56 protein-coding genes and 2 pseudogenes are annotated in these 46,283 nt (G+C 56.9%); 23 read left to right on the forward strand and 35 right to left on the reverse strand.

Features of this window, described 5'->3' with window-relative positions; all coding sequences use genetic code 11:
- Window positions 1-154 precede the first annotated feature (154 nt).
- From FIV38_RS25890 to FIV38_RS25910, 5 genes are all read right to left on the reverse strand, one after another.
- Window positions 155-505 carry a hypothetical protein gene (locus FIV38_RS25890; protein ID WP_076964604.1) on the reverse strand — a complete coding sequence of 117 codons (351 nt, stop codon included), beginning with the start codon at window positions 503-505 and terminating at the stop codon, window positions 155-157.
- A gap of 25 nt (window positions 506-530) precedes the next feature.
- Entirely contained in the window at window positions 531-821 is a 291-nt protein-coding gene (locus FIV38_RS25895) for a hypothetical protein (RefSeq protein ID WP_076964602.1), read from the reverse strand.
- A gap of 158 nt (window positions 822-979) precedes the next feature.
- Window positions 980-1,411, reverse strand: a complete 432-nt coding sequence (locus FIV38_RS25900) for a hypothetical protein (RefSeq protein WP_130898263.1) — start codon at window positions 1,409-1,411, stop codon at window positions 980-982.
- Between the two features lie 262 nt (window positions 1,412-1,673).
- Window positions 1,674-2,045, reverse strand: coding sequence for a hypothetical protein (locus tag FIV38_RS25905; RefSeq protein WP_092230815.1), 372 nt, complete (start codon window positions 2,043-2,045; stop codon window positions 1,674-1,676).
- A 91-nt stretch (window positions 2,046-2,136) separates the two neighbouring features.
- Window positions 2,137-4,023: a hypothetical protein gene (locus FIV38_RS25910; protein ID WP_139273518.1), complete on the reverse strand. Its 1,887-nt coding sequence runs from the start codon at window positions 4,021-4,023 to the stop codon at window positions 2,137-2,139.
- Between the two features lie 1,090 nt (window positions 4,024-5,113).
- On the opposite strand from FIV38_RS25910, the gene FIV38_RS25915 reads away from it, so the two are divergent.
- Together FIV38_RS25915 and FIV38_RS25920 are read left to right on the forward strand one after the other, a co-directional pair.
- Window positions 5,114-5,536 (forward strand): hypothetical protein, encoded by a 423-nt coding sequence (locus FIV38_RS25915; RefSeq protein WP_139273519.1) that lies wholly within the window; start codon window positions 5,114-5,116, stop codon window positions 5,534-5,536.
- Window positions 5,502-6,416 (forward strand): site-specific integrase, encoded by a 915-nt coding sequence (locus tag FIV38_RS25920; RefSeq protein ID WP_139273520.1) that lies wholly within the window; start codon window positions 5,502-5,504, stop codon window positions 6,414-6,416. Before FIV38_RS25915 ends, FIV38_RS25920 begins: the two co-directional genes overlap by 35 nt.
- 725 nt (window positions 6,417-7,141) lie before the next feature.
- Here FIV38_RS25920 and FIV38_RS25925 read toward each other — a convergent pair.
- The 3 genes from FIV38_RS25925 to FIV38_RS25940 all read right to left on the reverse strand — a co-directional run bounded on the left by FIV38_RS25925 (window position 7,142) and on the right by FIV38_RS25940 (window position 9,807).
- Window positions 7,142-7,957 (reverse strand): hypothetical protein, encoded by an 816-nt coding sequence (locus FIV38_RS25925; RefSeq protein ID WP_139273521.1) that lies wholly within the window; start codon window positions 7,955-7,957, stop codon window positions 7,142-7,144.
- A gap of 849 nt (window positions 7,958-8,806) precedes the next feature.
- Window positions 8,807-9,133, reverse strand: a complete 327-nt coding sequence (locus FIV38_RS25935) for a hypothetical protein (protein WP_170228393.1) — start codon at window positions 9,131-9,133, stop codon at window positions 8,807-8,809.
- Window positions 9,134-9,156: 23 nt separating this feature from the next.
- A complete protein-coding gene (locus tag FIV38_RS25940) occupies window positions 9,157-9,807 on the reverse strand; it encodes an AAA family ATPase (RefSeq protein WP_092230827.1) in 651 nt (216 codons plus the stop codon).
- A gap of 245 nt (window positions 9,808-10,052) precedes the next feature.
- Here FIV38_RS25940 and FIV38_RS25945 point away from each other — a divergent pair, with 245 nt between their 5' ends.
- Window positions 10,053-10,268, forward strand: a complete 216-nt coding sequence (locus FIV38_RS25945) for a hypothetical protein (protein ID WP_092230830.1) — start codon at window positions 10,053-10,055, stop codon at window positions 10,266-10,268.
- Between the two features lie 868 nt (window positions 10,269-11,136).
- Here the strand turns inward: FIV38_RS25945 and FIV38_RS25950 are convergent.
- A complete protein-coding gene (locus tag FIV38_RS25950; protein WP_092230833.1) occupies window positions 11,137-11,373 on the reverse strand; it encodes a hypothetical protein in 237 nt (78 codons plus the stop codon).
- Window positions 11,373-11,819, reverse strand: a complete 447-nt coding sequence (locus tag FIV38_RS25955; RefSeq protein ID WP_092230836.1) for a hypothetical protein — start codon at window positions 11,817-11,819, stop codon at window positions 11,373-11,375. The genes FIV38_RS25950 and FIV38_RS25955 overlap by 1 nt, the downstream gene beginning before the upstream one ends.
- A gap of 212 nt (window positions 11,820-12,031) precedes the next feature.
- Between FIV38_RS25955 and FIV38_RS25960 the strand changes: the two genes are divergently transcribed.
- The 3 genes from FIV38_RS25960 (at window position 12,032) to FIV38_RS25970 (ending at window position 13,643) form a co-directional block, all read left to right on the forward strand.
- Window positions 12,032-12,334, forward strand: a complete 303-nt coding sequence (locus FIV38_RS25960) for a hypothetical protein (RefSeq protein WP_233461846.1) — start codon at window positions 12,032-12,034, stop codon at window positions 12,332-12,334.
- A gap of 155 nt (window positions 12,335-12,489) precedes the next feature.
- Window positions 12,490-12,864 (forward strand): hypothetical protein, encoded by a 375-nt coding sequence (locus FIV38_RS25965; RefSeq protein ID WP_139273523.1) that lies wholly within the window; start codon window positions 12,490-12,492, stop codon window positions 12,862-12,864.
- A gap of 140 nt (window positions 12,865-13,004) precedes the next feature.
- Window positions 13,005-13,643 carry a hypothetical protein gene (locus FIV38_RS25970; protein WP_092230842.1) on the forward strand — a complete coding sequence of 213 codons (639 nt, stop codon included), beginning with the start codon at window positions 13,005-13,007 and terminating at the stop codon, window positions 13,641-13,643.
- A 378-nt stretch (window positions 13,644-14,021) separates the two neighbouring features.
- Here the strand turns inward: FIV38_RS25970 and FIV38_RS25975 are convergent, their stop codons facing one another.
- Both FIV38_RS25975 and FIV38_RS25980 read right to left on the reverse strand, forming a co-directional pair.
- Entirely contained in the window at window positions 14,022-14,984 is a 963-nt protein-coding gene (locus FIV38_RS25975; protein WP_167362617.1) for a tyrosine-type recombinase/integrase, read from the reverse strand.
- Window positions 14,981-15,361, reverse strand: a complete 381-nt coding sequence (locus FIV38_RS25980) for a DUF2513 domain-containing protein (RefSeq protein ID WP_092230845.1) — start codon at window positions 15,359-15,361, stop codon at window positions 14,981-14,983. Before FIV38_RS25980 ends, FIV38_RS25975 begins: the two co-directional genes overlap by 4 nt.
- A 196-nt stretch (window positions 15,362-15,557) precedes the next feature.
- Between FIV38_RS25980 and FIV38_RS25985 the strand changes: the two genes are divergently transcribed.
- Together FIV38_RS25985 and FIV38_RS25990 are read left to right on the forward strand one after the other, a co-directional pair.
- Complete coding sequence (locus tag FIV38_RS25985) at window positions 15,558-16,250, forward strand: hypothetical protein (protein ID WP_092230848.1); 693 nt, start codon at window positions 15,558-15,560, stop codon at window positions 16,248-16,250.
- 43 nt (window positions 16,251-16,293) lie between these two features.
- Window positions 16,294-17,070, forward strand: a complete 777-nt coding sequence (locus FIV38_RS25990) for a uracil-DNA glycosylase family protein (protein WP_092230851.1) — start codon at window positions 16,294-16,296, stop codon at window positions 17,068-17,070.
- 883 nt (window positions 17,071-17,953) lie between these two features.
- Here FIV38_RS25990 and FIV38_RS25995 read toward each other — a convergent pair.
- The 5 genes from FIV38_RS25995 to cadR form a co-directional block, all read right to left on the reverse strand.
- Window positions 17,954-18,820 carry a sterol desaturase family protein gene (locus tag FIV38_RS25995; protein ID WP_024015049.1) on the reverse strand — a complete coding sequence of 289 codons (867 nt, stop codon included), beginning with the start codon at window positions 18,818-18,820 and terminating at the stop codon, window positions 17,954-17,956.
- Between the two features lie 68 nt (window positions 18,821-18,888).
- Window positions 18,889-19,635, reverse strand: coding sequence for a helix-turn-helix transcriptional regulator (locus FIV38_RS26000; RefSeq protein ID WP_024015048.1), 747 nt, complete (start codon window positions 19,633-19,635; stop codon window positions 18,889-18,891).
- Window positions 19,635-20,144 (reverse strand): signal peptidase II, encoded by a 510-nt coding sequence (lspA, locus tag FIV38_RS26005; RefSeq protein WP_003452327.1) that lies wholly within the window; start codon window positions 20,142-20,144, stop codon window positions 19,635-19,637. Before lspA ends, FIV38_RS26000 begins: the two co-directional genes overlap by 1 nt.
- Window positions 20,141-20,488 carry a DUF3703 domain-containing protein gene (locus FIV38_RS26010; protein ID WP_024015047.1) on the reverse strand — a complete coding sequence of 116 codons (348 nt, stop codon included), beginning with the start codon at window positions 20,486-20,488 and terminating at the stop codon, window positions 20,141-20,143. The genes lspA and FIV38_RS26010 overlap by 4 nt, the downstream gene beginning before the upstream one ends.
- A gap of 130 nt (window positions 20,489-20,618) precedes the next feature.
- Window positions 20,619-21,026, reverse strand: coding sequence for a Cd(II)/Pb(II)-responsive transcriptional regulator (cadR, locus tag FIV38_RS26015; RefSeq protein WP_024015046.1), 408 nt, complete (start codon window positions 21,024-21,026; stop codon window positions 20,619-20,621).
- A 100-nt stretch (window positions 21,027-21,126) separates the two neighbouring features.
- Here cadR and FIV38_RS26020 point away from each other — a divergent pair, with 100 nt between their 5' ends.
- The 4 genes from FIV38_RS26020 (at window position 21,127) to FIV38_RS26040 (ending at window position 23,223) form a co-directional block, all read left to right on the forward strand.
- The gene (locus FIV38_RS26020; RefSeq protein ID WP_033902376.1) at window positions 21,127-22,020 is read left to right on the forward strand and encodes a cation efflux transmembrane domain-containing protein; all 894 of its coding nucleotides are present in this window, start codon (window positions 21,127-21,129) and stop codon (window positions 22,018-22,020) included.
- Window positions 22,021-22,190: 170 nt separating this feature from the next.
- Entirely contained in the window at window positions 22,191-22,454 is a 264-nt protein-coding gene (locus FIV38_RS26025; RefSeq protein ID WP_020303033.1) for a type II toxin-antitoxin system RelB/DinJ family antitoxin, read from the forward strand.
- The gene (locus FIV38_RS26030; protein WP_011282522.1) at window positions 22,441-22,722 is read left to right on the forward strand and encodes a type II toxin-antitoxin system YafQ family toxin; all 282 of its coding nucleotides are present in this window, start codon (window positions 22,441-22,443) and stop codon (window positions 22,720-22,722) included. The genes FIV38_RS26025 and FIV38_RS26030 overlap by 14 nt, the downstream gene beginning before the upstream one ends.
- Before the next feature lie 216 nt (window positions 22,723-22,938).
- Window positions 22,939-23,223, forward strand: a complete 285-nt coding sequence (locus FIV38_RS26040) for a hypothetical protein (RefSeq protein ID WP_425311902.1) — start codon at window positions 22,939-22,941, stop codon at window positions 23,221-23,223.
- Between the two features lie 55 nt (window positions 23,224-23,278).
- Here the strand turns inward: FIV38_RS26040 and FIV38_RS31040 are convergent, their stop codons facing one another.
- From FIV38_RS31040 to FIV38_RS26080, 9 genes and pseudogenes are all read right to left on the reverse strand, one after another.
- Window positions 23,279-24,046 (reverse strand): methyl-accepting chemotaxis protein, encoded by a 768-nt coding sequence (locus FIV38_RS31040; protein ID WP_370588396.1) that lies wholly within the window; start codon window positions 24,044-24,046, stop codon window positions 23,279-23,281.
- 165 nt (window positions 24,047-24,211) lie between these two features.
- Window positions 24,212-24,943, reverse strand: a pseudogene (locus FIV38_RS31045) (methyl-accepting chemotaxis protein); the annotation flags it as partial.
- A gap of 1,034 nt (window positions 24,944-25,977) precedes the next feature.
- The gene (locus tag FIV38_RS30795) at window positions 25,978-26,847 is read right to left on the reverse strand and encodes an HD-GYP domain-containing protein (RefSeq protein ID WP_223198360.1); all 870 of its coding nucleotides are present in this window, start codon (window positions 26,845-26,847) and stop codon (window positions 25,978-25,980) included.
- A 15-nt stretch (window positions 26,848-26,862) separates the two neighbouring features.
- A pseudogene (locus FIV38_RS31050) lies at window positions 26,863-27,206 on the reverse strand (DUF3391 domain-containing protein); the annotation flags it as partial.
- Window positions 27,207-27,362: 156 nt separating this feature from the next.
- Window positions 27,363-27,743, reverse strand: coding sequence for a hypothetical protein (locus FIV38_RS26060; protein WP_001054412.1), 381 nt, complete (start codon window positions 27,741-27,743; stop codon window positions 27,363-27,365).
- Window positions 27,740-28,066: a hypothetical protein gene (locus FIV38_RS26065; protein WP_000091614.1), complete on the reverse strand. Its 327-nt coding sequence runs from the start codon at window positions 28,064-28,066 to the stop codon at window positions 27,740-27,742. The genes FIV38_RS26060 and FIV38_RS26065 overlap by 4 nt, the downstream gene beginning before the upstream one ends.
- Window positions 28,067-28,089: 23 nt before the next feature.
- Window positions 28,090-28,425: a hypothetical protein gene (locus FIV38_RS26070; RefSeq protein WP_000741275.1), complete on the reverse strand. Its 336-nt coding sequence runs from the start codon at window positions 28,423-28,425 to the stop codon at window positions 28,090-28,092.
- A 14-nt stretch (window positions 28,426-28,439) separates the two neighbouring features.
- A complete protein-coding gene (locus FIV38_RS26075; RefSeq protein ID WP_001172026.1) occupies window positions 28,440-28,775 on the reverse strand; it encodes a helix-turn-helix domain-containing protein in 336 nt (111 codons plus the stop codon).
- A complete protein-coding gene (locus tag FIV38_RS26080; RefSeq protein ID WP_003151133.1) occupies window positions 28,756-29,133 on the reverse strand; it encodes a type II toxin-antitoxin system RelE/ParE family toxin in 378 nt (125 codons plus the stop codon). Before FIV38_RS26080 ends, FIV38_RS26075 begins: the two co-directional genes overlap by 20 nt.
- Window positions 29,134-29,324: 191 nt before the next feature.
- On the opposite strand from FIV38_RS26080, the gene FIV38_RS26085 reads away from it, so the two are divergent.
- The 5 genes from FIV38_RS26085 to FIV38_RS26105 all read left to right on the forward strand — a co-directional run bounded on the left by FIV38_RS26085 (window position 29,325) and on the right by FIV38_RS26105 (window position 35,187).
- Window positions 29,325-29,927 (forward strand): recombinase family protein, encoded by a 603-nt coding sequence (locus FIV38_RS26085; RefSeq protein ID WP_010465829.1) that lies wholly within the window; start codon window positions 29,325-29,327, stop codon window positions 29,925-29,927.
- Window positions 29,911-32,940: a Tn3 family transposase gene (locus tag FIV38_RS26090; RefSeq protein WP_010799689.1), complete on the forward strand. Its 3,030-nt coding sequence runs from the start codon at window positions 29,911-29,913 to the stop codon at window positions 32,938-32,940. The genes FIV38_RS26085 and FIV38_RS26090 overlap by 17 nt, the downstream gene beginning before the upstream one ends.
- Before the next feature lie 145 nt (window positions 32,941-33,085).
- Complete coding sequence (locus FIV38_RS26095; RefSeq protein WP_024015044.1) at window positions 33,086-33,298, forward strand: NTP-binding protein; 213 nt, start codon at window positions 33,086-33,088, stop codon at window positions 33,296-33,298.
- Complete coding sequence (locus FIV38_RS26100) at window positions 33,295-34,512, forward strand: TniQ family protein (protein ID WP_003465063.1); 1,218 nt, start codon at window positions 33,295-33,297, stop codon at window positions 34,510-34,512. The genes FIV38_RS26095 and FIV38_RS26100 overlap by 4 nt, the downstream gene beginning before the upstream one ends.
- 60 nt (window positions 34,513-34,572) lie before the next feature.
- A complete protein-coding gene (locus FIV38_RS26105; RefSeq protein WP_000904941.1) occupies window positions 34,573-35,187 on the forward strand; it encodes a recombinase family protein in 615 nt (204 codons plus the stop codon).
- Window positions 35,188-35,239: 52 nt separating this feature from the next.
- On the opposite strand, the gene merE is transcribed toward FIV38_RS26105, so the two are convergent.
- The 6 genes from merE to merT are packed head-to-tail and all read right to left on the reverse strand — an operon-like array spanning window position 35,240 to window position 38,387.
- Window positions 35,240-35,476: a broad-spectrum mercury transporter MerE gene (gene merE, locus FIV38_RS26110; protein ID WP_001087809.1), complete on the reverse strand. Its 237-nt coding sequence runs from the start codon at window positions 35,474-35,476 to the stop codon at window positions 35,240-35,242.
- Complete coding sequence (gene merD / locus FIV38_RS26115) at window positions 35,473-35,838, reverse strand: mercury resistance co-regulator MerD (protein WP_003465059.1); 366 nt, start codon at window positions 35,836-35,838, stop codon at window positions 35,473-35,475. Before merD ends, merE begins: the two co-directional genes overlap by 4 nt.
- 16 nt (window positions 35,839-35,854) lie before the next feature.
- The gene (gene merA / locus FIV38_RS26120; protein WP_000136268.1) at window positions 35,855-37,501 is read right to left on the reverse strand and encodes a mercury(II) reductase; all 1,647 of its coding nucleotides are present in this window, start codon (window positions 37,499-37,501) and stop codon (window positions 35,855-35,857) included.
- Entirely contained in the window at window positions 37,498-37,743 is a 246-nt protein-coding gene (gene merF / locus FIV38_RS26125) for a mercury resistance system transport protein MerF (protein ID WP_000654684.1), read from the reverse strand. Before merF ends, merA begins: the two co-directional genes overlap by 4 nt.
- A gap of 2 nt (window positions 37,744-37,745) precedes the next feature.
- Window positions 37,746-38,021 (reverse strand): mercury resistance system periplasmic binding protein MerP, encoded by a 276-nt coding sequence (gene merP, locus FIV38_RS26130; RefSeq protein WP_000735441.1) that lies wholly within the window; start codon window positions 38,019-38,021, stop codon window positions 37,746-37,748.
- A 15-nt stretch (window positions 38,022-38,036) separates the two neighbouring features.
- On the reverse strand, window positions 38,037-38,387 hold the full coding sequence (gene merT / locus FIV38_RS26135) for a mercuric ion transporter MerT (RefSeq protein WP_001294667.1): 351 nt from the start codon (window positions 38,385-38,387) through the stop codon (window positions 38,037-38,039).
- Between the two features lie 71 nt (window positions 38,388-38,458).
- Between merT and merR the strand changes: the two genes are divergently transcribed.
- The 4 genes from merR to FIV38_RS26155 all read left to right on the forward strand — a co-directional run bounded on the left by merR (window position 38,459) and on the right by FIV38_RS26155 (window position 42,289).
- Window positions 38,459-38,893 (forward strand): Hg(II)-responsive transcriptional regulator, encoded by a 435-nt coding sequence (gene merR / locus FIV38_RS26140; protein WP_000429838.1) that lies wholly within the window; start codon window positions 38,459-38,461, stop codon window positions 38,891-38,893.
- A gap of 217 nt (window positions 38,894-39,110) precedes the next feature.
- Window positions 39,111-39,686, forward strand: coding sequence for a recombinase family protein (locus tag FIV38_RS26145; RefSeq protein WP_033902375.1), 576 nt, complete (start codon window positions 39,111-39,113; stop codon window positions 39,684-39,686).
- Window positions 39,687-39,690: 4 nt separating this feature from the next.
- Window positions 39,691-41,328, forward strand: coding sequence for a DDE-type integrase/transposase/recombinase (locus FIV38_RS26150; RefSeq protein ID WP_200876640.1), 1,638 nt, complete (start codon window positions 39,691-39,693; stop codon window positions 41,326-41,328).
- On the forward strand, window positions 41,318-42,289 hold the full coding sequence (locus tag FIV38_RS26155) for an ExeA family protein (protein ID WP_024015038.1): 972 nt from the start codon (window positions 41,318-41,320) through the stop codon (window positions 42,287-42,289). The genes FIV38_RS26150 and FIV38_RS26155 overlap by 11 nt, the downstream gene beginning before the upstream one ends.
- A 627-nt stretch (window positions 42,290-42,916) precedes the next feature.
- Here FIV38_RS26155 and FIV38_RS30065 read toward each other — a convergent pair.
- Window positions 42,917-43,063 (reverse strand): hypothetical protein, encoded by a 147-nt coding sequence (locus FIV38_RS30065; RefSeq protein WP_162843700.1) that lies wholly within the window; start codon window positions 43,061-43,063, stop codon window positions 42,917-42,919.
- Between the two features lie 102 nt (window positions 43,064-43,165).
- On the opposite strand from FIV38_RS30065, the gene FIV38_RS26160 reads away from it, so the two are divergent.
- Window positions 43,166-43,354, forward strand: coding sequence for a hypothetical protein (locus FIV38_RS26160; protein WP_130898264.1), 189 nt, complete (start codon window positions 43,166-43,168; stop codon window positions 43,352-43,354).
- Between the two features lie 114 nt (window positions 43,355-43,468).
- On the opposite strand, the gene FIV38_RS26165 is transcribed toward FIV38_RS26160, so the two are convergent.
- On the reverse strand, window positions 43,469-43,687 hold the full coding sequence (locus FIV38_RS26165; RefSeq protein WP_038445813.1) for a hypothetical protein: 219 nt from the start codon (window positions 43,685-43,687) through the stop codon (window positions 43,469-43,471).
- 305 nt (window positions 43,688-43,992) lie between these two features.
- On the opposite strand from FIV38_RS26165, the gene FIV38_RS26170 reads away from it, so the two are divergent.
- Window positions 43,993-44,535 (forward strand): plasmid partition protein ParG, encoded by a 543-nt coding sequence (locus FIV38_RS26170; protein ID WP_038445811.1) that lies wholly within the window; start codon window positions 43,993-43,995, stop codon window positions 44,533-44,535.
- 620 nt (window positions 44,536-45,155) lie between these two features.
- On the opposite strand, the gene FIV38_RS26175 is transcribed toward FIV38_RS26170, so the two are convergent.
- Complete coding sequence (locus FIV38_RS26175) at window positions 45,156-45,914, reverse strand: phosphoribosyltransferase (RefSeq protein WP_038445809.1); 759 nt, start codon at window positions 45,912-45,914, stop codon at window positions 45,156-45,158.
- Between the last annotated feature and the right edge of the window lie 369 nt (window positions 45,915-46,283).

Below are 46,283 nucleotides of genomic sequence, written 5' to 3' on the forward strand. Positions count from 1 at the left end.
CCCCGCCAATGGGTCATTGGAGCAAGATCAGCCCTTTCGCTCCAATCGATCAGCCGCTTCGAAGGGCATGCTTCCAGCAAAAGTGATAGCAGGGAAGAATGCAAAAGCTAAAAAAAAGGTTCTCAACGCCATGACCTATCCTTGGATTTGAATTTTACTTGTTTGGATCGAATTGCTGCCAAGAATCAGGCATGCCTGTGCCGAAGCCACAATTCAGACAATCCAGCCCTTTCTCATCAACTGATCGATTGAAAGCAAATGTCTTGCCTTTGAGGTCAGTCAAAAGCAGCTTTTCGCCTTTGCTTTTTGCCTCCCAGGTTTGTTCACTCAAGATCTTTTTCCGAAAAGGATCGACCTTCACTACTACGGCTTTACTGCCTTTAATATCGATCGCTACCAGTGGTCCTATGATGCCTTGCATGGCTCGATAGCTACCCTCAAATGGATTGCCACAACCACTCAGACCGACACACAGCCCGATGAGGCAACCAACTTTTTTCAACATCTGACTATCTCCTGGGAAATTGACCTTAGCGGTCATCCTCTACGGTCTCATTGCGTGACAGAAGCCTTTCAGGCTGAACGTTTGGATTCCTCAGCTGGACAACTAATTGCTCAAGCCCCAGCTCGGTAAGAAAGACCACCAGCTTGTCGAGACTCTTGAAGGTCCGCTCGCCGCCGCGCTGCCGGCGCAATGACACACATTCGGAACCCAATTGAATACGCAGCGACCACCCGTCGCGGGTGTTAAGGACCGAGATGTCATGCACCAGGCCAGCAGCTAGATATCGTCGTAGATCAGCTTCGAAAATTAAGGACATAGACCACGCATCAGAAATGGAGCAGGAGGGCAGCCCGCAGGTCTTCCCCCCCATCACCAGCAGCAGAGTTATGGATTTTACCCTTCTACTACCCTGAAGCGCCGCGGTCTTGATGATATCAGCGCGCTACAGATTATCAATGCACAATTATTGACGTATCAATAATTGTGTTTTGATAGCGCGTGTTGAAATTCTTCAGGAAGATCCGTCTCGCTTTCGCCGACGCGGCTGACAGTTCCTAACCCCCCGCAGCTCCCTCTCGAGCAATGGAGACGACCTTCCAGCCCCAACCAACCTTCGGAAAGCACTGTCTGGCTTCCATCCCTAAAGTCGAGGGTGACACTCAGAAAAGTGGACGAATATTTGAAAGGGTAGGTGTTAAGGATTCCGTGGCGCATCGCATCGTACGAGTACATTTTTCCGTAACCGGAGCTGTCGACCTTAAGCACTTTATAACCGGTACTCAATCCGCCATCGCTGATGTAGTACCCACTCACATCTGAAGAAATCATTTCTGGAATTTTTCCCCACGGGGTTAACACCAGAACACAACACGCGGCCACACAAAAAACCTTCGACCGTTGTTTCAAGGCATGCTCCTTTTGATCAGTACCAGGTCCAAAGAAAGGCGACCACCACCCCCCACAACACCCAGCAGAACCGCTCTCTAAGCGTGTTGAGCTGGCTACGATGTGTTGCGTATATTGCAAACAAGGTCGCGAGCAACAGAAGTGCCAGATAAGCTTTGTGGACAGTGCTTGAGGACGCCTGAGGGAGCAGTGCAACAGACATCGGAAGTAAAGCGATCGCGGAGATCAGCCACGCAACGACAACCTTGTGATGGGTCATTTTTCAAGCTCTCCCTACGTAAGGCACCGTCGCAACTGGCAGCTCATTGATCAAGTGTTGAAGCTGTACCTCATGAATTTCCGCCATTCGGTCATCAAAGCCGTTTCGTCGATTTAGCTCTGCAGTCACCAGATACCAGGTCAAAGCGTCCAGTGACGGCGTCTCAAAAAGCCGGATCTCGATGGGAGTGGTTTCATCCCACTCATAGGCACCTATTCCGCTCAGCTGGGGCGACAGAAAATACTGATCCCCACGCATGACCCACACCAATCCCGGCCAAGGAGCGAGGCCATCAAACAGGTACCTGAGGTCGAGTGGGTTGTCCCAGTTTTCGCAGTAAGTGGCCGTTAGGCAGTAATCGAAGGTAAGGCTCATCTAGATGCACTCAAGCAGGGCGAGTTTGCATCGAAGCATGGGGGCTCGCGTGCCAGAACCACCTGCAGAAGGACGCTGAGTGAGCTTCGCACTACTGATTGTCCGGTGGGTTGAGTGGCGACCGACGCTTTTCGGCACGCTCGCCGCGAGTTGTCCGTTTTTTCTGCTGACCTTCTGATCGATCGGCAGAGCCTGGCCGAGAAAGACGTTGACCGGCAGACTCCCGGCTTTGGCGAGAAGGCGCCGGTGTATCAGCTTTGTTAGGGGAGCCACCAGGTGACGACCCAGGCGAGCCCACGGTTTTCTGGGCTTGTTGAATCTTTGCGCGGAGTAGCTCTTGCTTTAGACCAGCGCTCTTGATGGCTGATATCTTAGAGAGCCCGCCAACTACTGAGCCTGCGACAGATGCAGCGATACTTCCTAATTGAGTGAAACTGGCAGCACTGTCCGTCTTCGGTAGCGTCTGAACTCTCAAAAGCGCTCCAGCAGCCCATGTCGCAGCCAGAATAACGAAACCGGCTCCACCAGCTAAAACTCCACGCATGCCATTAATATCCAATGGAGTACCAGTGCTGCTAATAGCCGTAGCGGCTTGTACAAAACTAATTGTGGCTAGCTGGCTAGCAAGTAAATACAGAATACCTTCAGCGAAAAAAAGAGACAGGTATGTAAACACCAGTAATCGTATCCAATAGAGCAATATTTCAATGCCAAAGATACATGCCAGCAGAGCAACCAGCGGAAATATATGAATGAGAGCGGCTTGTCCCATTGCTGTTAAATAGACAAACCATGGAAGCTTTGCCGCTAGATCCAAAGTTGAAAGTGCACCATTTGCTTCATTGAGTGCCCCAATCGCCTCAGATGCATTTTCGCGAACCTTTGAAGCAAAAGACGAATCATCAGGACCCGAATAAAGAGATCCTAGGCTTTTATTGACAACATCCGACCAGGCTCTCACCCCTGCAACAACAGATGGCTCTGAGTCAGGAGCTAAATTAGAAGGTCGAATACGGTCTCCCACTGCCCGATATCCCTCTTCAGCACCTGCTTGCGCGGCCTGATAAGCTTCGTAGCAATTCTCCGGAACGAAATATCGATTATTTACACCTGATGGCTCAGCTAACAGTGCTGAATCAGAGAGCGACCCATTAGCGATTTCCCAAGGATTCAGATAGCCTGCGGGTTCATCAACGCCACCTGACAATCTAGACTTCCATCCAGATTCATTAGGTAGCAAGTATCTTTTTCCAGTTTTCCATTTATCACTGCTCAGCTGCTCCAACGCAGCCTTGCCTGCCGACCTTCGAGCGCCTGCATTGTAAATGTCCATTACAGCTAGAGCTTGTCGAATTTGTGGAAACCAGGAAAAAGTCAGGCCGGATACCGTATCGGCACTGGCGCTACTAAGTATAGAAACTTGCGAGTCCGGTACTCCAAGCGCACCACCACCCCGTAGCCCTACGGCTTGCCAAGTAGTTTCCGGGACCTGTGCATTATCATTAGGATTTGGTTCGCAATATGTTTTGTAATCTTTCATGAGATTAGCTAAATCACTTCCCATGAAAGGGCTGATTTCCCGTTCGGTGAGATCGGCAATCATCAGTGCAGATTGTTCGTTATCTTCAGTCCGATAAACTTGTACGAGCTTTGCATATGTAGGAAGGATTACTTCAAGCGCAAATGATTGCCCCTTTGTCATTTCCATGCTGGCACGGCCAGGAAAGGTCACTGATTCAGTCTGCAAAGCAATAAATACAAACAGCGAGGTGATAAAAACACCAAACGGTATGCTGGTGGGCCTACCCTGCACCAGATTCCAGATAATCCAAGTTAAAGAAATATAAGGCACTGCTGTGGCGAGCTGGCGAACTACCTCCGCAAGCTCAGCGTGTTTTGTTCCCATCGATATTAACGATGAAATCATGGCGTCTAGGCCGCTTTGGAATAGCCATCCAAAATTACCAAATTCGCCCATACATCAAGCCTCGATACTTGAGAAGATTTTTCCCGGTACGGTAAACAAAATTGATGCGGTTCCAAGGATGAAGACAAGTGCTGCCCACAGAGGGCCGGCCTTTGTGTACGCATAGTTTTCTAGAGTAGTGAATCCGACCACTAGAATGACTAACGTCACCAGTCTGGATCGACTCATCTCAGTATTCAGCACCTTCACGATAAATTCCTCACCTGTTAATCCTCACGGAGTTTCACTCTGAAGGAATCTAGCCAAAGCTCAAGTCAAAACAAGGCATCCGAATTCGGTACCCGCTGTTAGCACTCAATGAATCGAAATAATCCATGCTCTGTAGCGTCATCACATTCAGTTCGTTCAGCTTAGGCTGAACGTGCAGCGCTCTACGCGCTGCTGCGTGCGAAGCACGCGGCTCTGTCAGGGTGATTCGCTACGCTCAACACCTCAGACAGAGCCGCGTCACGCGGTCAAAAGCGAAATCGATGTGACACTCAAAGTTCTGCGTTGACAGCTCCAATCCAGACCTTTCAAGATGGCCATGCACCCGAGTTCACCATGAACTCACCCCACTTACTGACGTGCTATTTCATGTAGGTAAGAGGTCTTGGACTACAGCTATTTCTGTAAACCTAGACCATGGGAGGCGCCGGCAATGAGCAGCTAATGCTGCCCATCACCGCGTAAACGACTAAATAGTTGTTTGGTCGAAACCAACACAGGCCGGCCATCTGTTGCGGTTATTGCAAAGGCCTGATTGAAAGACTGCTTCGCCTTTCAATTAGAAACAAACCACTGTCTAACTCTTGACATAAAATTGAGTTGTAACCAGGGCGCGTAACCCAGGCGAGGTCTACTGACTTCGAAACTCAGTTGAGTTTGGCAGTGAGAAGCAAACAGTGAGAGTGCTTTCGAGCGCATCGTTGCAACGATAAATTATCGTTTGTCAACTGATAAGTCCGACTGAAACACGGGGCTAGGCATTCATTGAATGTCGGAATCACCTGGCAGGAAGTTTCGAGCGCCCTTTTTGAGGTGCAGCTCAACCTCCAACATGCTTTAGTGGTTGCTGTAACTTACAACATAAGCCCCAGCTATGAACGACAAGCTATCTCCTTTTCGCGATGCGATTTTCTACCGTTATCGCCAGCGTTATACCCTAGAAATGATCAAGCTGTGGCTAAGTGAAGTCCACAAGCTATCCGTCTGCATAAGCGCGATCGCTCGTTGTATAAATAGGAGCATGAGAGCCGTTTCTGGCTTTAATCGTATTGATTCTGATGATGAATACAACTATTACAGGTCAAAGGCCACAGCACGACGACAAAACAGGAATTACAAGCGTCATTTAAGTCGATCATTAGGTCTGATCGAACACTATCGTGATAAATACAATTACACCGCCCGTGAGATACATGAACACCTAACAGATTTAGGAATCATTACATCGCTTAGCTCAATTCATAGAGCAATTAGGCTAATCAATGAACGAAAAAAAAATGAAATCAGCAAAAAATAAAGTACAGCGAACTTTTGCAAAACCAACGTCTCAAGCAAAAGCGTTGAGCAAAGCCATGTACAACGCCAATCAGATATCAGGATTGGGAACATCCCATAGCTATGAAGCTAGCTTGAAACTTGCTGCTCAATGGTTAAAAAATACTGGACGCGGCTCACTCTATGAACTTTCTCCCAAAGCCGCAAAGCAATACCTTAGCGAACGTGCAAAACTTGTCGGACAAAAAACTCTAGATCGTGATCGCCAAGCACTGCAGGCTGTACTTAGAGCTACAGGACGATTCAATTCCAAAGGCCGAATTTCTGTCATACAAGCTGACAAGCAGCAAGTACTCAAGAGTCGCAACTATACCGACGAGCAGTGGCGGCTTATTGCAGAGCACCAAACGTCGCGTAATGCATTGAGTACCGAGCTAGTCGCTGCATCAGGCTTAAGAGCTCACGAACTACTGACGCTACGACCCGCCGTCGAGCAGCCTATGAGCCAGCGCCCAGCAGATCCCGCTAAGTTTCGCTCTGGTATTCGCTATACCGTGGTTGGCAAGGGAGGACTCGTTCGAGAAATATCTCTTCCGCCGGAACTTGCTAAACGGCTTGAGGCATATAGGCGGGATGAAGCTGTTACCCGGATTGATCGTAGGATTCATTACAAATCGTACTATGACATCGGCGGAGGTCAGGCTTGGTCTCAATCATTCACCCAGGCTAGCAAAGTAGCGCTAGAGTTCAGCAATGGTGGCCACGGACTGCGTCATACCTACGCACAAGAAAGGCATAGAGAGCTGCAAGTTTTGCTGGGTGACAACGATCGTGCAAAGCAAGTCGTTTCACAAGAAGTGGGCCATTTCCGACCTGAGATCACAGATACTTACCTAAGGTGAATTGTCTTTGTATCCAAAAAACTTGATGACAGAGCTGCATACTCGTCAACATTCAACCTGGAGTGGCCCAAACGATTATATGCCTTCCAACGGCGAGGCCAGGATTGATTGCAATCCTACTCGATAGCCCAGACGCTGGGATCTACTGCCAGGCCTGGATCTCAAAACGCATGCCTTCACCGAAGGCACCTAGCGAACTGTTTGACGCCGCAGGAGGGAGGGCAGCCAGCGCGCACACGCGCCCGGTTGAGCCCGAAGGGCGATTTATCCGGGTCTTGCGCCCGTAGGGGAGCCGAAGGCTCTCTCAGGGCAGCTTTATCGCCCTGGGACGCTTAGACGGGCTGTGATAAGGTCTGCTTGTCACCCGTTCAACGGGTGCAGGGGCTGTAAGCCCTTGCCTGGGGCTCGGGGCGAGTAGCCCCGTACACCGAGCCGCACCGTAGGTGCGACATGCTCGGGCGTCATATTGGGGTTGCGCAGCAACACCACCCTTCTGATTCTTTTTTACCTTCTGGTTAATGAGCGACACTTAAAAAATCTCCTACCGACACTTAAGATATTATTTCTAGTTAGGTGTGTAGGCTCGCCTGTGCATAAGTCCGCTTTCGGGGTGATCGGGTGCCCTGAACGGGCATTGCGGAGAACTTGGAGGGAGGGATTAAGACAAATCGCTGAGGAATGGCCGTGCTTGCCGTAATCGAGGCGTGTGGGTACCTCCAGAGCCGTCAGGCTAGGAGTCTGCTGGCCTTGGCTTGAATGATTCGGTCAGCTTCTGCGTTTACTTCTGCTGCTGTCTTCTCGGGGTTGGCCATCTTTAGGGAGACCAGCAGCTCCATCCTGGCCCGCTGGTAGGCCTCATCGTAGGCCGGGGGCTGCTCCGGTCGCGTATCCCTGAGCCCTGCCCTCGAGGTCAGGCTGGCCGCTGGTGGATCATCAGGAGCAGCTTTAGGCGTTCCCTCACTGTTGTCCTTGGGGCTGCTAGCTTTGGGGTTTAGAATTCCGCCTATGACCAGTGCGTTACGCGCCCAGGAGGTCATGGTTCCACCTACTTTCTTGATCTTCTTGGCAAGACGCTTTATTGCGCGCTCCCGCTCATGCTGCAACCGGCGACCTAGGCCGAAAGCAGTGAAAAGCAGGCGGTTAACCGCCTTTACCGCTGCTAGGCCGCGCCAGGATCCGTCCTCTTTCATCTGTCGCGGCTGACTAACCGTCAGCAGGTTTGCACGTTGCAAATCTGCCATAGCGCGCTCTGCGCGACGGAAGTTTAGGCCAGTGAATTCAACAAGATAATCCAGCGTAAGGGACATAAAGCCCTGCCGTGTCGGGATGCCGCAGCGTAATGAAACTAGGTCGGTATTCGCGATGATTGCAGCAAGTAACACCAAACACGCCTCGCGGCGCTCGCTGCGCTGCTGTCGGCCCTTGGCACTGCGATTGGCGTTGCGCAGTGAAGGCAGCGCGTTAGGTGTGCTGTAGTAGCGCCGAGCGCGCTCGATCAGCTCTACTAGGATACCGGGCAAATTCTTATCGGAAGCGGTCACGGGCTTGACCAGCTCCAGCCTGGGGAATTCTGGCGAATGCCCGCAATAGTTGCCACCGTCGTTAACACGGGGCACATATGGCCTTTGACGTTTTCCTGAGGATGCTACTGAGCCTGAATCCATTTGCCCCGCCGTTCGGCGGCAAGCGTTCTACGGATAGCATTTTGCAACTTGCAAGAAGCCGCGGTGCTAGCCATAATCAGCTCACCTTGTCAGTGAACAGGTTTCAGCCCCGTCGAAAGAGCAACCTGTTCTCGTTTGTCCAGAAAGCCCGGTTACCAGCCGGGCTTTCTGGTTTCTGTAATCTGGTTTACGTCACCAGCGTCCTCATGTTCATTTCCCTCGACCTACCGGGCTGTCTAAATCCAGCCTGCATTGCGGGTGTTCTTCACCTGCGTCCAGCTCGTTTAGATACCTATAGATCGCTTCACGCAACACCGCAGACGTGGTTGTGCCACGAGCTCTCATAGCCGCGTCGAAACGTCGCTTTATCGACTCGTCCACTTTCGTGGCCATGATGGAAGATGGCGCGCTCGAGGTCATGGTCATCCAGGTTATACGGTTAAACGAAAGCCAAGATTATTGGTTTAACCGTTGAACGTCAAGATTCATCAATTGCTCATTTTCAAGCCTGATATTTTCCGGAACAGTAGCACCCGAGATTTTGGCAAGCAATAAAAAAGGTCGAGTTTTCTCGACCTTTTTTGAATCGTGGAGCAATCCTTACTACCGCTGCAGGCCTTTGAATACGGGAGTCTGTGAAGCTCTTCACAAACGAAAAATGCCATATTTAACTTACGTAATAGAAATAACTTACGTATATTACGCAACTGATTTACGTTAAATACGTTATTCGTCTTGCGTAACATCGTCGATAGGTTCTGCCTTGCTAGCACGCTCAAGCAGCTCCAGCAGCTCAGCCCTGTCGAGGTTCTGCAATGCAGCGATTCCAGCTCGGATCACATCTGAGCGAGTGGCTCGAAAATTCCTCGGGGTAAGCGAAATCTTATCGATTTGGCGGTTCAACTCTTTAGAGAGGGAGAAGGTCGTTCGGACAAACGTTGAAGAAGTCTTTTTGCGTCGACGCTTTGGTTCTGAATTGGCGCCCACAGGTGCATCAGCTATGAATGCCTGCGCAGCGGCCTCAATGCTCATATCAGGATTTTTTTCAGCCACTCGGGATGGCCGAGATAGATTGTTTAGGCCCATTTAGTGGTCCCCCATAGCTCAGTCGCTAGAGATTCAATTTCTTCTTTGGCTCGGGGGTCAGATCCGCTTTCCAATACAGAACAGCCATCTTCATCAGCGTCATCGTAAACGTTCCGTGCAGTGGTGATCGCGTTTAGTGGGATGATATCGAAGGAACGACAAGCGTCTTTTGCATCCAAAATTCTCTGGACTTGGCTTGGCAACGCTGGGCACTGAGTGATGACGGCTCGTATCGTCAGATCAGGATTAACTGCAATGGCGAGCCGCGCCAGGTTTTCAACTTTAGGAAGCGTCTTAAGGTCTCTCCGCTTCGGTCGGAATGGAATCAGCATATGAGTAGCTACAGTCATTGCCGAACGCAACGCTTCCGAGTCAGCTCCGCCGGCATCCACTACGATTTGTCTGTATCTATCTCGCAGATCCAGAAGGGTTTGACGAATGTTCCCATGGGCTTGCACAACCGGTATCGGCGGCAGGTCTCCCTGGTCATTCCGCTCAGCAGCCCAATCAGCCGTCGTGCCTTGAGGGTCTGCATCAAGCAGCAGGACATCACCACCCCGGGCCTTAATCCAAACGGCTAAGTTTTGAGCCAGACAGGACTTTCCACTGCCCCCTTTTTCCCCGCCCAATAGCAAAATCATGCTGCTTCGCTCCTCGAAATAGATAAGCCAAATAACTTACATAAGTTATGTACATTACACAACGTATTTCACTTACAGAATTGTGCGTACCCTGCTGATGTAAAAACCTAGAGGCCCCAAGAAACCTACTGAAGGAACGATGGGCTTAAGGCCTACACAGTTACGGTATGAATTGAATAGATAGGGGATCTGCTAAGTCTTCTGCTGTGTCTACAATAGGCCATCATCACCAAGGAGCGTTGCGCATGACTGTCTATACCTGCCCTGCCTGTAATGAGCTGTTTCATAAAAACTATCTGAGCGGCACTTTCCCTGGTGGTAAGGAAAAGGAAGACATTGATTGCCCGAGTTGTGGCCACACAGTAGCCACGGAAATGACCAGCGCGGTACTGGGCACCAAGGCGCTAACAGCTGATGAAAAGACCGCCTACCTAGCGAGCGCGACGAAGAGTAGGACGTAGAAGTTCGAATCGAACTCATCGCCCGCCGCAATGCCCAGGGCACGGAGTTTACAGGTGCGTCGGGCCCCCTGATGTCGTCTTTAGGGGAGCCAGCGGCTCCTGGAGCAGAAATAGGGTTCGCTAGAAACGCTGAGCGCCTTTGCCGAGGGCCGCCCAAGACAGTGCTCTATGCACGCATCCACTGAGGATGCAGTTTAACTGCGCGCAAAAAAAACCCCACCGAAGCGGGGCCCGTATCACTTACAGATCGTCTAGGTGGTCGCGCAGCCAAGCAAAAGCGCGATAAGCCTTAACCATTCGCAGCAGCGCACTAAAGCCCAGCCACAAACGGCGCACAGATTTGAAGGGGCGCATATGCGGCTTCCTCAAAAGAAGCCTGACCCCGCCGCCCTAACCGGGCCGCACGACGGTTCTACTGAAAGTTGGTCGAATGCTTTCAGCGAGCCAGGTGTTGATCGACCCTTTCAGATGCCGGCCACGTTTTCCAGACGCGTGTCCAAAGGGGGGTCGGGGCCATGCAGCAGCCCGTGCCCTACTCCAACGTGTTGCGGAGGCTATTGCGCAACAAATAGACCGTAACTTATGATCGATTCGTCGAATGCTTTCAGCGAACCGGTGAACCAGCCTCCAATTGGTTCGCACAAACTAACCGCCCTTCCACGGCGGTTTTTTTGTGCCTGTCGTTTTGTGTCGTTACCCGTCACAGCTCAACGGCAAACCCGGACAGGCCCAAGGTATCAACCCAACGTGTCAAGGTGTCGAGACTGGCCCAGGTGCGCACGGCCAACGACCAGCGCTGGCCTTCCCAGCGACTGACCCGCGCTCCGCGCACCAACCAGAGGCGCGCAGCGCGTCTTCATGGATCGCTTCACGCATGCCGCAGCACCTCGCGACGCTGCTCGGCGGCCGCTTCCAGCCCGATGTACAGAGTCTCAACCACCTCCGACGTGAAGGCCTTGACCGTCTCCAGCCCGAGCACAAACCCTTCGCCGCGCTGGGCAGCCATGTTCACGCCCTGGGCGCTGTCGGCCACTTCGATGGCGGCTAACAGGCGGTCGACCACCGTGCGCACCTCCGCCGGCAATACCAATTTGCTCAGGCTCATCAGTCCACCTTGCGCCATTCGCCTGGAGCGTCCGGGTCGAGGCCCACCCGACGATTAAATTCGGCCTGATTGATCTCGCCGTTCAGCAGTTGGACCATCAAGGTCTGCTGCTCATCCCGGGAAAGCTGCGGAAGGTCCTGATACGGGTCCAACGCCGCGAGCGTCTGTAGCTCGCGCTCGGCCGCTGCCGAGTCAAAGTCGGCCAGCTCCGCGTGCAAGTCGCGCTGCAGCGCGTCCACGTCGACCCCTTCCAGCACGTCCAAGGCGGCCGCCTGTTCGGCGTCCTTGAGCATGACTTGCTGGGAGGCATCGAGGTCCGTGTCATAGCGCAACAGCTGATCCAGCAGGGCGGCTGAATCTTCGGCGCTCAGCTGCTGCACCAGGGCATCCATATCGGCATCCAACGGCGGCAGGTCGTCCAGCGGATCCGGGGTGTGGTCAGTCATCGGGGCGGTTCCTTTTCGAGTTAGGGTCGGTCAGTGCGTAAAATCACTTAGGCCTAAAGTGGTGCCCACTTTAGCGAAAGTGGAAAACGTCGAGGCAAAGAAGGCCCCCGACCTTGCCTGAAAGGTGGGCTCTTTTACATAAGCGGCGTTATGCGCCCAGTTAGCATAGAAATTTCCGGTTTTTGTGCTATTCATGGCTCAGTAGTGGCAATATGCCAAAACAAGGTGTATTCACCGGAAACCACCCCCAAAACTTGGAGTTTTTTATGGTTGATAATGACGTGAAAGCCGTTGCTATAACTGGCGCAGGAGCTGTTACAGGTGCAGGTGGTGCTTTGGGTGCAGTATCAGCACTCGGCGTCTCTGGCCTTGGCGTGACAGGCGTAACCTCAGGACTGGCAGCGGTTGGAAGTGTTGTCGGGGGGGGCATGGTGGCCGGATTAGCTGTAACTGCGGCAGCACCGATTGCAGTAGGCGCCGTTGCATATGGCCTGTACAAATGGCTAAAAGACTAAAAAATTCCCTACAAAAAGCCCGCAAAAGCGGGCTTTTTTGTGAGCAAATTTTAATAAATGACTCGTATTCGCAGATTTGGCACTCGGCCATCAACATCCTAAAAACTTCATTGATATTACTTTGCCACCTTACCCTGCTCCCTAAGGACAAACGGATGAAAAACGCGCTGATAGTTTTGATGCTTATGATTTTTGGATGCCTAGGACTATGGGGATACGACACCTACAAGAAATCATCAGCCAAGACCAAACGCTTAGAATCGTTAGAGCACGCCAGGACGAGTGGGATGTCATCAATTCGTTCTGCTCTAAAAGACCCAGCATCAGCGCAATTCAAGGACGTTAGAATTGCAGATGTGACAGGTGCGGTTTGCGGTCAAGTAAACGCTAAAAATTCATATGGCGGCTATTCGGGTTTTGCTAGGTTTGCAGTCAGCAACGGACAGGCCACTATAGACGACGGTTCGCTAGCTGCGCTTACGCTCATAGCGGATCTTTGCGCGAAAATTTCTACTACAAATGAGGGGTAGACCATGGCTGAAAGCCCGCTAATCGGCCAACTTTTTTATGAACGCGATTTAACAAATGAGTCGTTACCAAAAGTGGGATGATTCAGAAAAATCATGGCAGAAATAGCGATGTCATTTTGCAATCACGATGGAGTTTATGGATGAACCGTTTTGCGCATTTTTTCGGAATTCTGGCTGCAGTCGCCAGCTTTTCTGCCTCCGCCGCATCTTCCCTCCAGGACATTAACTATTCAGTTACCAAGGATGAGTCGAAGCGCGATATCAAGCGCGTGGTGGAGATCGTTCTGGCCGAACGTGTGGATCAACCCACACTTGAAGCATTGGCTAATCAAATCAAAGATTCGAACCCAACGAGTTTTCAACGAACCTTTATCGGCTGGCGGATCAAAGGCGAGGAGGATGGCGCGTACTGGGCCAAGACAGATTTTGTCCCAGCCTTAAATGTTCAGTTTCTGGGGGCCACCGTGGCTGACTACAACAAACTCAAGACCACCAGCGCAGCAGCCGATGGAGAGGTATTTGGTAGCTGGCTGAGTACCTGGGGGGCCGATTACAAAATGGTAGGCTACCGAAAGGGTGGAAAAATTTTTATCCGTTCCACGTTTACTGATGGCTCGTCGGGCACCAAAGAATTTGTCCCCAAGAACTTCTCCGGTCGATCCGTTTTAGTCGATGCAGAAGGCAGCGATTTCGGTGAGTATTATCTCGTCAACGCTCACGGGGATCTGGAGTTCTGGGGCGAAGACGGCAGTTTCTATACAGCTAAGAAAACTGACTGAAGGAAATCATTGGCTAGGCCCGCTCATCAGGACAGGATGCCTTTAGACTGACTGGCCTTCAGACTTCGCCAGGCGATCCAACCGCGTCACGGTCAAAACCTCCCCTGGCCCGTTTGGGCGTGCTCCTATAGCGCAAGCCCAAACGCTCAATCGAGATTAACGATTGGTTCGCGTTCGCCTCTCCCACTTGTTGTAGTAGTGCGAATGGTCTTCGTCCCGACCACCCGACTCGATCCAATCGTCATATTCCGGGCTATCTTCAAAGCGACCTGACATATTTATCTCCTTACCAGTTCAGAACTCAGCGATATGCATCCCTGCATCGGCAGGCTCGATAAAAACTTGAGCCATCCTGCCTCGGGGTACGGTTTTAGCTAATTAAAGATAAATTCGCTCTACCTCACCCAGGCTGATCTCGTCCCGACGCCGATCATACAACTGCGTGGTACGCGTCGAAGCATGGTTGGCCATCGCCGCCGCGTTTTCCAAGGTGCCGCCGTTTTTCAGGTACGCCGTAATGCCTGTTGCTCTAAACGTGTGATTGCCGATCAATGTCTTGATCCCCCCCGCCAGGGCGCGTCGGCGCACCATGGCATGAGCGTTGGCCTGCGGCAGGGCAGTAGGGCTCAACTGCCCGGTACCGCGCCCAATGGTGCGAAACAGCGGGCCTTTCGGATCGCCCACGATCCCGGTCTGTACCAGATAGGCATGCAGGTACTCCTCCAACAGATGGTGGCAGGGCATGACATGCTGTTTACCGCCTTTCTCGCGCAGGCGTACCCATAACCGCCGATTCTGCGTGTAGACGTCTTCGACCTTCATCGCCAGGGCCGCGCCGATCCGCGCGAAGGAAAACACCATCAAGCTGATCAAGGCGCGATCCCGCAGGCCGGCAGGTGTACTGACATCAATGCTATCCAGCAGCTGTCGCGCCTCGGAAGGATCGAGCACCGGGGTTTTCCCCGTGCGGCTGGTATGACTCGGCCCGCGCACCGACGCCGCCGGGTTATGCGGCACCACCTGGCCCACCACCAGCCAGTCGAACAAGTGCCGGAGCGCGGCCAGGCGTTGTTTCACCGACGGTGCGGCCAGGGTCTGGCACTGCAGCTCGATCCAGGTCGCCACGTGCAGCGGAGACACCGCAACCAGATCAGGCACACCCACCGCCTGGCACCAGCTCAAAAACTCATCTACAGCGCGTGCATAGGCGCGCCGCGTGTTCGGGTTGCGGATATTGGCGGTGAAAAACTCCAGAAAGCGCATCTCCGCGCGCTCGCCGGCGTGGCTGATCAGCGCCGGAACATGCGTAGTGATAGAGGCCCTCCGGATGATTCCGCTCACAGCTCGATCCCCAGTTTCTCCTTGAGCACTTCTTTGCCGTAAGCCTTCCCGAGCTCCAGCAAGACGCCGAGACCTGCAACACCTGCCTTTTCAGCCCCGGCTTTGGTACGGCGCCATACCTCACCGTCGCGGACGGTGTCGAGGAACTCATGGCCTCTATAGGTCAAATGCTTGGGCTCCCAAATGAATCCACCCGGCCCTAGGTGATTATGACTCTGTCCTACCAGCAGCCCTGCCTCATGCAGCAGCATGACGTGGTAAGAAATCACCATCGGTGTTTTACCTTCGACTACTAACGAAATGCTTGCACGTGGATCTTCTTCACTGGCTTCGACAACCAGCAAAATTTCGCGCACCAGGTCTTTGTCGAGCTGCATCAGGAATTCCCTTAGCTATATGTGATAAAGGACATTATCACGTATAGATGGACTTGGAAGGAGCAGTCAAAGGCCCACACGGCACGGCGAAAATCCGCCCCACAAATAATCAAATTGATCATCATAAAATAATCATTGTAAATGACATATTTCATCGCTAGTCTATGCCCATACCCACTGATTGAGAGCAAAGACGATGAGCAGCTTCTGGCGTAACCAATTCGAGAAAAACTTCCTCCCCGCTCAGACAAAGCTCGGCCTGGACGAAATTATTCAGGAGGCACACGATGCCTATTGGGGTTCGCTAGGGGCGTCGCTGATGAAATTTAACGGCGAAATTGACCCGGCCAAGCTGAAAAGTCTGGATCAGCTCTACAACGGTGAAAGCGCTGTGCGGACAGCGGCCAAGGATTGCTACGACTACGCAATCAATGGCCGACTCAGCCTCGCCAAGGATGGGGAGGAAGAAACCAGGATGAATGACAACTGGGCTCGACTGGCAACGCTAGTGCTCTCCGCCCGGCCCGATATTGAGGTGTTCTCACCTCGAATCGGTGGACACGAGATGGTTTTACCGAAAGGACTCGAACACCTGCTTTTCCAGGCGCTGGTCAGAGCCCGCCTTGACCTGGATACCCACCCGAAATTTGAAGATGACGAGGCGGTGCCCATGTTCTTGTCGGGTGAGGACAACTGCGGCTACCTGACGCTAAAAGAAATCGCGGTCTTGGGACAGATGTCCGAGCGAGCGGTGCGCAATGCGGCCCAGCCCGCAGCGGCGGATCGACTGCAGACGCGCAAGGAACAAAGCCAGACGGTGGTCGACTCCGAAGAAGCGTTGCGCTGGTTGAAAGGTCGCAGGGGCTTCATTGCTACCCGTGCGGATTAACGCTCGCTAACCCAACAATTGCCTATCACCAAAGGACATCACCATGAGCCTCGAACAGTTCAGCGCCCTACTTTCCGCCTCCACGCACAATTTTGCCACGCTGCCGGCTGAGCTGTTGCTCGCTTCAGAAGGCAATCTGCAGACCTTTTATGCGCCATTTGATCACGTCAATACCAGTGCCCGCGTTGTGCTGTGCGGCATTACGCCGGGCTTGCAGCAGGCCAGCCGGGCCCTGGATGAAGCGCGCAAACAGCTGTGCAATGGCGCCTCCATCGAGCACGCCAAACAAACCGCCAAGGAAACGGCCAGTTTTGCCGGACCCATGCGCAACAACCTGACCAGCCTGCTGGATCACATCGGGCTGCAGACGCTGCTGGGCATCGATAGCTGTGCACGGCTATTTGATACGCACCGTCATCTGGTGCACTACACCTCGGCCCTGCGCTACCCGGTCTTTCTCGATGGTCAGAATTACAGCGGCAGCCCTGCCATGCTTACTCGTGCCAGTCTGCGTCATCAGGTGGAAACGCACCTGGCGGAAGAGATCCGGACATTGGGCCCACAGTGCCTCTATGTCCCGCTCGGGCCGAAAGTCACGGAGGTTTTTCAGCACCTGCAAGCCAAAGGACTGTTGAAAGCCGAGCAACTGCTGGACGGATTGCCGCATCCGTCGGGAGCCAACGCAGAACGCATCAGCTATTTCCTCGGCGGCAAACTTCGGGAAAAGCTGTCGAGCAAAACCAATGCGGCGGTAATCGACGCCGCTAAAGCCCGGCTAATGACAAAACTGACCACGCTGCGCAGCGCAGTTTCTCGGTAACGACCACAGGATGCCGCCTTTTAGAACCATACGACTGCCCTGTTAGCTCCTTTGCTGTAGTCACCGCCTGGGGTGGGGCGGAAGTACCCCCCCTCTCGTTGCTGGGTTCCCAGCTTGACTGCCTGACAGTCACAGCGGTCACTGGTCTTCAGTGGCCGTTTTTTTTGCTGTCGGTGGTGCGCTTACGTGACTGCAGTCGAAAGTGGCTGATCTAGAATCTTGAAACCCTTCGGTTACTGGTGAAGTTCTGATTCATTAGCGCCATGCGCCTTCGGCACCAATCTTTTTGAGACAAAAAAAACCGCCTCAGCGAAGCTGAAGCGGTCCGTCCTGCCGACCTTATTGCAGGTCGTCGAAGCGATCCCGTAGCAATTCGTAAACGTGATGTACACGTACACAAACCACCACGAAATCCCACGCATGTTTCAAAAACTTCAACATGCTTGGCCCTCCCGTCGTTGGGCCAAACCTCCAGCACACTCACCGGACTTGTGTGCCTTCGGGATCACGTGAATGCTCCCTGTGAGGCGGCTAAGCTGATGGACGCCTTCTGAGTCATCCGCACGGATTACTAGCTGTAACGGCTTGCAAACGAAAACGTCCCGACCTGCAATCAATACGATTTTCGACCGGAATTAACTGCGACTGACCGGCCCGGCAAACCAGTATTAGCTGCGAATGAACCTGCATTTATCCGCGCTGACCTGCATTCCATGGCTACCAACCAGCATTAATTGCAAATGACGGGGCTTATAGGTAGTGAATCGATTGCCTCGTTAGAGCGCATGTCTGCTTGGCATGCGGGAACATCTAGTCTCTTCCGCCCACGAGCCAGATCATTCCAGGCAAACACATGGGGCCTACAGCTTTGAGGCCCACTACGCTATGTGCGGGCTCGGTCTCGCCCAAAGGGTTCGGTCAACTGACCAAGGTAACCCTTGGGATAGTCCCTCTCACGCAAGCCGACATTGGCGTCGCCCTGCTTTCCTGTACTGTCGTAGAACGTCCCGAATAGCCGATCCCACACCATCAGAAATTCGCCGCAGTTCACCTGGGCATCTTCGAAGTCGCGCTTGTGGTGCCAACGATGAATTTCAGCCACCCCGATGACATGGCGCAGCCAACCCAGCCGGTAATCCAGGTTCGAGTGCTGAAAGCCCAAGTGAACGGTCAGAATGCCGAACCAGGTGGCAACCACTGCCGAAGGCGCGCCGGATGCAAACAGCAGCACCAATCCCGGGCCAGCCATGAGCATCGCATGTAGGGGATGCCGGCGCTCCCCATTCATCCAGTACAAGCGCTCGGCGCTGTGGTGAATCATGTGAAAACGCCACAGCCAGGGTACGTGGTGGCTGATGCGGTGCATGGCATACAGGCTCAGATCGAGCACGACGGCGACCAGCAGCAGCTGAACCCAAAGTGGACTCTCGACTGGGAAGAGACGAACTGTAGCCGGCACTGCATCGCCCAGCCTGGCCAGGATTTCGGCGGTGAACTGGATGACGGAAAGATTCACCAGCATATGCACCAGGTCGGTCAGGGTGTCCTGGTGATCCTCCAGCCAGCCCTCCCGGAAAGGCTGGATACGCTCCAGCCCCGCGACGGCCAATAGACCGACTGCGGCTACCAAGGGTGTGCTGGGCCAGTACGGCACCCCGGCGTACAAGGCCCAGACCATGAAGGCGGCGCTGCCACCAAACACGAGCGGATAGCTCAACCAGCGTAGGGCGAATCGAAGAGAAGTGGACATCGCTCAGCTCCTATGTAGAGAGCCTTCACGGTAGGTGCAGAGGACGACGTTCGACTTGAACGAAAGAGCTATGACTTCTGGAGATCGACCGCAGCCAGGGCGGAGGACGGATCGATGCCCAGCAGCGCCCTGAATGTCCGGGAGAAATGCGCCGAGTCGGAAAAACCTGCCGCATGCGCGGCTTCGGTCAGCCGTCCCCCTTTGGCCAGGTGTTGCAGGGCTTGGGTGAGGCGCAGCCATTTGACATAGCTGCGCAACGGCAGGCCGGTTTGCTCCACGAACCAATGGGAAAAACGCGTGGGTGACAAATGCACCAACGCGGCCATTGCCTCACGCCCCATTTGGCCTTCGCGCAGCGCTGCGGTGACCTTGGTCAAGCGCGGATCAGGGATTGGTGGATCGGCAAGCCGCAACAGCCGACGTACCTGCGCCTGCAACTGGACAGGCGAATGCCCCGACGCCCTCAGTGCCTCGACCATCGCAGCAATATCGGCCGCTACGATCTCCATCAGCCTCACGGCTCCGCTCACCCGCAAGGCACGCGCCTCATCGGACAGCACATCCAGGTAGATCGACAGGACATGCCCAGCACTGAGCCGGTGCTTCAAGCCTGCCGGAATCAAGATGGCAGCCCCAGATTGCCCACCCAACGGCGTTTCAACCGTTATCGCGGCGTCGAGCCCCACTGCAATTTGATGTGCTTGATGATGGTGCCAATCCTGGTGGGCGGCATGGCCGAGAAAGACGCCGATACCGGGGCCGACCCAGGCATGGCCTGACCAGCGAGCCACTTCTGCGGCATCCGAGCTTCGCATTATCTGCCCCGGTCCAGTTCCGCGCTTGGACTCAGCACACTGCTCAGGAGCAACATGGCGGCACCGCCCACGATGCCGATGTCCGCCAAGTTGAATGCAGGCCAATGCCAGGATTGCCAGAAAAAATCCAGATAGTCGATCACATGGCCTCGGAAGCTGCGATCGATCAGATTCCCCACTGCCCCTCCCAGTATGAGGCTATAGCCCAGCGCTTCGAGCTTGGCCCTGGGCTTACGCAAGAGCAACGCGAGCCCAATCGAAACAACCAGTGCGAGGAGAATGAAGAAGTAGCGCTGCCAACCGCCCGCGTCAGCTAGGAAGCTGAACGCTGCGCCGGTATTCCAGAAATGGACCAGATTGAAGACTGGGGTCAGAGGAACCACGGCGCCGACCGAGAGCGAACCCTCAATTACATATTTGATCGCCTGGTCGGCCAGGGCAACGGCTAGCGATAGCGTCCACCAGAGCCCGGGAGTGATACGGTGCGCCATTCCAAGTGGCGATTTCATTGTTTCGCTCCCTGAAACAGTCGCTGCAATCCGGGTGAGACGGGCATCGGCGCGAATGCACTGATCCTCGCGCGTCCGGTATTGCCGAGCGGTACCCAGATCTTCGAGAACAACACGGCAGCGATGATCCGTGGTGCTTGGCCGAACATTTCCCGGTAGTCGCGCAACTGCCAGCCAGCCCTTAGCATCAACCAATGGCTCCGCGCATGCAGGACGGGCATGTGCTGGCTCAAGATGTGGGCGCGCTCGAGCCAGGGGAATGCCTCGGTTGGCGCCTTTTCACGGAGTGCTGTCCTTGCCTGGAAAAAGGCTTCATCGATGGCATTGCGGAGGGCGGTATTCATCTGGAACTCACTTGCGCAGCAGTTGGAAGGCCATGATTCTGGGCCGATCGTGCAAGTGAACACCCTGTAGCCGCTATAGGGTCAAGCTCTACGCTTTGAGCAGAAGCGAATGGCACTTTTCTAGCGCGCCTTATGGAAGCCGTTTGCCTCCCTCCACTAGACCCGAAAGTATTCCGCAGTCCAGGCTTTGTCGTTCGTCATCGCAGCAGCTGCGTAACGTCACCAACTGGTTTTCCAGGGCTTGCAAGGATGCGATCTGGGCCCTGACCTGGGCGATATGGCTATCAAGCAGCGTATTGACCGCCGCGCACGGTTGCTGCGGCTGTGCTTGAACGCTCTGCAAAACACCAATTTCGTCCAACGACATGCCAAAGGACCGGCAACGGCGGATGAACAGCAGTTTCTCCACATGATCCGCTTCGTAGGCTCGGTAGCCATTTGCCTGGCGATTGGGCGATGCAAGCAGGCCCTGGCGCTCATAGAAACGAATGGTCTGAATGTCCGCTCCCGTCAGCTGTGCAAGTTGACCAATGCGCATAGGCTGCTCCTCGATAAACAGCCAGTATATCCAGGCTTGACCCTATACCTGCTATATGGTTTTCAATTGCCAGAATTGAACCTGATAGGAGAGGCGGATCATGAGCTCGTGTGAAAAATCCTGTGGCTGCGGTTCAGTGTCAGCGCCTGCTGAAGCAGCGAGCGCGCCCTCGACCGAAGGAGCCTGGGTCAGCCATTTTTCTGTACCCAAGATGGATTGCCCTTCGGAAGAGCGAATGATTCGGCTCGCGCTGAATAGCTTGCCTGAGCTTCGTTCGTTGTCCTTTGATCTGAGCAGCAGGCAGGTACTCGCTTTCCATGACGGGGCGGTTGACCCAATCACTACCAAGCTGGAGTCCCTGGGTCTAGGGGCAGCGCTACTGGGGACTCAACCAGCTAGTCAGGAAGCAGCCTCGACCAATCGCGCTGATGAGGAATTAGCGGCGTCGAAAGAGGCGAGCACCCTGAAAATTTTGCTCGGCATCAACGCTGCCATGTTTGTTATCGAGATGGGCGCAGGGTTGATCGCTCAGTCGACGGGCCTTATTGCCGACTCGCTGGACATGTTTGCGGATGCTGCCGTCTATGGCTTGGCTCTCTTTGCCGTCGGCCGCAGTGCACAGCTGCAAGTTCGCGCTGCGCACCTGGCGGGTTTCTTTCAGATCCTGTTGGCACTGGGCGTACTCGTGGAGGTGGCTAGACGCTTCCACTATGGCAGCGAACCTGAGTCGATGCTGATGATGGGGATTGGCTTAGTTGCACTCGTCGCAAACGCCAGCTGTCTCTTGATGATCTATGGCCATCGCGAAGGCGGTGCACACATGAAAGCGAGCTGGATTTTTTCGGCCAACGATGTGCTCGCGAACATTGGCGTTATCGTCGCCGGCGCGCTGGTTGCGTGGACGGGCTCTCCCTACCCAGACTTGGTGATTGGTACGGTCGTTGGCCTCATCGTATTGAACGGTGCGCGCCGAATCCTGGCATTGAAAGCCTGACCAACCGATCCTGTATTCCATCGCGATGGGCTCACTTTCTACAAGTGAACATCAATGGTACGGACAGTCCAATAAACCTTCGTTTGATAGACGCCTCTGGCGAGGTGTGCTGGGTGCACTCCTGGAAGGATTGAGCTACAATGTAGCTCATCAATCTGGAGGATCAAACCATGTCCGCAAATGCTGTAGTCCGTGCCCGTATCGACGAGCACATCAAGGAAGAGGCGACCGTCGTGCTGGCAGCGATGGGACTCACCGTGTCTGACGCCTTCCGCATCATGTTGACCCGAGTCGCCCGCGAGAAAGCCTTGCCGTTCGAGCCGCTGATTCCGAACGCCACCACCATCGAGGCGATGAAGGAAGCGCGCCGTGGCGGCTTGAAGTCGTTCGCTTCCGTCGAGGATCTGATGGCGGATCTGAATGCGGACGATTGAACAGACCAGCCGGTTCAAACGCGATTATAAACGCGAAGCCAAAGGCCCGCATCGTCAGACGCTGGCGAGCGATTTCATTGCCGTCGTCACAGCCCTGGCGAATAACCAGCCTCTGGCCGAGAAGCACCGTGACCACGCCCTCACCGGCGACTGGAAAGACCACCGGGACTGTCACATCAAGCCCGACCTGGTGTTGATTTACCGCAAGCCGGATGACGCCGTGCTGCAACTCGTGCGTCTCGGATCGCATAGCGAGCTTGGCCTGTAACGCCGGGGTCTGCCCAGGACAAGGAAAGAAGCTACATGACAATCAGCATCACCGACGACGATTGGAACGAACTGACTCCCGAGAGTTTCGATACCACCGCACTGCTGCGGGCAGTCGATGCCGTGGACGAGCTGCGCGGCGATTGAGTGACAACGCAGACGGCGGGCCTCCGCAACTGCGCACCGACCTGTTGAAGCTGCATCAACTGGCGATGAGGTGATCCAGGTGCGGATTCGAGAGCACGTCATCGCCACCAATGACATGCGTCTGTTCGGTCTGCACCTACTGGGGCAGGCGTCGCTGCGCATGGAGCAAGCGCTGTGGCCAGAAGAATATGAGCGGATGACCCGCGAGGTCGAAGAAGCTCTCCGTGAGGCCGACGACCCCAACGCCAAGTCGTACACCCACGAGAAGTCATGCAGGCGATGCAGGAACGAATCGACCAAGCACGAGACAAGCCATGTTGATCGGCCCTGCCCCAACTCCCTCGAACTCGGATGAGTCGGACCTAGCAACGTGGTGACACCGATCATCTAGGGCCGGAGCAGAGCCTGTGTCAGCCCGCGAGGCGGTGCGTCACTTCGCTGAGCTGGGCCGACAGCGTATGCAGGTTCTGGCTGGCTGCCTCGGTACGCTCGACATTGTCCTGGTTGGTGGTGGCGATGGCGGTAATTTCGGTCAGATTGCGCGAGATATCTTCCGCCACGGACGTCTGCTCTTCGGCAGCGGTAGCGATCTGACGGTTCATGTCGCGGATCGCTTCGACTTCTTGGGTGATGCGCTGAAGCATGCTGCCCGCTTCCGTAACCTGTTCGACACCTTCGTTGCTGCGGGTTTGTCCATTTTCAATCGCACGCACCGCATCCACCGCGCCGGTCTGCACCGTGTCGATAATCTGATGAATTTCAGCGGTGGAGTCGGCGGTGCGCCTGGCCAGCGTGCGCACCTCGTCGGCAACGACGGCAAACCCGCGTCCGGCATCGCCCGCGCGGGCGGCTTCGATGGCTGCGTTTAGCGCCAGCAGATTGGTCTGGTCGGCGATGCCGCGAATAACTTCCAGCACCTTGCCAATGCGACCGCTATCGGTCTCCAGACGGCGTATTACCTCGGCGGTGTTGCTGATCTCGCCGCGCATGTGGGTAATGGTCTGGATAGTCGAACGCATCATGGTCTCACCCTGCTGCGCCGAATGATCGGCCGCATCCGCTGCACGCGCGGCTTCGGCGGCGTGACGGGCGACTTCCTGCGCCGTAGCGGACATTTCATGCATGGCGGTAGCGACCTGATCGGTGCGCGAGAACTGCTCGCGAGTGCCTTGGCCCATCAGTGCGGCGATGGCGCTCAATTCACCACTGGCGCTGTCCAGGTCCGAGGTGTTGCGTTGCAGGAGGGTGAACGTATCGGCAAGGAAGTCACGCAGGATATTCGCGGCAACTGCCAGACGTCCCAATTCGTCAGCACGGGACGCATCGACGCGCTGTGCAAAGTCGCCCTGGCTGAGCTTGGCGATGTGGTCGATCAGGTGACGGATGGGGGCGATCAGATTGCGGTTTACCAACCATAGGCTGAGCAAGGCGATGAAAACGCCAGCGGCTAGCATTACCAACGAGCCGACGACTATTTTACGATCTGCGGCTTCGCTGATGGTTTCCGAACGATGCAGCGCCGAATCGCGCTGCTGGATGACCAAACCACTGAGCTGTTCGCTGGTGGCACGGTCGATGCCTTGAACCGCCTCGTCGCCGGCGAATGGATCGTTTCCGCCGGCGATGTAGGCCGCACGGCCCGCGCGGTAGGCGGCGCCGAGGCGCCGGTGCTCCTCGTGCAGGTCGCGGAGCTGCTTTGACAGGGCAGGGTTGTGCTCGCTTCGCTCAACGAGTCTGCCCAGGATGTCCTGGACCTTTCGTTCCTGGTTCTCGAAGCTTTGCCAGTACTTGCTCAAGGCTTCAGGTGATTTGCCACGCAGCAAGACGTTCTTCCACTCCTGCACCTGCACTTTGAATTCCACGTTGGCTTCGTCGATCAGGCGCGACGTTTCGATCGGACCCTTGAGTAGTTGTTGATACTTGGAAATGTCATCCGACAAGAAGGAAAAACTGGCGAAGGCGATCAGCAATATCACCAACAGGCTGCCGCCGATCAGTGTGAGCAGCTGAGCGCGCAGGGATTTTTTCAAGAGCATCTGGGCGGTCTCGTATCGAAAGGGGGGCGCTTGAGTCATACGCAAGATTGAGCGAGCGGTCAGCCAAATGACCGTTCGTTCGCCCCCTTATGTCGGCGTACCGCTGCGATACTTGAACGCTTTCAGACCAGACGCAGATGGTTGTCCCAGAGCCCTGCCGGCAATTGCAGCGCGGTGCTGACGAAGCCCCCGCTGGCGGGGTCGACCGTTAGGACAAGATGTCCGATCCGCGCTCATCGAAGCCTCCGCGCCTGGCCGGGGCACTTCTACCCGTGTGTTCGCGCAGTTGCGACAGCCAACCCGCAGGGAGTTTTTGCGGTTCATCCGCGTGGCTTGAGGAGACCAAGTTTCCGTCGCGGTCAAATAAGCTCATGCGCTTGAAAACCGGGTCCTCGGCGAGCATTCGCGCGGCTCGTCTCTGGTTTGGCCTTAAGCTACCGGCGCCCCTATCTGCCTGGTCTGCACTCTTTACTATACCGAACGACGAATGTCAGATCGAGCGCTCGGCGATCGGGAATATTTTTCGCCAAGCAAGGGCTACGCATGTCGCGAGATTCCAGCGCCTACGACTGGTGTTTAGAGTCGGCCAATACTCCTGTCCGGCCGGTCAGCCATGCGTCCTTGAGTCGTCGTGAATCCTGGCGGGATCGGACCTGGGCCCACAACCGTTCCCACCGAACATTTTCCCCGCCGGCGAGCGGCTTTCTCGCGCAACAAATTGTTCGGAGCTCAAGGTCCTTCTCTACGTTTCGGCTGCATTGGCAGTGCGTTCGGCCCTCACCCGCCGATCGGCTCACAACAAGGACGCGATGGGCGCGACCATGAATCCGAAAGGAGAACACCATGGCCATCATCGGCATCTTTACCACCTCTAAAGACGGGGCTAGTTGCAGTTAATGTGAGTAGGGGGATGTAAGCCGGAACCCCAGAAATTTCCGTCACCCTAGTTGGGTGGGCTCAACACTCGTGTCACCAGCTACCTTCTGGAGAATCGAGCTCGGCCATCCCTCCCTGGACGGGCATCGCTCGACGATGTTCAACGGCTCCCTCACGGGGCCGTCGTTTTGTGGGGGCTATTCCATCCACAAGTCGTCGAGGTTCTTGAAGTTCCAGAGCGTCGGGTCTTCGGGGCCAGTGATACTGTCCTTGCAACTCGTGGCCGCCAGGTCGATGGTCTGCATCGGGATCGGCTCTCTCGAGCGTAGCGAGAAGAACACGCGAACCTTGGGAGTCAGCAGTGATTCCATTCCCGGCTCAACGACAACGGCCAGACGCTGAGAGGACAGGCGAACCAAGGAGCCGACGGGGTAGATGCCCACGGCCTTGACGAAGGCGTGGAAGATGCGTTTGTCGAAATGGCCCTCCCACTTGGCCATCTGCCGCATCGCCGCGGACGGGTCCCACGGCTTTTTGTAGGCTCGCTCCGACGTCACGGCATCATAGACGTCGCAGATTGCGCCCATGCGGGCCAGGAGTGAAATGGCGTCACCGGCCAAGCGATCCGGGTAGCCGGTTCCGTCGATCTTCTCGTGATGGTGCAGGGCAATGTCCACCACCCCGGGCTCGGCCCCGCCTGCGCGCAGCATCTTTGCGCCCTCCACAGGGTGGCGCTTCATGATGGCGAACTCGGCATCGGTGAGCTTGCCTGGTTTGTTAAGCACTTCCAGCGGCATCGCGGCCTTGCCTAGGTCGTGCATCAGTCCGCCGATGCCAGCCAGGCGCGTTTGCTCCTCGTCTAGATCGAGATGCCGGGCCAGCGATAGCATCAGGGCGCAGACGGCAACCGAGTGCAGGTAGGTGTAATCGTCGTGCGTTTTGATGCGTGCGACGCTGATGAGGGCATGAGGTTGGCGCAGCACCGAGGCAGCGATTTCTCCGACCAGCGGCAACGTCGTGCTTGGGTCGACGGCCTTGCCAAGCCGGGCTTCCTGGAACATGTCCATGACTTGGGACTTGGCCGCAAGACAGAGTTTCCGTGCATAACACATTTCGCTCTCCATTGAGGTTGCGCCGTCACTTTTCTTGCTTAGTGGACTAGACGGCAGAGATTGCTCCTCCGACAATTCTCTGGGCTCTGGGCTCTGGGCTCTGGGCTCTGGGCTCTCTGGGCTCTCTGGGCTCTCTGGGCTCTCTGGGCTCTCTGGGCTCTCTGGGCTCTCTGGGTCGACTTGGCCAAGTCGACCCAGACCTCCCCGACGCCACATTCTCGAATGGCAGAGAGATCCTGAGGCTCGGTCAGCAGGAAGCTGCCGCGCCAGAATGGGTGTCGAACCCAAGAGCCGGCGAGCTTGTGGATGTACATGCCGAGACGAAGCTCGGATACGGGAATGCGTTTTACCAACTTATTTTCCTTTCTGAGTTGGGTGGTTAGGCGTGCGCCGAGGCTGGCACCCAGCGGTAGAGCGGAGGTAAGGTCACGCCAAGATTCTTGGATCAGCCGGAACCGCCGAAATTTCCGTCAGCCGATCAACATGGCTTTGTCTCGCGCTCGGTCGATGCGTTCCTGCATCGCCTGCATGACTTCTTCGTGGGTGTACGACTTGGCGTTGGGGTCGTCGGCCTCTCGGAGAGCTTCCTCGACCTCGCGGGTCATCCGCGCATATTCTTCCGGCCACAGCGCTTGCTCCATGCGCAGCGACGCCTGCCCAAGCAGGTGCAGCAGGCCGAACAGCCGCATGTCATTGGTGGCGACGACGTGCTCTCGAATCCGCTCCTGGATCACCTCGCAGGCCCGATGCGCCTCTGGCGTCGCCGTGCCCTCGTAGCCGGCTGGGAGTTCTGCTTCTTCAGCGATTCGCGCCCAAGCGATAGCCAGCGCCTCGATGGTGGACAGGTTCATTTGCTCATCCACTTGCGCAGCAGACGCTTTTTCAGGGAGGCGCGCTCTTGCGGATTGCGTCCCTTGTGGTTGGCAATGCGATCCGCCGTGGCGGCCTGGCGCTTGATGGGCCAGTAGGAGCGGCCATCCTTACCCATCGACCAGACGTTGCTGACCTGGTTTTCCAGTAGAGGCAGATGGGCGCATAGAGCTTCCGGCGACGCGCTGGCCAGCGCGGTGCGCTCGTGGGTTCGCCAGCGCTGATGCCAGAGTTTCTTGTCCTCGCGCTCGCTACGGCAGGTCGTGTGCCCAACGATGGGCGTTTTGCGGCGGCTGCGGCTCATGATGTGGTTGTCTCCAAGAACATTCAGGACAGGCTTTCTGGGTAGAGCGCCGTCAACCGGGACAGGGTTTCTTGCACTTGTTCCAGCGAGGTCATCAGATGATCAACCTGATCCTGAAGATCCACGGCGAGATCAAATAGCTCAGCCACTCGGCTGCGTGATCCCTCGTTGAACGCGGCCATTGCCAGTTGATGCAGCTTCAACAGGTCGGTGCGCAGTTGCGGAGGTGCGCCGTCTGCGCTGTCATTCAAATCGCCGCGCAGCACGTCCACGGCATCGACTGCACGCAGCAGTGCCGTGGTATCGAAATTCTCGGGAGTCAGTTCGTCCCATTCGTCGTCGGTGATGCGGGCTGCCATCAGGAGAGCTCCGATTAAGCGGTTGCGAGCGTTAGATGCCCGATCGGCTCGGCTGCTGGCCGTACCTTGATTTCGATGTCGTAGCCGAGGCGATTCAGACAATCCATCAGCTTGCGTTCGGATAGATTGGTGAAGTCGCCGCGCATCATGCCCGACACCTTCGGTTGCGGGATGCCCATGCGTTTGGCCGCCGCTTGTTGAGTCAGCCCAAGGGCGCGCATGGCCCTCCTGATCTCGACCACCAGGCCGGTCTTGATCTTGAGCTTTTCAGCGTCAGGCAGTCCAAGGTCGGCAAAGACGTTGCCCGAGCTGCGCTGAACCTCGACGCCTTCAATGATTCGTTTTTGCATTTCGTAGCTCCTGTGCCAATACCTCGGCCACCTTCAGCCGAGCGCGGATGATGTCCATGTCGGCCTTTGGCGTGGCGATTCCGCTCTTGCTCTTCTTCTGGAAGCAGTGCAGGACGAACACCGCTTCCGCAAACTTGACCGTGTATACCGCTCGATAGGTGCCGCCGGCATCGTCTTCGACGACCTCCAGCACGCCGGCACCACCGAACCCCTTGAGCACCTTTGCTGCGTCATCCTGATCGCCTATCTGCGCCAACGAGAGCGCGTAACCGAAACGGCGACGCACGTCGGACGGCAACGCCATCAAATCCTTGTGGCTGCTCGCGATCCATTCGAGCGGTTTTTCTTTGTTTGTCATGACGGAATTTTATACCTGTTCAGGTAATGATGTAAACGCGGCAACCTCAAGGAGGTGTCGTAAAACATTTGTTTTGCGACAGGCTGTCAGCCGCCGCTGTGCTACCTGTGCAACACCCCCTCAAAAATGTACGGAAAACTCTATCGCTATTCACTATTATGCGGAAACCTGTTTTTGATGGTTATCCGCCTATGTTGGTTGGCTACATGCGCGTGTCGTCGGACTCCGACCGCCAGAGCACGGACTTGCAGCGCGACGCGCTGCTCGCCGCCGGCGTCGATCCGCGTCACCTGTTTGAGGATCGTGCCTCTGGCGCGAAGGATGACCGTGCCGGCTTGGCGCGGGCGCTTGAGTTCGTTCGAGCCGGCGATGTGCTGGTGGTGTGGAAACTCGACCGGCTCGGTCGCTCGCTGTCGCACCTGCTCGCCATTGTGACTTCGCTCAAGGACAAGCGGGTGGCGTTCCGCTCGCTGACAGAGAACCTGGACACTACGACGCCCTCGGGCGAATTCCTGTTCCAGGTGTTCGGTGCGCTCGCGCAGTACGAGCGCGCCTTGATTCAGGAGCGCGTCGTCGCGGGCTTGGCCGCCGCACGCAAACGCGGCCGGATCGGCGGCCGGCCGCAGGCGATCACTGGTGAGAAGCTGGACGCCATCGTCGCCGCGCTCGATGGCGGCATGTCTAAGGCGGCGGTGTGCCGCAACTTCAATGTCAAGCGCACTACGTTGATCGAAACATTGACGCGAGCAGGTTGGCGTGGTGCGGGAAGGACGGTCGATGAGCAACAAGAATAAGCTACTCACCGTCTTTTCTGACGCAGAGCAGGAAGCCTTGTACGGCCTACCGGACTTCGACGATGCTCAGCGGCTGGAATACCTGGCGTTGACCGAATCTGAACTGGCGTTCGCCAGCAGCCGGCCTAGCCTGCAGGCCCAAGTCTATTGCGTCTTGCAGATCGGCTACTTCAAGGCCAAGCATGCTTTCTTCCGCTTCGATTGGCATGAGGTCGAGGACGATTGCGCCTTCGTGCTGAGTCGCTATTTCCACGGCGAAGCGTTCGAACGCAAGGCGATCACCAAGCATGAGCACTACAGCCAGAGGGGTCAGATCGCCGAACTGTTCGGCTACCGGTCGTGGGCGGCTAGCTTCCTGCCGCAACTGGCACAGCAGGCTGAACAGATCGTGCGGCGCGACGTAATGCCAGGATTCGTGGCCGCCGAACTGATCGTTTGGCTCAGCGAGCACAAAATCATCCGGCCCGGCCACACCACCTTACAAGAGCTGGTCAGTGAAGCCCTGTCCACCGAACGCAGGCGCTTGGGCGGCTTGCTGGCAGAAGTGTTGGACGAATCGGCCAAAGCTGCGCTGGGCCAGCTCCTGGTGCGTGACGACACCCTGTCTCAACTGGCAGCGCTCAAGCAGGACGCTAAAGATTTCGGCTGGCGTCAGATGGCAGGGGAGCGCGAGAAGCGCGCCACGCTGAAGTCCTTGCACGGGATCGCCAAGGCGCTGCTGCCCAAGCTCGGCATCTCGCAGCAGAACCTGCTGTACTACGCGAGCCTGGCGAACTTCTATACCGTCCATGACCTGCGCCACCTGAAGGCGGAGCAGACCCGGCTCTACCTGCTGTGCTATGCCTGGGTACGTTACCGGCAGCTCACCGACAACCTGGTCGACGCGATGGCCTTCCACATGAAAAAACTTGAGGACGAGAGCCGCACGGGTGCGAAACAGTCCTTTGTCGCCGAACAGCTGCGACGCCATCAGGAAACGCCGCAGGTTGGCCGCCTGCTGTCGCTGTACGTGGACGACAGCGTGGCCGATCCGACGCCGTTCGGCGAGGTGCGCCAACGCGCCTACAAAATCATGTCCAGGGAATTGCTGCAAAACACGGCGCAGCGCATGAGCGTCAAGCCACTGAACAAACTGGCGCTGCACTGGCAGGCGGTGGACGGCCTGGCCGAACGCATTCGACGCCATCTACGGCCGCTGTACGTCGCGCTCGACTTCGCCGGCACGGCCCCCGATAACCCATGGCTCGCGGCGCTGACTTGGGCCAAGAGCGTGTTCGCCAAGCAGCAGCGCCTATCACAACGGCCACTCGACGAATGTCCGGCGGCAACGCTGCCGAAACGCTTGCGTCCGTACCTGCTGATGTTCGATGCCGAAGGCACGCCGACAGGCCTGCATGCCGATCGTTACGAATTCTGGCTTTACCGTCAGGTCAGGAAACGCTTCCAGGCGGGCGAGCTCTACATTGACGATAGCTTGCAGCACCGGCATTTGTCCGACGAGTTGGTTTCGATGGACGAGAAAGCCGCCGTGCTCGCGCAGATGGACATCCCCTTCCTGCGGCAGCCGGTCAGTGCCCAGCTCGATGCACTGGCGGCCGAGTTGCGTGCGCAATGGGTGGCGTTCAATCGCGAGCTGAAACAGGGCAAGCTGACGCACCTGGAATACGACAAGGACACGCAGAGACTGACCTGGCGCAAGCCCAAGGGGGAGAACCAGAAGGCGCGCGAGCAAGCTCTCTACGAGCAACTGCCATACTGCGATGTCGCCGACGTGTTTCGCTTCGTCAACGGCCAGTGCCAGTTCCTGTCGGCGCTGACACCATTGCAGCCACGCTATGCGAAGAAGGTAGCCGACGCCGACAGTCTGATGGCGGTGATCATTGCCCAAGCCATGAACCACGGCAACCAGGTTATGGCACGTACCAGCGACATCCCGTACCACGTCCTGGAGAGTACCTACCAGCAGTACCTGCGCCAGGCGACGCTACATGTGGCCAACGATTGCATCAGCAACGCCATCGCCGCACTGCCGATCTTCCCGCATTACTCGTTCGACCTCGATTCGTTGTACGGTGCCGTTGATGGGCAGAAATTCGGCGTCGAGCGACCAACTGTGAAGGCGCGCTACTCGCGCAAATATTTCGGCCGCGGCAAGGGCGTCGTCGCCTACACGCTGCTGTGCAATCACGTGCCGTTGAACGGCTACCTGATAGGCGCACACGAGTACGAGGCTCACCACGTGTTCGACATCTGGTACCGCAACACGTCGGACATCGTGCCGAGCGCGATCACCGGCGACATGCACAGCATCAACAAGGCCAACTTCGCCATCCTGCACTGGTTCGGACTTCGTTTCGAGCCGCGCTTCACCGACCTCGACGACCAGTTGCAGGAGCTGTATTGCGCCGATGATCTGGCATTGTACGAGAAATGCCTGATCCGGCCGGCTGGCCAGATCGACCGGCAACTCATCGTCGGTGAGAAGGCGAACATCGACCGAATCGTCGCCACACTGGGCCTGAAGGAAATGACGCAGGGCACGCTGATCCGCAAGCTGTGCACCTATACGGCGCCGAACCCGACGCGGCGCGCAATCTTCGAGTTCGACAAGCTCATCCGCAGTATCTACACACTGCGCTACCTGCGCGACCCGCAACTGGAGCGTAATGTTCACCGCTCGCAGAACCGCATTGAGTCCTATCACCAGCTACGCTCGACCATCGCCCAAGTCGGTGGGAAGAAGGAATTGACCGGCCGCACCGACATCGAAATCGAGATCAGCAACCAGTGCGCCAGGCTGATCGGCAACGCGATCATCTTCTACAACTCGGCGATCCTGTCCCTGCTGCTGACGAAGTACGAGGCAGCTGGCAATGCCAAGGCGCTGGCGTTGATCACGCAGATGTCGCCAGCGGCCTGGCGGCACATCCTGCTGAACGGGCATTACACCTTCCAGACTGACGGCAAGTTCATCGACCTGGATGCGCTCGTGGCGGGACTGGAGCTGGGCTGACGGAAATTTCTGGGATTCCGGCGTACAACCCCAGTAGGGAACGATGGAATGCAAGCCGGCGCGGCTGAATGCAAGCTCGCTCGCAAATAATCTGAGCCAGACGGCTCCGTCAGTCGCAGTTAATCTGAGCCGGAAATTGCGCTGATTGCGAGCACGGCCGTTTTCGATTGCAAGCCGGTACAGCTACCTGCTCACCCGGAGCGAAGGCACCATCGGCGAGCTTGCACATCTGCTGGTGGCGGCGGCCGTCGCCGCCGTGGAGAGTGGCGAGGAAGCGATCAACCACCGCACGCTCAGCATGGCCGACTACATCGGCCCCAGTGAGCGGCGGCGACAGTTCGAGCGGGAACTGATGTGAAGTCCGCGCCGCGCTGGCCGCTGCATCCGGCACCCAAGGAAGGCGAAGCCCTGTCCTCATGGCTCAACCGGGTCGCCGCCTGCTACCAGATGGACGTGCACGAGCTGCTGGCCCACGATCTTGGTCACAGCCAACTTGATGACCTGGATACCGCACCATCCTTGTCGTTGCTGACGGCGCTCTGCCAGCGCAGTGGCGTCGAGCTGGAGCGGTTGCGCAGCATGAGTCTTGCAGGCTGGGTGCCGTGGCTGCTCGACAGTCTCGACGATTCGGTACCAGCAGCCTTGGAAACCTATACATTCCAATGCGCGGTGCTCCTGCCCAAGCGCACCCGCAAGGTGCGGTCCATCACTCGCTGGCGTGCCTGGCTACCGAGCCAGACGATTCGCCGGGCGTGTCCGCAGTGTCTGAACGATCCAACGAATCAAGCTGTGCTACTCGTCTGGCAGCTCCCCTTGATGCTGAGCTGCCCGCAGCATGGCTGCTGGCTGGAGTCCTACTGGGGCATGCCCGGCCGGTATCTTCAGTGGGAAATCGCCGATGCTGCGCCGCGCCCTGCCGATGACGCAATCGCCTGCATGGACCGGCGCACCTGGCAGGCGCTGACGACGGGTTTTGTGGAGCTGCCGCGTCGGCGTGTCCACGCCGGCTTGTGGTTCCGGCTGCTGCGCACCCTGCTTGATGAGCTGAACACGCCGCTCTCGCACTGCGGCAGTTGCTCGGCGAGCATCCGCCATGTCTGGGAGCGCTGCGGCCATCCGCTGCGCGCCGGGCAGAGTCTGTGGCGTCCCTACGAGATTCTGGCCCCGGCGGTGCAGTGGCAGATGCTGGAGGCGGCGGCCACCGCCATCACGCTGATCGAGTCAAAGGCGCTGATCCCGCGCGGGGAACAGGCCGCGCTGTTTCAGACGGAGCCGCACACTGGTTTCACCAACGGCCTGCCGGCGAAGGTGCCGAAGCCGGAACCCATCAACCACTGGCAACGAGCAGCCCAGGCCATCGATGAGGCCATCATTGAAGCGCGACACAACCCGGAGACGGCCCGCTTGCTGTTCACACTGGCGTCCTACGGGCGACGCGACCCCGAATCCCTGGAACGTTTGCGCGCCACGTTCACCAAGGAGGGCATCCCGCCGGAGTTTTTGTCACATTACGAGCCTGAATGGCCGTTTGCAGGTCTTAGACTAAATGACGGGTTAAGTGACAGTTTTTGACGGCGAGAACTTTCTGGCTCACACTGTCACATAATCGAACGTATATGTGACAGGTACGACATGCTGATAGGCTACATGCGGGTATCGAAGGCGGACGGCTCCCAGGCTACCGATTTGCAGCGCGACGCGCTGATTGCCGCCGGGGTCGATCCAGTACATCTTTACGAGGACCAGGCATCCGGCATGCGCGAGGATCGGCCCGGCTTGACGAGCTGCCTGAAGGCGTTGCGAACTGGCGACACACTGGTCGTGTGGAAACTGGATCGGCTCGGACGCGACCTGCGACATCTCATCAACACCGTGCACGACCTGACTGGGCGCGGCATCGGCTTGAAGGTATTAACCGGGCACGGCGCGGCCATCGACACCACGACCGCCGCCGGCAAGCTGGTCTTTGGCATCTTCGCCGCCCTGGCCGAGTTCGAGCGCGAGTTGATCGCGGAGCGCACGATTGCCGGCCTAGCCTCGGCCCGCGCGCGCGGGCGGAAAGGCGGCCGGCCGTTCAAGATGACCGCCGCCAAGCTGCGGCTGGCGATGGCGGCAATGGGTCAGCCAGAGACCAAGGTCGGCGACCTGTGCCAGGAACTTGGCGTCACGCGGCAGACCCTGTATCGGCATGTTTCACCCAAGGGTGAGCTACGTCCAGATGGCGAGAAGCTACTCAGCCGAATTTGATGCCGGCATGAGGCAACGTAGCGACAGCGTGGTTTGTCTCAATGGGAAGCGCTCATGATCGATCTTTGAAGGCCCGCAGCAGTCGTGTCACAGACAGGACGAACAAACCGGTCAGCGTGAGGGCTGCGATACCCCAGTACTCTCCGATGAACGCGCCGGCCGTCGTGCCGGCCAGCACAATGGCGAGAATCGGCAAATGGCAGGGACAGGTGAGCACGGCCAGCGCGCCCCACAGGTAGCCGGTGATCGGTTTGTGCGTCTCGGACGGCAAGCGCTCGGGGCTGTTCATGGCAGACTCTCCGCGTGCTGTGCCGGCTCGGTCGGCATGGTGGCCAACTGCACCTCCAGATCGGCCAACGCTTCGCGCCGACGCTCGACGAACTGGCGCAGAACGGCAAGCTGCGCGGCCGCTTCATCGCCGTCCGCAGCATCCAGCGCCCGGCACAGCCGCGCCAGCGCGTCCAGGCCGATGCCCGCCTCGAAGGCCGCCCGCACGAAGCACAGCCGTTGCAAGGCGGCATCATCGAACAGGCCATAGCCGCCCGGGGTGCACGCCACCGGACGCAGCAATCCGCGCAGCAGGTAGTCGCGCACGATATGCACGCTCACCCCGGCATCAAGGGCCAGCCGGGACACGGTGTAGGCGCTCATTGAAAACCTCCTTTTTTTATCCAGCGCAGCAGGAAAGCTGCTTCACGTCCTTGTTGAAGGTCTGCGCCGCAAGCTTCAACCCCTCGACCATTGTCAGGTAGGGGAACAACTGGTCGGCCAGTTCCTGCACCGTCATGCGGTTGCGGATGGCGAGCACCGCCGTCTGGATCAGTTCGCCCGCTTCCGGGGCCACCGCCTGCACGCCGATGAGCCGTCCGCTACCTTCCTCGATGACCAGCTTGATGAAGCCGCGTGTGTCGAAGTTGGCAAGCGCTCGCGGAACGTTGTCGAGTGTCAGCGTGCGACTGTCGGTCTCGATGCCATCGTGGTGCGCTTCCGCCTCGCTGTAGCCCACGGTGGCGACTTGCGGGTCGGTGAACACCACTGCCGGCATCGCGGTCAGATTGAGGGCTGCGTCGCCGCCGGTCATGTTGATCGCGGCACGGGTGCCGGCGGCCGCTGCCACGTAGACGAACTGCGGCTGGTCGGTGCAGTCGCCGGCCGCGTAGATGTTCGGGTTGCTCGTGCGCATGCCTTGGTCGATAACGATGGCCCCTTGCGCATTGACAGTGACCCCCGCCGCGTCCAGCGCGAGGCTGCGCGTATTCGGTGCCCGACCGGTGGCAACCAGCAACTTGTCAGCGCGCAATTCACCGTGTCCGGTGGTCAGCACGAATTCGCCGTTCACATGGGCGACCTGGCTGGCTTGCGTGTGCTCCAGCACCTCGATGCCCTCGGCGCGGAAAGCGGCTGTCACGGCCTCGCCGATGGCCGGGTCTTCCCGGAAGAACAAGGTGCTGCGTGCCAGGATCGTGACCTGGCTGCCGAGCCGGGCAAAGGCTTGCGCCAGTTCCAACGCCACCACCGACGAACCGATCACGGCCAGGCGTGCGGGAATGGTGTCGCTGACAAGCGCTTCGGTGGAAGTCCAGTAGGGTGACTCTTTCAGGCCCGGAATCGGCGGCACGGCCGGACTGGCACCGGTGGCGACCAGGCAGCGGTCGAACGTTACCTCGCGCTCGCCACCCTCGTTCAAACGGACGACCAGGCTCTGGTCGTCCTTGAAACGCGCTTCACCGTGCAAAACGGTGATGGCTGGATTGCCGTCCAGGATGCCTTCGTATTTGGCGTGCCGCAGTTCATCGACACGGGCCTGCTGCTGGGCCAGCAGTTTGCTGCGGTCAATCGCAGGCACAGTTGCCGCAATACCGCCGTCGAACGGACTTTCCCGGCGCAGATGGGCAATATGGGCAGCGCGGATCATGATCTTGGACGGCACACAGCCGATATTGACGCAGGTGCCGCCGATGGTGCCGCGTTCGATCAGCGTGACCGTCGCGCCTTGCTCGACGGCCTTCAGCGCCGCCGCCATCGCGGCCCCGCCGCTGCCAATGATGGCGATATGCAAACCGGCGCCCTCAAGTGCATCACGGATTTTTGGTTCATCTTTGAAATCACCAACCCGGATCGAGCCTTGATAACCCAATGCGGCGATGGCGGCCAGCAGTTGGTTGTGGCTCACGGCGGTGTCTGCCATGACTTGCGCGCGGCTTTCTGGATAGGACACCACAGCGGCATTCACGCCGGGAATCTTTTCCAAAGCATCTTTGACATGGGTGGCGCAGGATGTGCAGGTCATGCCATTCACGGTGATTTCGGTCATTTTTTTACTCCATTGAATTTCGGGGTGCAGCAGGCATCGGCTTGGCGTTTTCGTTGGATGGCGTAGATGGTCAAGCCGATGAAAATCGCCAGCGCAGGCAGCAGCACATAGTCCAGATAGCCGGTCAGCGCGGACAAGCCGACCACACCGAGCAAAATGACCAGAACAGGGGTGAAGCAACACAGCGCCACGAGGGTTGTGCCAATGATGCTGACCCGCAGCAGTGTCTTCGGGTCTTTCATGATCAGTTCTTGACTGATGATGGGTAGCCCGCATCCTCGGTAGCCTTGGTCAGTTTCTGCACGCTGGTCTTGGCATCATCGAAGGTGACCACCGCTTCGCGCGTCTCGAAGGTCACGTCAACTTTACTGACGCCATCGACCTTGGAAATCGCCTTCTTGACAGTGATCGGACAGGCCGAGCAGGTCATGCCCGGTACGGACAGCGTAACGGTCTGGGTGGCGGCCCACACGGGGGCAACAACGGCAGCGAGGGCAAGGGCGGAAAGCAGCTTTTTCATGGTGAACTCCTGTGATCAATAGAAAAATGGCACGACGTAGGGAAATCCGAGCGCGACCAAAACCAGCACGGCCACGCCCCAGAAAATGAGCTTGTAAGTAGCTCGCACTTGGGGAATCGCGCAAACCTCACCCGGTTTGCAGGCGGCTGACGGCCGGTAGATGCGCCGCCAGGCGAAGAACAACGCCACCAGCGCCACGCCGATAAAGATGGGGCGATAGGGTTCCAACACCGTCAAGTTGCCGATCCAAGCGCCGCTGAACCCCAAGGCGATCAGAACCAGCGGCCCGAGGCAGCAAGCCGAGGCGAGGATGGCGGCCAGCCCGCCAGTGAAGAGCGCGCCGCGCCCGTTTTGAGGTTCAGACATACGTTTGTCCTTTCGAATCTGAATTGGATAGCTTAAGCTTACTTCCGTAGTTATGTACGGAGTCAAGCGATATGGAAAACAATTTGGAGAACCTGACCATTGGCGTTTTCGCCAGGACGGCCGGGGTCAATGTGGAGACCATCCGGTTCTATCAGCGCAAGGGCTTGCTCCCGGAACCGGACAAGCCTTACGGCAGCATTCGCCGCTATGGCGAGACGGATGTAACGCGGGTGCGCTTCGTGAAATCAGCCCAGCGGTTGGGCTTCAGCCTGGATGAGATCGCCGAGCTGCTGCGGCTGGAGGATGGCACCCATTGTGAGGAAGCCAGCAGCCTGGCCGAGCACAAGCTCAAGGACGTGCGCGAGAGGATGGCTGACCTGGCGCGCATGGAGGCCGTGCTGTCTGATTTGGTGTGCGCCTGCCATGCGCGGAAGGGGAACGTTTCCTGCCCGCTGATTGCGTCACTGCAAGGGAAGAAAGAACCGCGCAGTGCGGACGCGGTGTAGCCCGAGGGAACTACGCCTTAGCGTGCTTTATTTTCCGTTTTCTGAGGCGACTCCAACGTCAGAAAAGACCGTGCGGTCGACTTTTGATATTTCGTGCTGTCGCCTTCTGAAAGTGACAGCAATTCCCACGCAAACCCGCATCGTTGGCATCCAACTACAGTCTCCATCTTTCAGTATCCGACTACACTGAACTATCGCTGAATAGTTGGACAACGCCATGTTGATTGGATATGCCCGCGTCTCGACCGACGACCAACTCCTCGATCTGCAACGCGATGCTCTGGCGAAGATCGGCTGCGAGCGGGTGTTCGAGGATACCGCCAGCGGTGCCAAGGCTGAGCGGGTTGGCTTGACCGCTTTGCTGGCCACGCTACGCCGTGACGACACCGTGGTGATTTGGCGCCTGGATCGCCTCGGCCGCTCGCTGAAGGATCTGATCCGGCTGGTTGAGCAATTGGACGCCGCCGGCGTCGGCTTGCGCAGCTTGCAGGAAAACATCGACACCGCCTCGATTGGTGGCCGCCTGGTGTTTCACCTGTTCGGTGCCTTGGCCGAGTTCGAACGCAACCTAATCCGCGAGCGCACCCAAGCCGGCTTATCCGCTGCACGGGCGCGAGGCCGCAAGGGCGGACGCAAGAAACGGCTCGACCCGGCCAAGCAGGAGCTTGCCCTGCGCCTCTACCATGAGCGGAAACATACCGTGGCGGAAATCTGTCGGATGATGGGCATCGGCCGCTCGACGCTCTACAACTATCTCACCGAGGCCGAGCGTGATGCCCAGCGGGCGGCGTAAAGCCATCCCGACCGATTCGCTGATGCAGTTGCGGCAGCGGCTCGACCGTCTGCCCAAGAAAAGCCCGGAACGGATTACTCAGGTGGCCGCGATAGCCGAGTTGTACGGCGTGTCCCCAAGCACCGTATACCGGGCGCTGAACCTCATCCATAAACCCCACGCGGCTCACCGCGCCGACCATGGTAAGCCGCGGGTATTGCAGCAGGCCGAGCTGGAGCGCTACTGCGAGCTAATTGCCGCGCTGAAACTGCGCACCACCAACAAACAAGGGCGGCACCTATCTACCCGCCGTGCCATCGAGCTGCTGGAGGGCTATGGGGTGGAAACCGAGCAAGGCTTGGTCAAGGCGCCCAAAGGGGTTCTGACCCGCAGCACGGTGAACGAGTACCTAAGCCGCTGGCACCTGGACCAGTCGCGGCTGTTGCGGCAACCACCGGCCACCCGCTTTCAGGCTGCGCACAGCAATGACTGCTGGCAGTTCGACCTGTCGCCCTCCGACCTCAAGCACATCGATAAGCCGGACTGGATCGATCCGGCTAGGGGCATGCCGACGCTGATGCTGTTCAGCGTGGTGGATGACCGCAGCGGAGTGGCCTATCAGGAGTACCACTGTGTATATGGCGAGGACGCGGAGTCAGCGCTGCGCTTCCTGTTCAACGCCATGACGCTGAAGGCGGACCCGACTTTTCCCTTCCAAGGCCGCCCGAAGATGATCTACCTGGACAACGGCCCGGTGGCCAAACGCCGAGTATTCCAGAACGTCATGCAGGCGCTGGACATCGAATGGCAGACACACATCCCGGCCGGCAAGGATGGCACCCGCACCACGGCTCGCTCGAAAGGCAAAGTGGAGCGCCCCTTCCGCACGGTGAAGGAAGCCCACGAGACGCTGTATCACTTCCACAAACCGGAAACCGAAGCGCAGGCCAATGAGTGGCTGCTGCGTTATCTGGTGCGCACCTACAACGTGCAGGATCATCGCTCCGAACCGCATTCGCGGATTGAGGACTGGCTGGCCAACCTGCCCGTCGAGGGCCTGCGCGAAATGTGCACCTGGGAACAGTTTTGCCGCTTTGCCCGCGAGCCGGAACGACGCAAGGTCGGCGTCGATGCCCGCGTCACCATCGACGGCACGGCCTACGAGGTGGAGCCCGACATGGCGGGCGAAACCGTGGTGTTGCTCTGGGGCTTGTTCGATGACGAACTCTATGCCGAGTTCGAGGGGGAGCGCTTCGGACCTTACTACCCCGTCTCCGGGCCAATTCCCCTACATCGTTACCGCGCCTTCAAACGCGGCAAGGCGGATGAGCGCTCTGATCGCATCCGCTTGCTAGCCGGCCAGCTTGGCCTGCCTATCGCCGCATTGGCTGGCGACGATGTGCGACTCACACCCTCTATTATTCCGACGGCACTGCCACGCCAACCCTTCGATGCCGAGGCGCACGAATACCGGTTTCCCAATGCCATCGCCGCCAAGCTCGCCATTGCCGATGACCTAGCGCAGCCGTTGGCTAAGCTCTCTCCCGACGATCAAGCCTTCATCCATCAGGTGCTGAGCGAAACCCTGACACGCCGCATTGTCTTGGAGCGCGTGCGGGGCTACTTCCGCCATAAGAAAACAGGAGAAGAACATGCGGGCTGAAGTAATGCAGCACTACGGACTGGCGTTGCCACTGAACCAGGCCGGCTATTTTGAAACCGCCCACCATCAGCAGTTGATCAAGGACATCAAGGGGGCGATCTTCGAAGGACGGCTGATTGCACTGTGCGGCGTCATCGGCAGCGGCAAGACCGTAATGCTGCGCCGGCTTCAACAAGCGATGGAAGAGGAAAAGAAGATCACGGTCTCCAAGTCTCTCGCCATTGAAAAGCACAGCATCAAGCTGGCCACTTTCATCGCAGCGCTCTTCTATGACCTCTCCACCGAGAAGCAGGTACGCATCCCCACCCAGGGCGAAAAGCGTGAGCGTGACCTACGCGAGTTGGTGAGGAAGAACAAGCGCCCGGTCGCCCTGTTCGTCGATGAGGCCCATGACCTCAACGGCCATACCCTGACCGGTCTTAAGCGTCTGATGGAGCTGGTGGAGGACGGTGACGGGCGGCTGTCGATCGTGTTGGCCGGGCATCCCAAGCTGCGTAACGACCTGCGCCGACCGACGATGGAGGAAATCGGCTACCGCACCGACATCTTCTCGCTCGATGGCATTGCTGGCAGTCAGCGGGAATACATTCAGTGGCTGCTGGAAACCTGCACTGCGGGGAAGGTCGAACCCGAGTCGATTCTGACCGAAGACGCGATCGACCTACTCGCCACTAAACTGCGCACGCCACTGCAAATCCAACTGCACCTCAGCCTGGCACTGGAAGCCGGCTACCTGACCGGCGAGAAACCCGTTTCGGCGGAACTCGTGCAATCGGTGCTGTCGCGCCAACTGGATGATCTGGAGCCAACCCTCACTCGTCACGGCTACCGCATCAAGGATCTAGTGGAGCAATTCGATGCCAAACCCACCGAAATCAAGGCTCTGTTCAGTAATGCGCTAGACCCGGCGCGGGCGGTTGAGTTACGTGACAAGATGCTGGCAGCGGGCTTGCCTATCTGAGTCCTGTCATTTGCAAATAATGCAGGCTGGCGACGATGGAATGCAGGTCGGCGCGGATCAATGCAGGCTCATTCGCAGTTAATGCTGGTTTGCCGGGCCGGTCAGTCGCAGTTAATTCCGGTCGAAAATCGTATTGATTGCAGGTCGGGACGTTTTTAAATGCAGGCCGCTACAACTAGCCCGTGTCAGTAAGGCCGCCGCACGGCATTTGCTAACACCGTACGAGTGCCTGCATGGTAACGAATTTATTTCCAACGTGGTGCGGCGTATCGGCTCATTGGCTGTGTATAAAAGAGCACTTTTTCGGCCAGAGCGAGGCACTACGGGGCTTTGGCGGGGGAAAGATTTTTTTCGAAAAATGGGCCTATTTGCTCGACTGCACAAAAAAACCATCAAAAAAGAACTTTTTTACCAAAAGGGTCGCACCAATCCCTACATCTTGTGTTTATCGTGCGCCCCAAAAACCGCCAATCGTTAATTATTGCCACTGCAAGTGCCACCTTGTACCCTGTCGGTACGTGAATGCTCCCTGTGAGTACGAAAGCTCGGCCACTAACTGGGCTTTCGACGAAAAAGCCGCCCTCCTAAGGCGGCTTTTTTTTGCCCGAAATTTGCTGGCGTGACGCGTCACAGCTCGACGGCAAACCCTTTGATGCCCTGGGCTTCGGCAAAGCGGCCCACCGCTATCAGACTCGCCCAGGTGCGCAGCGCTTCGCGCACCGCGCCGCCCTCGATCATCACCTGCAGAGCGTCTTCATGAATCCCAGCGCGCATTTTTCGTCGTCCTGTTCGTCCGTCTCAACCATGCAAACCCCATGAAAATCACCCTCAAAACCGGTGGGACAATAGGGGAAATCCAAAACGAGAGAAATGCAGATGAATACGTTTTTTATTACTGACAATGGGAACCTCATCGAGGTGATCGAACGCGTCATGCAGATCAAATTTTTCACTCCCTGGGGAGCGGCGACCCAGCCGCGGACAAACTACGAGTACCAGGATAGAGGTGAAGCCAGTGAGGAAGATCGCCGTCGCATCCCGCGAGAGCTGGGTGGGTACGCCTAAAACCCCTCACTAAGGGAATGGTAGGCCAGCCCCCCCACCGACTGGTATCCAGCAGCCACAAAAAAGCTCACCGAGGTGGGCCTGTTTGTAGGGGGCGATTGAACGAATGCCCCGTTATTCGCAGTGGCTCAGCCGGTCGGCCTTGGCTTGCAGTCGGCGCAGGCGGCAGTTGGGGTCGTTGCGCTGCGCACAGCCATTCTCGGCGGAACAGCTGAACTCGCGCTGAAGATCACCCTGGGGGCTGCCCAGGCCGGAGAGGCGGAACACTTGCTTGCTGAGGATGACGCGGGCACCGGAGAGTGGGCAGTCATAGTCGCGTTGTTGATGAGTCATGGAGGTCTCGCTGGGGGTAGGGATGATGCTTGAACGGTGCTGTCACGACACGCGGTCCGGGGCGGATTTCGCGTTGAAAGTCGACGGGCGGCCCCTGTTTGACTGTCCGGTTTTTTGAATTCGGCCGGGTTTTCAGAAAACAAAGAAAAGCTAATGCATCTGCCTGATGCACAAAAAAGCCCGCCGATTGGCGGGCTTTTTTGTGAGCGCGATTTGACGTCAACGCTCGTTACTCGAAACCTTTCTTGTTTTCATGATCATGGAATCATATGATTACATGATCATTAAAATAACAGGAGATCCCCATGAACATCATCATCATCCACAGCGTTAAACACGATTCCGAGGACGGCCTGCGCTTTGTCGTCGCAGAGTTCACCGTGGACGGTGAACTCTATGGGCATAGACTGGCTGACGGTGGATTGCTCGACCGCTCCAGCCTGGATCTTGACCACGAAACCTTGAATGCCATCCAGGAGGCCTTGGATGAGTTTATCCACGACCAGGCCGTGGATACTGAGCTGTACGACATTGACGAACTGACCCAACAGGCGCAGTTGCTGGGCTATCGGCAGGGCAAGCGCTATGTGCTCGACCAGATCGGCGAAACCGTCCAGCTGGTTGAGGTGACCGAGCGCTATCGAACGCCGGTGGCGGCATTTAACAATCGCACGGAATGTGCGCTCTGGCTCCAGCTCAACGAACCGCAGCTGGGAAAGGGACCGGTCAAACGCGTGAATGCAAATATTCCTGAGGCGTTGCACGATGATTTCAAGGCGCTTTGTGTGCGTCGCAAAGTGGACATGCAAGACGTGCTGGCCAAGTTGATTGTCCAGTGGATGCAATGACTGAGCCCACGCCTCGGCCTACCGCTCATTATTCTGCAGTGCCGGTGATCAGACGGTGTTCCTCTTGTGAGGGGAAAATTTATTCCCGTCACAGGTAACTATGGCCGCGAATGGCCACCTGAGACCGTCATCACTAGGACCGCGCGCAGGCCGAAGGCCGCAGACGTTAGGAATTGAAGCCCGAAGGGGCGAGACGGGTCGGCTTTTTTGACCCGGCTCGATGTGCCGTACAAGCCCGGCTCGTAACGTGGGCAACGCCTAAAACGGGAGTCTAGAGAGCGCCGACGTGAACTGCTGAGCCAAGGCTATACAACGAAGCTAGACCAGCTATGACGGGATAGTTTTACCTGATGCACGCCGACAAAACGAGCATTCTGGTGGCGCAAAAAGACGAAAGGGGCCCCTGTTTCCAGGGTCCCCTTTCATGGTGCATTGTTAGCCGATGCCTAACGTAGCGATTTATGGTTCTTAAAACCGGACCTCGCTTGAGGGTGCTCGCTCGGGCCCGCAGGTAAACCTGCTTCATATTTATCGACCACCGGGCATACAAGTGGTCTTTCCTACGCCTCAAATTTGATCATTTCCTTACGGCTATGTCAAGTAATGGGGTATGAATCATGCTATTTCTGCTCGCCAATTACAGTATCCCACGGCCGACCGCTATCCAAAGAGCTCAGGAGACACAGGGCGGAAACCTTATCTGCTCCCGATGCGACCAGCAAGCGCTTGGCAGTCAGAATTGAGGTTCCAGACGATAGCAAATCGTCCACCACCAACACCGACATCCCTTTAACGTCGAGATTTTCGTTTATTTTGAACGGGAACGTATAGCCTCGAAGGTGATTATCCACCTCTTTGAGCTTAAATGGTTCGCCTTCAGACACACTCAGCGTGTGTATCAATGAGGTTATGTCGCGCAAATGTTGTTTGCGGATCTCCCCATTTGATTTCTTATCTCGCAGCGCTTGTGCAACCTCAGCGTTGCTGCACTTCACGAAGAATTCGTAGGAGATCGGGACTGTCGGTAAAGCGCGCCCCACCCGCCTAGCCAAGCCGCTCGCGATCGGATGGCTTGAGGGCAACGCGATGATAAGGTCATAGGTTCGATGAGCCGTCATAAGGTTCAAAATAATGCGTAAATTCGGCATGAATTCAGTGATAGTTTCAGTCGATATCTGATATTTACGCATTCTTTTCAGCGCGAAAATCAGCGGGTTACCATCACCTTGATGACTGTCGCTCTTACGCCGACGGAATACAGAAATGACCTCCGTGCCCTTAATGGACTGCACAAATGGGTTTTTTTCTGTGGATGTGTCCACCAAAAACTGATGCTCATCAGTGTACGAAACAACCTTGTTTTCTACGTCTATACCCACTTGCTATGCCCGCTCCTAGCTCAGGATGGCGTTTTACCATACCAGGCAAATAAATCCGAGCCAGAAGTCATTCCGGAATAAAAGCCGCTTTCGCGGACCTGTCTCGGGTACAGATGCACCTCAGCTATGTCGTATCCGTTGCAGTTGATACAAGCTGCTACATCATCAAAGCAACCTTCCACAATCGTGCCTGAGCGACTTCCTCCACATGTCGAGGTGCAGCTATAGAAAATATGCTCACACCCCGCCAATGGGTCATTGGAGCAAGATCAGCCCTTTCGCTCCAATCGATCAGCCGCTTCGAAGGGCATGCTTCCAGCAAAAGTGATAGCAGGGAAGAATGCAAAAGCTAAAAAAAAGGTTCTCAAC

It is taken from the genome of Pseudomonas proteolytica (genome assembly GCF_007858275.1).
Lineage (GTDB): Bacteria > Pseudomonadota > Gammaproteobacteria > Pseudomonadales > Pseudomonadaceae > Aquipseudomonas > Aquipseudomonas proteolytica.

Bases quoted from the DNA above. Each gene is read 5' to 3' on its own strand.
- merP (WP_000735441.1), bottom strand. From the start codon at position 38,021: ATGAAAAAGCTGCTTTCCGCCCTTGCCCTCGCTGCCGTTGTTGCCCCC.
- merF (WP_000654684.1), bottom strand. From the start codon at position 37,743: ATGAAAGACCCGAAGACACTGCTGCGGGTCAGCATCATTGGCACAACC.
- FIV38_RS26085 (WP_010465829.1), top strand. From the start codon at position 29,325: ATGTTGGTTGGCTACATGCGCGTGTCGTCGGACTCCGACCGCCAGAGC.
- FIV38_RS26160 (WP_130898264.1), top strand. From the start codon at position 43,166: ATGAATACGTTTTTTATTACTGACAATGGGAACCTCATCGAGGTGATC.
- FIV38_RS26145 (WP_033902375.1), top strand. From the start codon at position 39,111: ATGTTGATTGGATATGCCCGCGTCTCGACCGACGACCAACTCCTCGAT.
- FIV38_RS26030 (WP_011282522.1), top strand. From the start codon at position 22,441: ATGCGGACGATTGAACAGACCAGCCGGTTCAAACGCGATTATAAACGC.
- FIV38_RS25895 (WP_076964602.1), bottom strand. From the start codon at position 821: ATGTCCTTAATTTTCGAAGCTGATCTACGACGATATCTAGCTGCTGGC.
- FIV38_RS25970 (WP_092230842.1), top strand. From the start codon at position 13,005: ATGAACCGTTTTGCGCATTTTTTCGGAATTCTGGCTGCAGTCGCCAGC.
- FIV38_RS25995 (WP_024015049.1), bottom strand. From the start codon at position 18,820: ATGTCCACTTCTCTTCGATTCGCCCTACGCTGGTTGAGCTATCCGCTC.
- FIV38_RS25920 (WP_139273520.1), top strand. From the start codon at position 5,502: ATGAACGAAAAAAAAATGAAATCAGCAAAAAATAAAGTACAGCGAACT.
- FIV38_RS25940 (WP_092230827.1), bottom strand. From the start codon at position 9,807: ATGATTTTGCTATTGGGCGGGGAAAAAGGGGGCAGTGGAAAGTCCTGT.
- FIV38_RS30065 (WP_162843700.1), bottom strand. From the start codon at position 43,063: ATGCGCGCTGGGATTCATGAAGACGCTCTGCAGGTGATGATCGAGGGC.
- FIV38_RS26025 (WP_020303033.1), top strand. From the start codon at position 22,191: ATGTCCGCAAATGCTGTAGTCCGTGCCCGTATCGACGAGCACATCAAG.
- FIV38_RS25950 (WP_092230833.1), bottom strand. From the start codon at position 11,373: ATGAGCCTGAGCAAATTGGTATTGCCGGCGGAGGTGCGCACGGTGGTC.
- FIV38_RS25985 (WP_092230848.1), top strand. From the start codon at position 15,558: ATGAGCAGCTTCTGGCGTAACCAATTCGAGAAAAACTTCCTCCCCGCT.
- FIV38_RS25980 (WP_092230845.1), bottom strand. From the start codon at position 15,361: ATGCAGCTCGACAAAGACCTGGTGCGCGAAATTTTGCTGGTTGTCGAA.
- FIV38_RS26090 (WP_010799689.1), top strand. From the start codon at position 29,911: ATGAGCAACAAGAATAAGCTACTCACCGTCTTTTCTGACGCAGAGCAG.
- FIV38_RS26105 (WP_000904941.1), top strand. From the start codon at position 34,573: ATGCTGATAGGCTACATGCGGGTATCGAAGGCGGACGGCTCCCAGGCT.
- FIV38_RS25955 (WP_092230836.1), bottom strand. From the start codon at position 11,819: ATGACTGACCACACCCCGGATCCGCTGGACGACCTGCCGCCGTTGGAT.
- FIV38_RS25945 (WP_092230830.1), top strand. From the start codon at position 10,053: ATGACTGTCTATACCTGCCCTGCCTGTAATGAGCTGTTTCATAAAAAC.
- FIV38_RS31040 (WP_370588396.1), bottom strand. From the start codon at position 24,046: ATGGGCCAAGGCACTCGCGAGCAGTTCTCGCGCACCGATCAGGTCGCT.
- FIV38_RS26020 (WP_033902376.1), top strand. From the start codon at position 21,127: ATGAGCTCGTGTGAAAAATCCTGTGGCTGCGGTTCAGTGTCAGCGCCT.
- merT (WP_001294667.1), bottom strand. From the start codon at position 38,387: ATGTCTGAACCTCAAAACGGGCGCGGCGCGCTCTTCACTGGCGGGCTG.
- FIV38_RS26165 (WP_038445813.1), bottom strand. From the start codon at position 43,687: ATGACTCATCAACAACGCGACTATGACTGCCCACTCTCCGGTGCCCGC.
- FIV38_RS26065 (WP_000091614.1), bottom strand. From the start codon at position 28,066: ATGAGCCGCAGCCGCCGCAAAACGCCCATCGTTGGGCACACGACCTGC.
- FIV38_RS26155 (WP_024015038.1), top strand. From the start codon at position 41,318: ATGCGGGCTGAAGTAATGCAGCACTACGGACTGGCGTTGCCACTGAAC.
- FIV38_RS26060 (WP_001054412.1), bottom strand. From the start codon at position 27,743: ATGAACCTGTCCACCATCGAGGCGCTGGCTATCGCTTGGGCGCGAATC.
- FIV38_RS26000 (WP_024015048.1), bottom strand. From the start codon at position 19,635: ATGCGAAGCTCGGATGCCGCAGAAGTGGCTCGCTGGTCAGGCCATGCC.
- FIV38_RS25890 (WP_076964604.1), bottom strand. From the start codon at position 505: ATGTTGAAAAAAGTTGGTTGCCTCATCGGGCTGTGTGTCGGTCTGAGT.
- FIV38_RS26075 (WP_001172026.1), bottom strand. From the start codon at position 28,775: ATGCAAAAACGAATCATTGAAGGCGTCGAGGTTCAGCGCAGCTCGGGC.
- FIV38_RS25960 (WP_233461846.1), top strand. From the start codon at position 12,032: ATGCCAAAACAAGGTGTATTCACCGGAAACCACCCCCAAAACTTGGAG.
- merA (WP_000136268.1), bottom strand. From the start codon at position 37,501: ATGACCGAAATCACCGTGAATGGCATGACCTGCACATCCTGCGCCACC.
- FIV38_RS25965 (WP_139273523.1), top strand. From the start codon at position 12,490: ATGAAAAACGCGCTGATAGTTTTGATGCTTATGATTTTTGGATGCCTA.
- merD (WP_003465059.1), bottom strand. From the start codon at position 35,838: ATGAGCGCCTACACCGTGTCCCGGCTGGCCCTTGATGCCGGGGTGAGC.
- merR (WP_000429838.1), top strand. From the start codon at position 38,459: ATGGAAAACAATTTGGAGAACCTGACCATTGGCGTTTTCGCCAGGACG.
- FIV38_RS26170 (WP_038445811.1), top strand. From the start codon at position 43,993: ATGAACATCATCATCATCCACAGCGTTAAACACGATTCCGAGGACGGC.
- FIV38_RS25990 (WP_092230851.1), top strand. From the start codon at position 16,294: ATGAGCCTCGAACAGTTCAGCGCCCTACTTTCCGCCTCCACGCACAAT.
- cadR (WP_024015046.1), bottom strand. From the start codon at position 21,026: ATGCGCATTGGTCAACTTGCACAGCTGACGGGAGCGGACATTCAGACC.
- FIV38_RS30795 (WP_223198360.1), bottom strand. From the start codon at position 26,847: ATGGACATGTTCCAGGAAGCCCGGCTTGGCAAGGCCGTCGACCCAAGC.
- lspA (WP_003452327.1), bottom strand. From the start codon at position 20,144: ATGAAATCGCCACTTGGAATGGCGCACCGTATCACTCCCGGGCTCTGG.
- merE (WP_001087809.1), bottom strand. From the start codon at position 35,476: ATGAACAGCCCCGAGCGCTTGCCGTCCGAGACGCACAAACCGATCACC.
- FIV38_RS25905 (WP_092230815.1), bottom strand. From the start codon at position 2,045: ATGAGCCTTACCTTCGATTACTGCCTAACGGCCACTTACTGCGAAAAC.
- FIV38_RS26080 (WP_003151133.1), bottom strand. From the start codon at position 29,133: ATGACAAACAAAGAAAAACCGCTCGAATGGATCGCGAGCAGCCACAAG.
- FIV38_RS25915 (WP_139273519.1), top strand. From the start codon at position 5,114: ATGAACGACAAGCTATCTCCTTTTCGCGATGCGATTTTCTACCGTTAT.
- FIV38_RS25910 (WP_139273518.1), bottom strand. From the start codon at position 4,023: ATGGGCGAATTTGGTAATTTTGGATGGCTATTCCAAAGCGGCCTAGAC.
- FIV38_RS26010 (WP_024015047.1), bottom strand. From the start codon at position 20,488: ATGAATACCGCCCTCCGCAATGCCATCGATGAAGCCTTTTTCCAGGCA.
- FIV38_RS26070 (WP_000741275.1), bottom strand. From the start codon at position 28,425: ATGGCAGCCCGCATCACCGACGACGAATGGGACGAACTGACTCCCGAG.